53 protein-coding genes, 6 pseudogenes and 1 riboswitch (1 of these 60 running past the window's edge) are annotated in these 56,834 nt (G+C 63.4%); of the genes and pseudogenes, 26 read left to right on the plus strand and 33 right to left on the minus strand.

The genetic code is table 11. From position 1 onward, the window contains the following. Positions 1–77 precede the first annotated feature (77 nt). From HK436_RS06030 to HK436_RS06050, 5 genes are all read right to left on the minus strand, one after another. A complete protein-coding gene (locus tag HK436_RS06030; RefSeq protein ID WP_173188081.1) occupies positions 78–905 on the minus strand; it encodes a transglutaminase-like domain-containing protein in 828 nt (275 codons plus the stop codon). A gap of 10 nt (positions 906–915) precedes the next feature. Beyond that, positions 916–1,179 carry a DUF1488 family protein gene (locus HK436_RS06035; RefSeq protein WP_173188083.1) on the minus strand — a complete coding sequence of 88 codons (264 nt, stop codon included), beginning with the start codon at positions 1,177–1,179 and terminating at the stop codon, positions 916–918. Positions 1,180–1,500: 321 nt separating this feature from the next. Beyond that, complete coding sequence (locus HK436_RS06040; RefSeq protein ID WP_173188085.1) at positions 1,501–1,740, minus strand: hypothetical protein; 240 nt, start codon at positions 1,738–1,740, stop codon at positions 1,501–1,503. A gap of 107 nt (positions 1,741–1,847) precedes the next feature. Beyond that, the gene (locus HK436_RS32885; RefSeq protein ID WP_312860506.1) at positions 1,848–2,216 is read right to left on the minus strand and encodes a hypothetical protein; all 369 of its coding nucleotides are present in this window, start codon (positions 2,214–2,216) and stop codon (positions 1,848–1,850) included. Further along, positions 2,213–2,476, minus strand: coding sequence for a hypothetical protein (locus HK436_RS06050; protein ID WP_173189982.1), 264 nt, complete (start codon positions 2,474–2,476; stop codon positions 2,213–2,215). The genes HK436_RS32885 and HK436_RS06050 overlap by 4 nt, the downstream gene beginning before the upstream one ends. Positions 2,477–2,984: 508 nt before the next feature. Here HK436_RS06050 and HK436_RS06055 point away from each other — a divergent pair. The 5 genes from HK436_RS06055 to HK436_RS06075 all read left to right on the plus strand — a co-directional run bounded on the left by HK436_RS06055 (position 2,985) and on the right by HK436_RS06075 (position 6,335). Beyond that, a complete protein-coding gene (locus tag HK436_RS06055; RefSeq protein WP_173188089.1) occupies positions 2,985–3,302 on the plus strand; it encodes a co-chaperone GroES in 318 nt (105 codons plus the stop codon). Positions 3,303–3,339: 37 nt separating this feature from the next. Next, positions 3,340–4,974, plus strand: a complete 1,635-nt coding sequence (groL, locus tag HK436_RS06060) for a chaperonin GroEL (protein WP_173188091.1) — start codon at positions 3,340–3,342, stop codon at positions 4,972–4,974. Between the two features lie 72 nt (positions 4,975–5,046). Then, a complete protein-coding gene (locus tag HK436_RS06065; RefSeq protein WP_173188093.1) occupies positions 5,047–5,439 on the plus strand; it encodes a hypothetical protein in 393 nt (130 codons plus the stop codon). 73 nt (positions 5,440–5,512) lie between these two features. Then, positions 5,513–5,689 (plus strand): hypothetical protein, encoded by a 177-nt coding sequence (locus tag HK436_RS06070; protein ID WP_173186367.1) that lies wholly within the window; start codon positions 5,513–5,515, stop codon positions 5,687–5,689. Between the two features lie 430 nt (positions 5,690–6,119). After that, positions 6,120–6,335, plus strand: a complete 216-nt coding sequence (locus tag HK436_RS06075) for a hypothetical protein (RefSeq protein WP_173188095.1) — start codon at positions 6,120–6,122, stop codon at positions 6,333–6,335. Between the two features lie 361 nt (positions 6,336–6,696). On the opposite strand, the pseudogene HK436_RS06080 reads toward HK436_RS06075, so the two are convergent. From HK436_RS06080 to HK436_RS06100, 6 genes and pseudogenes are all read right to left on the minus strand, one after another. Beyond that, positions 6,697–7,277 (minus strand): annotated as a pseudogene (locus tag HK436_RS06080) (IS3 family transposase); the annotation flags it as partial. Between the two features lie 375 nt (positions 7,278–7,652). Beyond that, a complete protein-coding gene (locus HK436_RS06085) occupies positions 7,653–7,970 on the minus strand; it encodes an alpha/beta fold hydrolase (protein WP_173188097.1) in 318 nt (105 codons plus the stop codon). Beyond that, entirely contained in the window at positions 7,862–8,242 is a 381-nt protein-coding gene (locus HK436_RS33425) for an alpha/beta fold hydrolase (RefSeq protein ID WP_376769132.1), read from the minus strand. The genes HK436_RS06085 and HK436_RS33425 overlap by 109 nt, the downstream gene beginning before the upstream one ends. Positions 8,243–8,484: 242 nt before the next feature. Continuing rightward, positions 8,485–9,957 (minus strand): pyridoxal phosphate-dependent decarboxylase family protein, encoded by a 1,473-nt coding sequence (locus HK436_RS06090; RefSeq protein WP_173188099.1) that lies wholly within the window; start codon positions 9,955–9,957, stop codon positions 8,485–8,487. Between the two features lie 23 nt (positions 9,958–9,980). Beyond that, on the minus strand, positions 9,981–11,066 hold the full coding sequence (locus tag HK436_RS06095) for a PLP-dependent cysteine synthase family protein (protein WP_173188101.1): 1,086 nt from the start codon (positions 11,064–11,066) through the stop codon (positions 9,981–9,983). A 59-nt stretch (positions 11,067–11,125) separates the two neighbouring features. Further along, a complete protein-coding gene (locus HK436_RS06100) occupies positions 11,126–11,494 on the minus strand; it encodes a cupin domain-containing protein (RefSeq protein WP_173188103.1) in 369 nt (122 codons plus the stop codon). Positions 11,495–11,632: 138 nt separating this feature from the next. Between HK436_RS06100 and HK436_RS06105 the strand changes: the two genes are divergently transcribed. From HK436_RS06105 to HK436_RS06115, 3 genes are all read left to right on the plus strand, one after another. Continuing rightward, positions 11,633–13,183: a winged helix-turn-helix domain-containing protein gene (locus HK436_RS06105; RefSeq protein WP_206680490.1), complete on the plus strand. Its 1,551-nt coding sequence runs from the start codon at positions 11,633–11,635 to the stop codon at positions 13,181–13,183. A 294-nt stretch (positions 13,184–13,477) separates the two neighbouring features. After that, complete coding sequence (locus HK436_RS06110; RefSeq protein WP_173188107.1) at positions 13,478–14,023, plus strand: GIN domain-containing protein; 546 nt, start codon at positions 13,478–13,480, stop codon at positions 14,021–14,023. A 141-nt stretch (positions 14,024–14,164) separates the two neighbouring features. After that, positions 14,165–14,389, plus strand: coding sequence for a hypothetical protein (locus tag HK436_RS06115; protein WP_173188109.1), 225 nt, complete (start codon positions 14,165–14,167; stop codon positions 14,387–14,389). Between the two features lie 24 nt (positions 14,390–14,413). Here HK436_RS06115 and HK436_RS06120 read toward each other — a convergent pair. After that, positions 14,414–15,104: pseudogene (locus tag HK436_RS06120) on the minus strand (SDR family oxidoreductase). Positions 15,105–15,368: 264 nt separating this feature from the next. On the opposite strand from HK436_RS06120, the gene HK436_RS06125 reads away from it, so the two are divergent. Next, positions 15,369–16,097, plus strand: coding sequence for a class I SAM-dependent methyltransferase (locus HK436_RS06125; protein WP_173188111.1), 729 nt, complete (start codon positions 15,369–15,371; stop codon positions 16,095–16,097). A gap of 15 nt (positions 16,098–16,112) precedes the next feature. Here HK436_RS06125 and HK436_RS06130 read toward each other — a convergent pair whose 3' ends face one another. The 5 genes from HK436_RS06130 to HK436_RS06150 form a co-directional block, all read right to left on the minus strand. Then, positions 16,113–17,324, minus strand: a complete 1,212-nt coding sequence (locus HK436_RS06130; RefSeq protein WP_173188113.1) for an amidohydrolase/deacetylase family metallohydrolase — start codon at positions 17,322–17,324, stop codon at positions 16,113–16,115. A gap of 57 nt (positions 17,325–17,381) precedes the next feature. Then, positions 17,382–18,467, minus strand: a complete 1,086-nt coding sequence (locus HK436_RS06135) for a Gfo/Idh/MocA family protein (RefSeq protein WP_173188115.1) — start codon at positions 18,465–18,467, stop codon at positions 17,382–17,384. A 76-nt stretch (positions 18,468–18,543) separates the two neighbouring features. Beyond that, a complete protein-coding gene (locus HK436_RS06140; protein WP_173188118.1) occupies positions 18,544–19,707 on the minus strand; it encodes an ABC transporter substrate-binding protein in 1,164 nt (387 codons plus the stop codon). 73 nt (positions 19,708–19,780) lie between these two features. Beyond that, positions 19,781–20,623 carry an ABC transporter permease gene (locus HK436_RS06145; protein WP_173188120.1) on the minus strand — a complete coding sequence of 281 codons (843 nt, stop codon included), beginning with the start codon at positions 20,621–20,623 and terminating at the stop codon, positions 19,781–19,783. Between the two features lie 7 nt (positions 20,624–20,630). Continuing rightward, the gene (locus HK436_RS06150; protein WP_173188122.1) at positions 20,631–21,464 is read right to left on the minus strand and encodes an ABC transporter ATP-binding protein; all 834 of its coding nucleotides are present in this window, start codon (positions 21,462–21,464) and stop codon (positions 20,631–20,633) included. A gap of 263 nt (positions 21,465–21,727) precedes the next feature. Here HK436_RS06150 and HK436_RS06155 point away from each other — a divergent pair, with 263 nt between their 5' ends. The 11 genes and pseudogenes from HK436_RS06155 to HK436_RS06200 all read left to right on the plus strand — a co-directional run bounded on the left by HK436_RS06155 (position 21,728) and on the right by HK436_RS06200 (position 32,487). Beyond that, the gene (locus tag HK436_RS06155) at positions 21,728–22,696 is read left to right on the plus strand and encodes a MurR/RpiR family transcriptional regulator (protein WP_173188124.1); all 969 of its coding nucleotides are present in this window, start codon (positions 21,728–21,730) and stop codon (positions 22,694–22,696) included. Between the two features lie 40 nt (positions 22,697–22,736). Then, positions 22,737–24,512 carry an NAD(P)/FAD-dependent oxidoreductase gene (locus HK436_RS06160; protein ID WP_173188126.1) on the plus strand — a complete coding sequence of 592 codons (1,776 nt, stop codon included), beginning with the start codon at positions 22,737–22,739 and terminating at the stop codon, positions 24,510–24,512. Positions 24,513–24,586: 74 nt separating this feature from the next. After that, a complete protein-coding gene (locus HK436_RS06165; RefSeq protein ID WP_173188128.1) occupies positions 24,587–25,459 on the plus strand; it encodes a glucosamine kinase nucleotide-binding domain-containing protein in 873 nt (290 codons plus the stop codon). A gap of 127 nt (positions 25,460–25,586) precedes the next feature. Then, positions 25,587–25,689, plus strand: a riboswitch (TPP riboswitch). 125 nt (positions 25,690–25,814) lie between these two features. Beyond that, on the plus strand, positions 25,815–26,558 hold the full coding sequence (locus HK436_RS06170) for an ABC transporter permease (RefSeq protein WP_173188130.1): 744 nt from the start codon (positions 25,815–25,817) through the stop codon (positions 26,556–26,558). Between the two features lie 29 nt (positions 26,559–26,587). After that, a complete protein-coding gene (locus tag HK436_RS06175) occupies positions 26,588–27,526 on the plus strand; it encodes an ABC transporter substrate-binding protein (protein ID WP_173188132.1) in 939 nt (312 codons plus the stop codon). Then, a complete protein-coding gene (locus HK436_RS06180) occupies positions 27,523–28,254 on the plus strand; it encodes a hydroxyethylthiazole kinase (protein ID WP_173188134.1) in 732 nt (243 codons plus the stop codon). The genes HK436_RS06175 and HK436_RS06180 overlap by 4 nt, the downstream gene beginning before the upstream one ends. Continuing rightward, a pseudogene (gene thiE, locus HK436_RS06185) lies at positions 28,241–28,904 on the plus strand (thiamine phosphate synthase). The gene HK436_RS06180 and the pseudogene thiE overlap by 14 nt, the downstream one beginning before the upstream one ends. Continuing rightward, positions 28,901–29,704 carry a bifunctional hydroxymethylpyrimidine kinase/phosphomethylpyrimidine kinase gene (gene thiD / locus HK436_RS06190; RefSeq protein ID WP_173188136.1) on the plus strand — a complete coding sequence of 268 codons (804 nt, stop codon included), beginning with the start codon at positions 28,901–28,903 and terminating at the stop codon, positions 29,702–29,704. The pseudogene thiE and the gene thiD overlap by 4 nt, the downstream one beginning before the upstream one ends. A 71-nt stretch (positions 29,705–29,775) precedes the next feature. Next, positions 29,776–31,136: pseudogene (locus tag HK436_RS06195) on the plus strand (TRAP transporter large permease subunit). A gap of 32 nt (positions 31,137–31,168) precedes the next feature. Then, on the plus strand, positions 31,169–31,489 hold the full coding sequence (locus tag HK436_RS32275) for a TRAP transporter large permease subunit (protein WP_312860507.1): 321 nt from the start codon (positions 31,169–31,171) through the stop codon (positions 31,487–31,489). A gap of 107 nt (positions 31,490–31,596) precedes the next feature. Further along, a complete protein-coding gene (locus tag HK436_RS06200) occupies positions 31,597–32,487 on the plus strand; it encodes a TRAP transporter substrate-binding protein (RefSeq protein WP_312860508.1) in 891 nt (296 codons plus the stop codon). A gap of 18 nt (positions 32,488–32,505) precedes the next feature. Here the strand turns inward: HK436_RS06200 and HK436_RS06205 are convergent, their stop codons facing one another. Further along, positions 32,506–34,485: a putative bifunctional diguanylate cyclase/phosphodiesterase gene (locus tag HK436_RS06205; protein ID WP_173188138.1), complete on the minus strand. Its 1,980-nt coding sequence runs from the start codon at positions 34,483–34,485 to the stop codon at positions 32,506–32,508. A 251-nt stretch (positions 34,486–34,736) separates the two neighbouring features. Between HK436_RS06205 and HK436_RS06210 the strand changes: the two genes are divergently transcribed. Then, positions 34,737–35,780, plus strand: a complete 1,044-nt coding sequence (locus tag HK436_RS06210) for a class I SAM-dependent methyltransferase (RefSeq protein ID WP_173189984.1) — start codon at positions 34,737–34,739, stop codon at positions 35,778–35,780. 93 nt (positions 35,781–35,873) lie between these two features. On the opposite strand, the gene HK436_RS06215 is transcribed toward HK436_RS06210, so the two are convergent. The 6 genes from HK436_RS06215 to HK436_RS06240 are packed head-to-tail and all read right to left on the minus strand — an operon-like array spanning position 35,874 to position 42,151. Beyond that, positions 35,874–36,671: an enoyl-CoA hydratase/isomerase family protein gene (locus tag HK436_RS06215; RefSeq protein WP_173188140.1), complete on the minus strand. Its 798-nt coding sequence runs from the start codon at positions 36,669–36,671 to the stop codon at positions 35,874–35,876. 18 nt (positions 36,672–36,689) lie between these two features. Continuing rightward, on the minus strand, positions 36,690–38,351 hold the full coding sequence (locus HK436_RS06220; RefSeq protein ID WP_173188142.1) for an AMP-binding protein: 1,662 nt from the start codon (positions 38,349–38,351) through the stop codon (positions 36,690–36,692). A 1-nt stretch (position 38,352) separates the two neighbouring features. Beyond that, positions 38,353–39,150 carry an ABC transporter permease gene (locus HK436_RS06225; protein ID WP_173188144.1) on the minus strand — a complete coding sequence of 266 codons (798 nt, stop codon included), beginning with the start codon at positions 39,148–39,150 and terminating at the stop codon, positions 38,353–38,355. Beyond that, complete coding sequence (locus HK436_RS06230; protein WP_173188146.1) at positions 39,147–39,983, minus strand: ABC transporter permease; 837 nt, start codon at positions 39,981–39,983, stop codon at positions 39,147–39,149. The genes HK436_RS06225 and HK436_RS06230 overlap by 4 nt, the downstream gene beginning before the upstream one ends. Positions 39,984–40,005: 22 nt before the next feature. Next, positions 40,006–41,055, minus strand: a complete 1,050-nt coding sequence (locus HK436_RS06235) for an ABC transporter substrate-binding protein (protein ID WP_173188148.1) — start codon at positions 41,053–41,055, stop codon at positions 40,006–40,008. Between the two features lie 46 nt (positions 41,056–41,101). Then, on the minus strand, positions 41,102–42,151 hold the full coding sequence (locus HK436_RS06240) for an ABC transporter ATP-binding protein (protein WP_173188150.1): 1,050 nt from the start codon (positions 42,149–42,151) through the stop codon (positions 41,102–41,104). Between the two features lie 125 nt (positions 42,152–42,276). On the opposite strand from HK436_RS06240, the gene HK436_RS06245 reads away from it, so the two are divergent. Further along, complete coding sequence (locus tag HK436_RS06245; RefSeq protein WP_173188152.1) at positions 42,277–42,963, plus strand: TetR/AcrR family transcriptional regulator; 687 nt, start codon at positions 42,277–42,279, stop codon at positions 42,961–42,963. A 115-nt stretch (positions 42,964–43,078) separates the two neighbouring features. Next, on the plus strand, positions 43,079–44,965 hold the full coding sequence (locus tag HK436_RS06250; protein ID WP_173188154.1) for a bifunctional sugar phosphate isomerase/epimerase/4-hydroxyphenylpyruvate dioxygenase family protein: 1,887 nt from the start codon (positions 43,079–43,081) through the stop codon (positions 44,963–44,965). Positions 44,966–44,971: 6 nt separating this feature from the next. Here HK436_RS06250 and HK436_RS06255 read toward each other — a convergent pair. Then, positions 44,972–46,836, minus strand: a pseudogene (locus tag HK436_RS06255) (adenine deaminase). Positions 46,837–46,937: 101 nt separating this feature from the next. Between HK436_RS06255 and HK436_RS06260 the strand changes: the two are divergent. The 3 genes and pseudogenes from HK436_RS06260 to HK436_RS06270 form a co-directional block, all read left to right on the plus strand. Continuing rightward, positions 46,938–47,828: pseudogene (locus HK436_RS06260) on the plus strand (LysR family transcriptional regulator); the annotation flags it as partial. 157 nt (positions 47,829–47,985) lie between these two features. After that, a complete protein-coding gene (locus HK436_RS06265) occupies positions 47,986–48,996 on the plus strand; it encodes an efflux ABC transporter ATPase subunit, DrrA-related (protein WP_312860509.1) in 1,011 nt (336 codons plus the stop codon). Continuing rightward, positions 48,993–49,808: an ABC transporter permease gene (locus HK436_RS06270; protein ID WP_173188156.1), complete on the plus strand. Its 816-nt coding sequence runs from the start codon at positions 48,993–48,995 to the stop codon at positions 49,806–49,808. Before HK436_RS06265 ends, HK436_RS06270 begins: the two co-directional genes overlap by 4 nt. Before the next feature lie 3 nt (positions 49,809–49,811). Here the strand turns inward: HK436_RS06270 and HK436_RS06275 are convergent, their stop codons facing one another. The 8 genes from HK436_RS06275 to HK436_RS06310 all read right to left on the minus strand — a co-directional run. Beyond that, positions 49,812–50,480, minus strand: a complete 669-nt coding sequence (locus HK436_RS06275) for a class I SAM-dependent methyltransferase (RefSeq protein WP_244648569.1) — start codon at positions 50,478–50,480, stop codon at positions 49,812–49,814. A 5-nt stretch (positions 50,481–50,485) separates the two neighbouring features. Further along, positions 50,486–51,742, minus strand: coding sequence for a BtaA family protein (locus HK436_RS06280; RefSeq protein WP_173188160.1), 1,257 nt, complete (start codon positions 51,740–51,742; stop codon positions 50,486–50,488). Then, positions 51,739–52,800: a glycosyltransferase family 4 protein gene (locus HK436_RS06285; protein ID WP_173188162.1), complete on the minus strand. Its 1,062-nt coding sequence runs from the start codon at positions 52,798–52,800 to the stop codon at positions 51,739–51,741. Before HK436_RS06285 ends, HK436_RS06280 begins: the two co-directional genes overlap by 4 nt. An 11-nt stretch (positions 52,801–52,811) precedes the next feature. After that, positions 52,812–53,648 (minus strand): UDP-2,3-diacylglucosamine diphosphatase, encoded by an 837-nt coding sequence (locus HK436_RS06290; protein WP_173188164.1) that lies wholly within the window; start codon positions 53,646–53,648, stop codon positions 52,812–52,814. A 48-nt stretch (positions 53,649–53,696) separates the two neighbouring features. Beyond that, positions 53,697–54,824, minus strand: coding sequence for an ABC transporter ATP-binding protein (locus tag HK436_RS06295; protein ID WP_173188166.1), 1,128 nt, complete (start codon positions 54,822–54,824; stop codon positions 53,697–53,699). Between the two features lie 13 nt (positions 54,825–54,837). Beyond that, positions 54,838–55,734, minus strand: a complete 897-nt coding sequence (ugpE, locus tag HK436_RS06300; RefSeq protein ID WP_173188168.1) for a sn-glycerol-3-phosphate ABC transporter permease UgpE — start codon at positions 55,732–55,734, stop codon at positions 54,838–54,840. Positions 55,735–55,748: 14 nt separating this feature from the next. Further along, the gene (locus HK436_RS06305; protein ID WP_173188169.1) at positions 55,749–56,633 is read right to left on the minus strand and encodes a carbohydrate ABC transporter permease; all 885 of its coding nucleotides are present in this window, start codon (positions 56,631–56,633) and stop codon (positions 55,749–55,751) included. 88 nt (positions 56,634–56,721) lie between these two features. Continuing rightward, positions 56,722–56,834: the end of an extracellular solute-binding protein gene (locus tag HK436_RS06310; protein ID WP_173188171.1), read on the minus strand. Its footprint extends 1,225 nt past the window's final position; only the last 113 of its 1,338 coding nucleotides appear in the window; its start codon lies beyond the right edge, outside the window; its stop codon occupies positions 56,722–56,724.

Below are 56,834 nucleotides of genomic sequence, written 5' to 3' on the forward strand. Positions count from 1 at the left end.
CCTTTCTCGGACTGAACATCGACAAATGTCTGCAATGCGCCCCCATTTCGGTCGTTCGGGTCAGATGCCAGTGCTCCTTAAAGCGGACATGTCGAACTCGGAGCCGGTACCTCGTACGTCCAAACCCTGAAGGCTTTCAGGCCATGCGGTCCGAAGGAATTGATGAGCGGGATGTCGGCCGCGTCGCGGCCGCGTGCGACAACAATCCTGCCAATCCTCGGCGTATTGTTGCGCGGATCGAAGGTATGCCAGTCGCCATCGAGGAAGACCTCCATCCAGGCGCTGAAATCCATCGGATCGACGACCGGCACGCCGATGTCGCCGAGATGGCCGTTGATATAGCGAGCGGGGATGTTGAGGCATCGGCAGAACGTGATCGCAAGATGCGCGAAATCCCGACAAACGCCAACGCGCTCGTTGAATGTCTCGAAAGCCGTCCGCGTCGAACGGGCCTGCATGTAGTCGAAGCGGATTTGGTTGTGCACGAAGTCGCAGATCGCTTGCACGCGACCCCAACCCGGAGGGATCGCACCAAAGAGGTCCCAGGCAGTCTGGCTGAGACGGTCGGTTTCGCAGTAGCGGCTGCCCATGAGGTAGACGAGGCAATCGTCCGGCAATTCCGGCACCGGCATCTCCCGGGCACCCAGCAGAATCCGGTCCGGCCTGCCGTCGTCCTCGATCGTGGCATCGCCCCACATGGTCAGGTCGCCATCCGGCGCGACCAGACGTTGGCAGCGGTTGCCGAAGAGATCGCGGTAGGTCGACACCGCAACGTCGGGAGTGGTGAATATCGTTTCGGGAACCCTGATATCAGCGGCGCGCTCCTCGTGGACCGAAAGCAGGCAAACCAACGCCGTCGGCTGCTGGCAGGTCAGCGTGATCTCGTAGCCGTAGCGGATCAGCATCGCGAGCCGCCTAGCGGAAATCCGCGACGGTCAGAGTGTAGGACGGCCGGCGCCCGCGCGAATAGGCCTTGCGTGCGATATCGTGGATGGAACTGCGCGCTGCGTCGAAAGCGGTGAGGAAATCCGTCTCGGTCTGTGAGGTCGTGACAGCTCGATGAAGGGCGGCAGTCTCGACAAAGAACGGTACTTCGAACATGCCGTCATGGCCGATGAACCGAACGGCGTCGCGAGCTTCATCGAAGCTGCGGCTTCTGTTGGGAAACTCCAGCGTCATGGCTCGCAATCCTCGATTGGACATCGTTCGATCGGTGTGCGTGGCAGGAGGCCCCCTGAGCCATGCGACGTCCCTGGTTGCCCCGGTTGAGGGACAGCATGCCTTCGGTGGCGTCGACCCGATCGAGGTTGGTCATGTTCTGACCCCCTGACCTCGCAGGAACACCACTGAACACATGGTAGACGGTCCAGGAGCGATCCGTTTCGATGCGACGGCCATACTGTTCGTTCGGGGCATGACGGCCAGCGCCACCTTCATTCTCCCAGACGCCGATTGCGAGAAGATTGCGCAGACGTTCGGTATTATCATCCTGTGGGTTCATCATCGCGAAATTCCTTCGTTCGTCTCCTCGGCGTCGAGAGCGCCGGTATAGAGCACCGCGCCGGCCGCGTCGGTGATCGTTAGGGCATCCGGCCGTTGCGGCATGTCGAGGGTCAACGAAAGCTGCCGTGCGACTTCCATTGCGTCGTCGAGATCCGCGGCCTCCATCATCTCGCGACCGACGACGGCATGCGCGTCGTCGGTGCCCCGCGTGCGGTAGAATTCGATTACGATCCGCATCGCCATCCTTCGTAGTTCCGCAGAAGCGTCATTGCCGTCAGCTCTTGCCTTTGCCGCGTGAGGCGTTGGCGTCCGTGGCGAGCTTGATCTGGTTGCCGAAGGTGCTTTCAGGCTTGGGCGGAGCCTTTTCCTGCTTCGGCTTTCTGATCTCGCGATTGCTTCGTTTCTGTCCCTTGGCCATGGCCAAACGTCCTTTCGATGAGAGTTGCGCCGTCACCGGGCCGCGACATGCCTGCCGGCTCGAGACTGTCCTGTGTCGTCACCCGCTCATGACGTTCGTCGTCATTGCGGATGCGATATTGGGGTGAACCGCCCGTAGGCGGCAGCGTGGCGGTCACGTGGTAGATGTCCGCAGGCAAGGCCGACCTTCCAAAACCGCCCTTCAGGCGGACGCTCTGCCCGACCGCAAAGAGATGCGTTGGGGTCTCCCGCCGCGTCGCCCGGGCGGCATGTCGGATAAGGCTCGTAGAGGTCATGGCTGTTGTTGGTCCTTTTCAAGTACTGAGTCGAGATCGGCGGGGTCAATCGGCACCATCTGCTGCGTCTGACCGTTCATGCCGATGGCCGGCAGGTGGACAAAGGCGCCGACACGTCGCCAGGCAAGACGGGACAGGACCTCGATCAGTTCCTCGTCCTGGTCGACGCGATAATCGCCTGCAGGCTGCGGGGCGTCGAAGCCGGGCAATTGAAAGGGCAAGGAGAGCCGGACGACGGTCTGCGTGGTACGGGTAATCATTGTCAGATGCCTCCGCAGGAGCATGCGCATGCGCCGCCTGCATAAATCCCATCCGAACCGGAACAATCCCGATGCTGCCAGTACATCCGTGGTAAGCGTCGGGTTCATTCCAGGTTTCGAACGGTCGGCATGCGCGCCCGCTTGGCGCGATGCAAATGCTGTCGAGAAGCTGGGTGGTGATTGGCGGGTCCAAGTCTCTGACACCGCGAAGCCAAATCGGCCAAATCAACGTGCCTTATAGATACGCTTCAATCTTGCTCCAAACAAGGGCGCCCGCGCGATTTATTTGCAGGCCGACCCTAGTCGCCCTGATTCCTTGGATTCGGAGAAAGTTCTCACTGAGAAAAAGAGCCGAATTGGTCAGAAAGATACGAGATTTCTGCCTTAAATTACTGAGTTTGATACTATCAGCCACTCAATAATAATTCTGGCACTCCTATCATTCGGGTGCCAAAGGCGCTACATTGATGATGTGGTCGCCCTAAGCGCCGACCTCAGAAAGAATCCGATGAAATTCCGGCCACTCCACGATCGTGTCGTCGTTCGACGCGCGGAAGGCGATTTGATGTCCAAGGGCGGGATCATGATTCCCGACACGGCGAAGGAAAAACCCCAGGAAGGCGAAGTGATAGCCGTCGGCCCCGGCTTGCGTGACGAAAGCGGAAAGCTGGTGCCGCTCGACGTAAAAACAGGCGACGCGATCCTGTTCGGCAAATGGTCCGGCACCGAGATCAGGATTGATGGCGAAGACCTTCTGATCATGAAGGAGGCCGACATCATGGGAATCTTCGAGAAAACGGAGGGGGCCACCAGAAAAGTGGCCTGATCGATCCCCGATCTCAACATCGAACTGGACGAACATCATGTCTGCCAAGGAAATCAAATTCTCCACCGACGCGCGCGATCGTATGCTGCGCGGCGTCGAATTGCTCAACAACGCCGTCAAGGTGACGCTCGGTCCGAAAGGGCGCAACGTCGTCATCGACAGGGCCTACGGCGCGCCACGCATCACCAAGGACGGTGTGACCGTCGCCAAGGAAATCGAGCTTTCCGACAAGTTCGAGAACATGGGCGCGCAAATGGTGCGCGAAGTGGCCTCGAAGACCAATGACCTTGCAGGCGACGGCACCACCACGGCGACAGTTCTAGCCGCTTCCATCTTGCGCGAAGGGGCCAAACTGGTCGCCGCAGGCATGAACCCGATGGATCTGAAGCGCGGCATCGACCAAGGCATTGCCGCCGTCGTCAAGGAAATCCAGGCGCGGTCCAGCAAGGTAAAATCGTCAGGCGAAATAGCGCAAGTCGGCACGATTGCAGCCAATGGAGATGCCACGATCGGCGAGATGATCGCCCGAGCCATGGACAAGGTTGGTACTGAAGGCGTCATCACCGTCGAGGAAGCGAAGTCAGCGGAAACCGAACTGGATGTCGTTGAAGGCATGCAGTTCGACCGCGGCTATCTCTCGCCCTATTTCGTGACCAATCCCGAGAAGATGCGCGTCGAGCTCGAGGATTGCTACATCCTCATCCACGAGAAGAAGCTCGGCAACCTTCAGGCCATGCTGCCGATCCTCGAAGCGGTTGTGCAAAGCGGCAAGCCGCTGCTGATCATCTCCGAGGATGTCGAGGGCGAGGCGCTCGCCGCGCTGGTCGTCAACAAGTTGCGTGGCGGCCTGAAGGTCGCGGCCGTGAAAGCTCCGGGCTTCGGCGATCGCCGCAAGGCCATGCTGGAAGACATCGCCGTGCTGACGGCCGGCCAGATGATCTCCGAGGATCTCGGCATCAAGCTCGAGAACGTCACGCTCGACATGCTCGGCCGCGCCAAACGCGTGGTCATCGAGAAGGACACGACCACGGTGATCGACGGCGCTGGCGATAAGGCCAGCATCGCCGCCCGTATTTCCCAGATCAAGGCGCAGATCGAGGAAACGACCTCGGACTATGACAAAGAGAAGCTCCAGGAGCGGCTCGCCAAACTCGCCGGTGGTGTCGCGGTGATCCGTGTCGGCGGCGCAACCGAGACCGAGGTCAAGGAAAAGAAGGACCGCATCGACGATGCACTTAACGCGACGCGCGCTGCGGTCGAGGAAGGCATCGTTCCCGGTGGAGGCGTGGCCCTGCTGCGCGCCAGGAATGTGCTGGCCACGCTGGCCGGTGGTAATGCCGACGTCACCGCAGGCATCTCGATCGTGCTTAGGGCGCTCGAGGCCCCGATCCGGCAGATTGCAGAAAACGCAGGCTTCGAGGGCTCGATCGTCATTGGCAAGCTGGCAGACAGCAAAGACCGCAACCAGGGCTTCGACGCGCAGACCGAATCCTATGTGGACATGATCAAGGCCGGTATCGTCGACCCCGCCAAGGTCGTGCGCACCGCCTTACAGGATGCCGGGTCGATCGCCGCCCTGCTGATCACAGCCGAGGCGATGATAGCTGACAGCCCGCCGAATAATGCGACCCCAGCCGGCAACGGCGGGGGCATGGGCGGGATGGGATACTGAGCAATGCCGCAGCCGTTCGGTCACCCTGGCCGGAAGGTCGATCCTCAACAGCAATCAGGAAGGAACATTTCCATGGCTACGCAGAGCAATGTTAACAAATCGGTCGCCCAGCGCTGGGACGACTATCGGCCAACAAAATCGACGCTCATCTGGGCGTGTGCCGCGGCGGCTGTCGCCACCATGATCGTCGGATTTTCGTGGGGCGGCTGGGTCACCGGCGGTACATCGCGCGATCTTGTCTCGACAGCGGAAAACGCGGCGCGCGGCGAACTGGCAGGCGACATCTGCGTCGAGCGCTTCAATGCCGCACCGAACTCGGCGGCACGCCTGGTCGAACTGAAGGCGATAACCAGCAGCTCAGCCCAGCGACAATTCGTTGAGGCTGGCGGCTGGGCGACGATGCCTGGGCAGACCAGTCCCGACAGGCGCGGCGCCGAAGCCTGTGCGGTTGCACTGACTGCCTGAAACTCGCCGGAATTGAAACGGCTTCCGCCGGGGCATCCGTCCCGGCGCACATTTCCAATCAACTGAACAAGGAGTGCGACTGATGATCACCTTTGTAAAGAAAGCCGAGCCTCAACCTGCGCCTGACGAAAGCAAAGAGAACCGTTTCGAACAGATCCGCGAGGCCGCAAAGGAGAGGCATCGGAAATCCGACACCGACGGCACCCGCCGCCGCGCCCGCCAGGCGGCCGAGGACAACCGGCTGATCTGAGGTGCACGCGTCCTACCAGAAAAGGCAGCATCCGATGAAATATCTTGATCGAATAACGACGGAACCGTCGCTCTGGCTTCTGATACTGATGTTCGGGGGCATGGCCGGCACGATCCTTTACATGGTTTTCACCAGCATCACCTATTGAGTGATAGTCGGGTGTGAAACAAGGCGCATCGGCACGCCGAGTTTCAGATATCCGCGACGGGTCGGAACTGAAACGATGGAACGCAACAGCCATCAGATCGGTAAGCGGACGCCGCGCTGAGTTTCGATCATCGCGGTGAAGGCGAGTGGTTCCTCGATTACGGCTGAAATATTGCACTTCTGCAATGGTTGTGTGGTCGCAGGGAGTTTGGACACCAGTTCGCCACAGTGCTGCCTTCAGTTAATCTAGGGGATTTACGCAAGGGGGAATGGGAGAATAGTCATGCTGGTCGATATCGGCCCCGCTAAGCGGATTGGAACCAGAAAGAGTATTCTGGATCGCCCGCTGATCGATGAGGACGTGACGTCCTTTAACGGAGAAACGGTTTTGACTTTCTGCGCCGACGGAGTGCATGGGGTGGGGGCACTGTACCGCTACGAGCTTCGCCTTACGACAGCGGACATGGACTTGCTTCGCGCAGCCGTCGGTTCCGCCTAATCATCCACCTCGTTGGGAAACGTCCTGCAACGCGAGCACGACAGTGGCCTCGTTGGGCCGCCGATAGTTTGTTGCTTTCCGTGCCAAAGAAGCACCAATTGTCAAATCGTGAGCAATGTTACTGGCATGCTGAGACAGAGAGACATATCGCGCTCCCGCCATGGCGAGTAGCAGGTATGCCCCGATACTTTTTCACGTCATGGATGGCCACGCTATCGTCGATACCGAAGGTCTCGAACTTGAGAACGACACAGTTGCCCGCACAGAGGCTCTTCGTGGAGCCGCAGAAATGATGGCTAATCGCGGGATGACGCTCTGGCTTGGCAACACCTGGGTGACGACCGTCGTCGACGAGCACGCGAAGGTTTTGCGATACCGCTGCCCGTTCGCCCGTGTCCTTCGGTAGCACACGCCGGCGTGGTCGCGCCCGCAGGGCGTTCTCCCGCATTAGCCGCTCGATGCGGTGCAGGCCGCAGGAGAACCCATCGGCGAGGACATCGTGACAGACCCGACGTGCGCCATAGGTGCGGACGCTGCTCTCGAAGCTTCGATCAATCGTGCGCTGGGAGTCCGGGTGAGCCAGGCATGAAAGCCCGACCGCGACACATCCAGCGCTTCGCAGAGCCATGCCACCGGCCAGATCGAACGGTGCTTTGCAATGAAGGCGAATCTCATATCGCGTCCTTTGCAAAGTGGGTTGCGACCTTTTTAAGATGTCGCGCTCCGCCTTGAGCTTTGCGACCTCCTTGTGCAATCGGTCGATCTCCAACTGCTCAGGTCTCATCTGCCCCTGACCGGGAAACGCATGTTGCGGGTCAGCGCCTAATTCCCTGACCCATTTGCGCAGCACACGCGCGCAGCCTGGGCGACCCACACGCCTCGTTCCTTGACCAGTCTCACCGCGTCAAGCTTGAACTCGCGGCTGAATTTCCTTCTCTGCATTCACAAACTTCGGCTTCGTCAAAAACACCTTGTCTCGGTGTCCACGAAACCGGCAGCAGCCCAAACTCCTACAACTGGCGGACTTGCCAGCAACTGACTGACCTGCTCCAGCGACTGACACCGACGAGAGGAGCGGACGGCGGCTCTATATATGCCTGACCGTAACCGGACGAGCAGAAGACGCCCCGTTCATGCCGAAATCCGAAATCCGAAATCCTTTCGAAGGACGCGTTTCGAGTCGCGGGCAAACCAAGCCAAACGACCGGGTTGGGGTCGTTGGCCGAAGTCATCTTTCTCAGTTTTCCAACCAGAACCGGACAGGCATCAGACGGCCCCGAAAGGGCCACCGAACTTCACCCGGATCAGGTGTCTTCTTTAGCCCGGTCTGGCGGTATCCTCAGATGCCTCAGTCAGAAAATCCGTTAGCAGCGCCGCGCATTCGATGGCATGGCTTGTGATGAGGAAGTGGCCGGCTCCTGGAACGATTGGGGAGCGCGGGTCCGGCAGTGCTTGTTTCAGCGCTTCCATCATAGCGACCATTGCCGGGTTGGCCAATGCGGCTCTGACAAGGAGCACCGGAACCTTCAGAACGGCGTAGTCGTTGCTCGCGGCGTCGAAGCCGAAATCGGTACGCCAGTCCAGGACGTCCGCAGATGCCGTTTCGCGGTAGTAGTTCCGGAAAGGCTCCGGCATTGCGCAAACGTGCCGTCTCCGCCCCAGAAGTCGATGAAGAGACCCGCTGCAAAGGGGTCGTCGTCAACCTCGGCTTCGAATTGACGGCTGAGGGCGTATGCCTCCTGATGGAGCGCATAGTTTGGGTGCGCTCGCAGCACTGAGAGCGGATTGGCCTCGAAGAGCGACACACTCGCGACGTCGATTGCTCTACCGAGACCCGCCGCCAGCGCAACTGTGCCGCCAAAGGAATGTCCGACAAGATGGACATGCCCGCCGGCGCGACGGGTCACCTACTCGACGATCCTCGTCTCGTGCCGCATGTCGAAATCGTCGCGCGTTCGGGTTGCCAAAGTTGTTCCGTAGCCGCAGTGGCTGATCCCTGCGATCCGGTAGCGTCGGACCCGCACCTTTTGGATCGGGCGCCAAGCTGCATGTGTTCTGTAGGAACCAGGAACAAAGAGCACCGTCGGGCTGCTGCCCACTTCGACGTAATCTATGCCGTGCATGCTCGCCTCCCCAGCTTATTCTGCCGTTATGGCGTCAGCAGTGCACCGAGGCGCAAGGCTTCTTGGACGAGAATGTCGAGATCCTCGCGCCGGGTTCGGTGATTGTTGATCGCCACCCGCAGGCAATGCTCGCCATGGATGGTTGTGTCGGAAAGGGCGGCGATACCCTCTTCCTGCAGCCGCAGCATGATCTCGATGTTGAGCGCCTTGCGCGCGGCATCCTCAATGCCATCGGGGCTATAGCGGAAGCAGACTATGTTGATGCTTGTCGGGGCAACCAGTTCGAGAATGGGCTTCTGCTCGATCAACCCGGTGAGATAGCGGGCCTGTGCAATGTTTTGGTCGATCAGGCGGCCGAACTTCGCGACGCCATGTTCCCGCAGTGCCATCCAGACCTTCAGCGCCCGGAAGCCGCGCGTCGTCTGAAGCCCATATTCATACAGCCATTCGGCTGATGCGAGGCCGCGCGGCGTCGATTCGAGATATTCCTGCGAGACAGCGAAAGCGCCGCGATGCGCGGAAGCGTCACGGAACAGGACGCAGCCAACCTCAAATGGGGCATGCAGCCATTTGTGTGGGTCGAGGGCCACGGAATCGGCGCGCGCAATGCCGGAGACGCGATAGGCGTTCGCGGGGGCGATCGCCAGCAGCGCGCCGATGCAGCCATCGACGTGGAACCAGAGACCCTCGCCCGACGCCAAGTTCGCGAGCGCTTCCAGATCATCGATGGCGCCGCTGTTGACCGTGCCGGCCGTTGCGATCAGGCAAGCCGGTTGAAACCCCGCTGCGCGATCTTCCGAAATAGAGGCTCGAAGCGAAGCGATGTCGATTCGCAACTTCGCGTCCGTGGGAATGCGACGCAGCGCCTTGTTGCCCAGCCCGAGCGCTTCCAACGCCTTGCGGTGGCAACTATGCACCTGGTCGGAGGCGTAGAAGCGCAGCGGCTTCTCGACCGCATCGACGCCATCCTCGCGGATATCCACGCCCGCCTTGACGTTGCGCGCGACGGTGAGGGCGATCAGGTTGGCCATCGAGCCGCCGCTGACCAGCGTTCCGCTGGCCGAGGGGGAAAACCCCATCATCTCCTTGCACCAATTCACGACCTGGCTGTCCATCAATGCTGCGGCATGGTTGCCGCCGCCGAGGTTCGATCCCTGGATGGCCGCCAGGAAGTCCGCCAAGGCGCCGGTGACGTTGCTCGACCCCATGTACCAAGACCAGAAGCGCGGATGGATGTTGCCCATCGGATAGGGCATCAAGTTGTCGCTGATCTGCTGGTAGACCTCATTGAGGGGTGTCGGTGCATGCGGCAAAAGTTCCTCGAAGACAGACTCCACCTCCGCCGGCATTTCTTGCCACACCGGACGCTTCCGAATGTCGCGGAGATAGTCGATCGAATCGTCGACCACGCGATGCGCGAGCGCTCGCACATCGCTCCAGTCGGTCGGGTCGAGCGTTTCCTCCGCGTCCGAGATCGCGGGTCTGCGCAAAGCATCCATCTTGTCTCTCCCTGGCGGCGGTTTCACGCGAGTGCGAGCTGGAACCCGGGCGTCGACAGCGAGTAGGCGCGTTCTTGCTCGTCCATGTCGGCCTCGATGCCGTCGAAGAGCGGTGTCGTCATGTACCGCTCGCCTGTGTCGGGGAGAATGCACAGGATGACAGAGCCGGCCGGGGCGCGTCCCGCAATATGGTTGGCCACTGCAAAGCTGGCGCCACCAGATATTCCCGTAAGGATTCCCTCCGCCTGCGCGAGGGCTTTGGCCCATTTGATTCCTTCGGCACCCGCAACAGGGGTCACTTCGTCGTAGAGACGGGTGTCGATGGCTTCCTGCAGGACCTGCGGGATAAAATCCGGCGTCCAGCCCTGAATCGGATGGGGTTCGAACGCGGAGTGGCTTGATGCTGGGGCGCCATTTGGTGCACGCTCCTGCAGATGACCGCTGCCGATAAGCTGTGCGTTTGCGGGCTCGGCAAGCACGATCCGCGTCTCTGGGCGCTCCCGGCGCAGCACTCGGCCAACACCTGCCACGGTGCCGCCGGTGCCATAGCCGGTCACAAACCAGTCGAGCCTCGATCCGGCGAAGTCGTTGATGATCTCGCGCGCGGTCGTTGCTTCATGAATGGCGGCATTTGCCTTGGTCTCGAACTGCCGCGCTAGGAACCAGCCATTCGCCTCGGCCAGTTCGACGGCCTTTTTGTACATGCCGAAACCCTTCTGGGCGCGCGGCGTGAGAACGACCTTGGCGCCGAGCATGCGCATCAGCTTGCGGCGCTCGATCGAGAAGCTGTCGGCCATGGTCACCACCAGCGGGTAACCCTTGGCCGCGCAGACCATGGCAAGACCGATGCCGGTATTGCCCGACGTTGCCTCGACTACCGTCTGACCGGGACGCAGACTTCCGTCGCATTCGGCCTCTTCTATGATGTTGAGCGCCAGCCGGTCCTTGACCGACCCAGCCGGATTGAAGGCTTCCGCCTTCACGTAGAGTTCGACACCGGAAGGGGCGAGTTTGTTGATCCGGATTGCGGGGGTGTCGCCCACGGTTTCCAGCACGCTGGCGAAAAGCCTGCCGCGCCCCTGTGTTGTGCGCATTGTTGTCGCGTCCATCGATTTTCTCCGTTTTGTGATCATCACCCAAGGCGAACCCGCGCGATCGGCGCGGGCGGTCAGTGCCGGTGTCCTGCTGGCTCGAAGAGGATCAGTTCGACTCGGTCGACACCTTCGACATAGGCGTCATGCCCTGGCGGGATTTCGAAGAAGTCGCCGGTGCCGATGTGGGTCTCGATGCCAGTGTCGATCATGCGGACGACCAGCTTGCCCGAAATGCAGTAGCCCTTGTGTCGCATAGGGCAGGAGTCGGGCGACCCAAGAAGTGGCTTCTCGTCAACCTCCCACGACCAGCCGGGTTCGAAGATCGCGTGCATGCCCGCGCTGCCGTCGGCCATCTTTACGATGGAAATGCCACCGCGCTCCTTCATGTCGAGGCGCTCGTCCGGTGTTTCAAATCGCCGGGTTTCTATCGCGTTGTCTTGCATTGTTACGCTCCTTCTCTGCTTGCTTCTGACTCGCGAGGCAGGTTTCGCTCATTGACACTGCGTCATCCGCTTCGGGTATGCTTGATGGAATTCTGAAGAAATCCTGTAGAAGCAGCCAATTGTGCTGTATGCTTCCCCATGACTTGGTCTTTCGGTGACTATCGACTTGACCCAGAGCGATTCCAGCTTAGCTGCCGCGACGAGCGGGTGAGGCTGGAGCCGCAGGTTCTGTCCCTGCTCATCCATCTTGTCCGCAACCGCGATCATATGGTCACGAAGGGCGAGATCGTTGCCTCGGTCTGGCAGGGCGAGGCTGTCTCGGATGCCAGTATCTCCAGTCGCATACGCTCGGCCCGCCAGGCGGTCGGCGACGATGGTGCTCGGCAGGCCGTGATCCGCACGGTTCATGGAAGAGGTTTCCAATTCATCCCCGAGGTGACGAACGAGTCCCCAGGGCATGCGGCGTCGGAGGGTTTCATTCCTTCGCCGCCAAATCACAACGGAGGGCGTCCCTCGATCGCTGTGCTGCCCTTCGAGCAACTTGGCATGGTGCCGGAACTCGCCATCCTTGGCGACGCTATCCCGCACGAGATCATTGAGGCACTGTCGCGGATGCGTTGGCTTGCGGTGATCGCGCGGGGGTCGACTTTCCGCGTCCGACGGGTCGCCGCAGACATTGATCTGGTGTCAACGGCGCTTTCCGCGCGATACGTTCTGTCCGGGGTAATCGAAAGCCCCGGACGAACCATCGCGGTGACCCTCGAACTGAGCGATTCCAGCTCGCGCGAGATCATCTGGGCCGACAGACTCGTCGCACCCGTCAATGAGGTCGAAGAGTTGAGGTCGCGGATCGTTACGCATCTGGTATCAGCGCTCGAGGCGCACATACCCTTCAACGAGGCGCGCATCGCGCGGCTCAGCGATCCGACCGGGCTCGACGCCTGGGCGAACTATCACATTGGCCTCGGGCACCTCTATCGTTTCACGGCAGCCGACAACGCCCTGGCGAAGCTTTGTTTCGAGCGCGCGATCGCAGCGGACCCTAGACTGGCGCGCGCCCATGCGGGGCTGTCCTTTACCAGCTTTCTCGAGGCGTTCCTGCGCCTGACACCCGATCCGGCTATGGCTGCGCAGAACGCTCGGCGTCATGCAGAGCGTGGTTTGGAACTCGACCCTCTCGACCCGTTTGCGAACTTCACGATGGGGCGCACGTTCTGGCTCTCCGATGAGCCCGATATCGCCGCCGACTGGCTGGCGCGGGCTACATCGCTGAACCCGAATTATGCGCAAGGCTTCTACGCCTCGGCGTTCACGGCAATGCTGACAGGAAACGCGCCTGCCGCGTTCGCCGCGCTGGATACCTCGTTGAATTTAAGCCCCCTCGACCCGCTGCTCTACGGCATTCACGGAGTGCGGGCGCAGATGCTCATCCAGCAAGGGGATCATGAGGCCGCGGCCGGCTGGGGCGACCGAGCGGCAACCACGCCCGGGGCGCATTACCTGATTGCCATGATCGCGCTTGTAGCGAACGGGATGGCCGAGCGTCATGAGCAGGCAGCCCGGTGGCGACGGGCGATCCGGCGGCTTAAGCCAGATGCCAGATCGGCGGACTACTTCGCCGCTTTCCCGACGCGCGAAATGGCATCCCGTGCGCGTATCGAAAAGGAACTGCGCCGTCATGGCTTCTGATCCCACGCCTTGAACGTCCATAGCTGCGCGGTTGGCAGGTTTCTCTTGTGGGCAATGCTTGCCGAATGTCCACTATGGTATCGGACGCAGAACGGCAGCTTACCGCTGATCGATCCCCAGAACCGGACAGGCCGCAATCGGCCCCATTCCTGCCTTTGGTGAGCGACAGCGAGCCCGCACTTCGGGGTATGCCCTCGTGTGACACCTGCCGGGTGACAGATCGTGCCGTAACATCGCGGTTGACGTCGGCTATTTGTGACGCGGTAGCCTCGGCTTTTAAGCCTGAGGTGACACATGGCCAAAATAGGGTACGCCCGCGTCAGCACGACTGACCAAGATCTGGAAACACAGCTTGCCCGACTTCGCGGCGAAGGTTGCGAGGTCGTTCGTGCAGAGAAAGTATCCGGCGCGTCGAGGGAGGGGCGGCGCGAGTTAGAAGCGATCATAGCCTTTCTGCGTCCCAAAGGCAGCGGTAGCGTCTACGTCGACGGCACCTTGGATGACGTCAAAGTAAACATTTCCGGCTCAGGCGACACGGAGCTGAGGGGCCTCACCGCCAAGTCGGTGCAGTTGGAAATCCGTGGCAGCGGGAGTGTCTCGGCAAACGGCACAGCCGATGCCGTTGATGTGAACATCTCCGGTTCGGGCGACGCTGCGTTGAGAAAGCTGACCGCCAAATCCGTGCGGGTAAACATTCAAGGCAGCGGCGACGCCAGCCTGACAGCGCAGGTCGATGCTGACGTGTTCATATCCGGAAGCGGCGATGTCGAACTGTCGGGCGGCCCCGTCATGCGGCGCTCCGAGGTCAGAGGCAGCGGCAGCATCCGGCAGGTGCCCTGAACAATGGCAGACGGCGGGTGACGCTTGCCAGCGCCACCCGTGTCGACCAGCTTCTCTCCGCACTTCGCCAATGCTCTCCGATGCACCGGGTTAACAAGTCGGTTAACGAACGCTTAGGGCGGTCGTGACAATGGTAACGGCGTGGCGGGCAACCTCACGAACGAGGACGAGATGACCGCGAAGCCCAGAAGCAAACCCAAGGATACGTCGAGGGCTCAGAATCAGGGGCCTACCGTCGACCTGTTCGATCCCTTCGAGCGGATGTTCCGGCATCGGAGCTGGATAGACTCCTATGCCGGCTTTGCAGAGGTGTCGGATTTCAGCGCTTTCTCAGACGCAGGCAGAGAGCTGAAAGAACGCAAATAACTCCGCCGAAGCGTCGGATGCCGCTTATTGCGGCGCGCTGATCTTCTGGCCGAGACCGCCATCGACCGCGAGCTTCGCCCCGGTGGTGTAGGTCGCCTCGAACGCAAGAAAGACGACCGCGCGCGCCACCTCTTCCGCAGCACCGTTGCGCTTCATCGGCGTGACGGCGTTGCCGACCTCGTGGAAGGCCCTGCGCTCCTCATCCGACATGCCGGCGACGCCCGCAGTGGGCGTGTCGATGAAACCGGGGCTGACCACGTTGACGCGTATGCCACGCGGGAGGAGCTCTGCCGCCAGGCCCGAGGCAAACGATCGAAGCGCAGCCTTGGTAGCGCTGTAGACGCTCATGCCGGGCTCCCCGCCTTCATCGGCGACGGATGACGTCACGACGATCGCGCCGCCTTCGCGGATCAAAGGCGCTAGTCGCTGGATCGTGAAGAACGCCCCCTTGGTGTTGACCGTGAACTGGCGGTCGTAAGACGCCTCAGTCACCTGCTCGAACGGCTCGAGTTCCGCAAGCCCGGCGTTGACATGCAGGAGGTCGATCGTGCCGAGCTTCTCGCGCACAGTGTCGCCCAGCCGGGCAATATCGCCCATGTCGGCGATGTTCGAACGGGCGGCGTGCGCCTTGCCGCCGAGTTCGGCGAGCGCTGCCTGCAGGGTTCTGCTCATTGCGGCTGGTGATCAGCACGCTGGCGCCTTCCGCAGCCAGCAGCCTGGCGGTGGCGAGCCCCATGCCATGGCTGCCGCCGATAATGACCGCATTCTTCTCAGTATATCGCATTGCCTTGCCTCATATATTGCTGCGCGGTTGATCCGCGACCTATGTGGCAATGTGGACGCCCGGTTGAAATCCGTCATATCGGCGACCTTTCATCCACATACGTGGACGATCGATGAGGATGAGCTGCCGTGTCTCGCTTGCCTGGCAGGACCGCGCGTGCAAAGCAGCCGGTTCGAGCCGATCCGGGAAAGAACCATGGCACAGAACATCTATGACAACGCCGATTTCTTCGGCGGCTATTCGCAACTTCCGCGGCAGACTCACGGGCTCGCGGGCGCGCCCGAATGGCCTGTGGTGAGGGGGATGATTCCAGACCTTTCAGGCAAGCGCGCCATCGATCTCGGCTGCGGGTTTGGCTGGGTTTCACGCTGGATGCGGGAAAACGGGGCCGCCAGCGTGCGCGGCTACGACGTTTCGACCAACATGATCGCCCGCGCCCGAGCCGATACTAACGATGTTGCCATCGACTATGTCATCGCCGACCTCGAGACACTGGAACTGCCGGAAGCGTCATGCGATTTCGCGTTCAGCTCGCTGACGTTCCATTATGTCGAGGATTTTGCGCGCCTGTCGCGGACGGTGCATGGAGCGCTCACTGCCGGGTCGTGGTTCGTATTCACGATCGAGCACCCGATCTTCATGGCCGCCACGCATCCACACTGGATCGAGGACGAGGACGGTCGCAAGACCTGGCCCGTCAATCGCTACGCCATCGAGGGCGAACGGCGGACCGACTGGTTTGCCAAGGGCGTGGTGAAGCATCACCGGACCATGGCAACGACCCTGAACACGCTGATCGAAGCAGGCTTTTCGATCTGCTGGGTCGCCGAGTTCGCGCCTTCGGCGGAACAGGTCAGGGAACAGCCGGCGCTGGCCGAGGAACTCGAACGCCCGATGATCCTGATGATCGCCGCGCAGCGCTGAGCAATTCAGCAAACCTCAGCACGAACAGCGGCCGTGGCCGCCGAGGAGGAACGGCTCCTCGAAGGGGCGGCGCGCGACTTCCATCTCGCGCCCGCCCAGATAGACGGCCATAGGCTGCAGAAGCGTCGAGCCCTGTCGGGTCTTGCCCTCGACATCGGCAAAGACGTAGTCGCTGTCGACCTGGCGAAGGACGGTGATGTCGGCAGGCGCGCCGACCCCAAGATGCCCAAGCTCCGGATGCCGGATGGCAAGGGCGGGCCGGCTGGTCGACATGCCGATGACCTGCGACAGCGTCAGGCCGCAATTGAGCAGCTTGCTCATCGTGTGCAGGAGATCGTAGCCAGGGCCTTCGACCGCGATCACATGCACGTCCGAGGAAATGAGGTCCGGCAGGAAACCGTCCCGTAGCGCGGCCTCGGCCGTATCGTAGCCGAACGCGCCCATGCCATGCGCGATGTCGAAGAGCACGCCACGCTCGCGCGCATCCAGTAGCGCCTGCATCACCTTGCCGTCCGGCCCAAGCGCGGAGTTCGGCTCCGGCCGGTAGCAATGGGTGAGGATGTCGCCGGGCCGCAGCATGGAGACGACATCGGCATAGCTCGGCGGCGCGGTTCCGATATGGGTCATCAACGGCAGGCCGACGGCGTCGGCCGCCTCAAGCGCGAGTTCCAGTGCGCCAAGGCCAAGTTCGCCCGTCACAGGACCGCCGATCCGCACCTTGACGCCGACGATGCGGTCGCGGTTTGCCTCGACCTTGGCGGCGCACCGGTCGACCGGCAGCATCTCGCGCAGCGTCGCCTCGCCGATGAACAGTCCCTTGTCGAAGCCGAAGATGCCGGGAAAGGAGATGTTGAGGAACGCGAATATCCGATAGGGCGAATGCGCCATCACATAGTCGCGGAAGCCGTCATAGTTGCCGGCGCCGGCGCTGCCGGCATCGACCATCGTGGTCACCGCCGAGCGGCGGGCGATGAAGCCGGGATCGACGCTCAGCGACGTCGCCTTGTGATAGACGTGGGTGTGGATGTCGATGAGGCCGGGGGCCACGATCGAACCACTCACGTCCTCGACACGGCGCGCGCCTGCGGCGAGGTTTTCGCCGACTGCGGCGATGCGGCCATCCTTGACCGCGACATCCATGACGCCATCGACGCCGTTGCGCTCGTCGAGCACACGACCGCCGGCAAGAACAAGGTCGAAGGCCTGGGCGGCCGCCGGCTCACTCATCGGGTTTCTCCGGTTGCTTGGGCCGGCATCGCGCCCGCTCTGACCTTTGTCATCAACTCACGCGAGTTCGATGGCCCGCTTTTCGTGGATGGACTGCTCTGCCGCGAGCACGATGCGCAGACTGTTGACGGCGGCGTCCATGGACTCGCTCAGGTCAAGGTCCTCACGGATCGCCTTGAGGAAGAATTCCTGCTCGCGGTCGCACAGGTCCTGGTGACCGGGCTCGTCCTCCATGTTGAACATCTCGTCCTTCTTGACGAAGTTCTTGTCGGGGCCGACCTCGGCATGGTGGTAGCGGATCGCGTCGGTCTTGGTATGGCGGTCGATGTCGGCCGAATCCGAGATGTCCGCAAGCTGGTCCTTGCCCTCGGAATGGCCGGGCACGATCGAGACCGCGCCGCGCGGGCCGACGACGTCCTTCACGAAGAAGGCTTCCTCGCTCATCATCGGTCCCCAGCCGGCTTCGTACCAGCCGACCGAACCGTCATCGAACGTCACGTGAAGATGGCCGTAATTCTGCTTGGCGGCGTCATCCCACAGCTTGGCGCCGATGCCATGCACGCGCACGGGCTTGGCCTCGGTGAGCTGGCACATCACGTCCACGTAATGCACGCCGCAATCGACGATCGGAATGAGGCTGTCGATCAGGTTCTTGTGCCAGCTCCACGCCGGGCCGTTGCTCTGCTGGTTGAGGTTGAGCCGCATGACCAGCGGCTTGCCCAGCGTCTTGCCGAGTTCGATGAACTTCATCCAGCTCGGGTGAACGCGCAGGATGTAGCCCAGCACCAGCTTGCGGTTCTTCTCGCGCGCGAACTTCACCACCGCCTCGGCATCCTCGATGTTGGTCGCCAGCGGCTTTTCCATGAAGACATGCGCACCGGCGTTCATCGCCTTGATCGCGTATTCGGCATGGGTGTTTGGCCAGCTGTTGATCGAAACCGCATCGGGCCTCGTCGCCTTCAGGGCCTCGTCATAATCCTCGAAGAGCGGATAGCCCTTGAGCTCGTCGGGTATCGGCTTCGACTTGATCGAACGGCTCATGATGCCCACGATCTCGAAGCCCGGATTACGATGGTAGGCGCTGGCGTGCGACGCACCCATATTGCCAAGCCCAACCACTAGTACCTTAACCGCGTCGGCCATGCCGCCCTCCCAAATCTACGTGTCGTGTGGCGCGGGCGGCAAATGCCGCCCGCCGAACTTCTCTTCGATGCCGTGCTCAGCCCGGCACTGCCTGGGCGTAGAGCCCGGCCTTGACCTTCTCGACGTCGATCGCGGCGAAAGCCTCGGTCAACTCGTAGGCATCGGCATCGGCCTTGACCTTGTCGTGGTCGAAATCGTTGGCCGCTTCGATGCAGGCGTTGGAGCAGACGTCCTCAGCCTTCACCGGCGAGCTGATCTGGCCGAGCTTGTGGATCTCGTCGAAGAAGGTCTGCCAGGCGGCCATGTCGTGATCGCCCCAGCCGGCGCGCTTGTCCATGTCGCCACGGAAGACGTTGATCTGCTGGAGGATCGAGGTCACGCCGAGTTCAGGCCCGATATTGCTCGCCAGTGTCGGGAACTGTTCGAACACGGCCTCGACCGCAGCGCGGGGGTTCTGGTAGCCGAACTCGAGACCCATTGCCCAGGCACGCAGATACTTGTCGAGGAAGGCTTTCCTGTCTGGATCCTCCAGATCGGCGGCACGCACCACGAAGGTGTTTGCAAAGAGCGGCGAATGCTGGACGCCGAGCCAGTATTCGAAATCGAGCCCGGTTCCGATCCACTCCGCACGCAGGCCTTCCCAGCCCAGCGCGGCGTCGCCCTGCCCCGCCTTGAGCGCCGTGGCCCAGGTCGGCCAACCCGCCTCGACATACTTCACCTTGCTGACGTCGACGCCTTGCACAGCGAGCATCGGATCGACGATCGACTGCCATGCGGCGGACCCGAGAAGGATCGTCTTGCCTTCGAGCGTCTTGAGATCGTTGGTGCCCTCGCCCTTGCGGAACGCCAGGCTGAACGTGTCCTTGGCGCCCATATGGAAGGCGGATTTGAGCTTCATGCCGTTTTCGAGCGCAAAGGAAAAGACGCCCGGAGACGGGAAGCCCATGTCGGCCTGACCGACGTCGACGAACTTCACCGTGGCAGTACCGTCCGACGGCCCGGGCTGCATGTCGGTCTCCACGCCGAGATCGTCGAAGTAGCCCATCTTCTTGCCGATCCAGTACGGATAGTCGTCGAGCACCTCAAGGGTGCCGCGCGGCGAGATCCAGGTGAACTTCGAATAGGGTTCCGCGACAGCACGCCCAAGCGTGCCCAGCGAGCTGGCGGTGACGACGCCGGCGGCTGAGACCTGCAGGAAGGTGCGGCGACTGAGATTGCCTGACATCGAGAGCTTGTTCATTGCTTTTCCCCTGTTGATGGAACGTTGCGTTGTTCCCGTTCCCGGCGCCAATCCTCCCGGCGCCGGATTTCGATCAGGCTTCCCAGCTCGCGAACTTCTTTCCCATCAGGAAGAAGAAGACGTAGATGAGGATGCCCAGAATGGAGAGGATCAGGACCACCGCGAAGAATTGCGGCATCTGGATCATCGACGAATAGGATGTGAGGCGGTTGCCGAGGCCGAAGCCGCCGCCGACCATTTCGGCGCCCACGGCCGTGAGCAGGCCGAAGATCGATCCGACCATCAGGCCGACGAAGATCATCGGCAGCGCCATCGGGGCGCGCACCTTCCAGAATATCTGCGTGGACGCCCCGTAGGAGCGCGCCAGCGCGATCTTGGCCTGGTCGACACGGCGGAAACCGGTCGCGGCGTTGATCATAACCATGGGGCCGGAGGCGAGCGCGACCGCGATGATGCGGGGCTCGTAGCCGAAGCCGAAGCGCAGGATCAGCAGCGGCACCAGCGCCAGCATCGGGGTTGTGACCAGCAGCAGGATGTAGGGCGTGACGATCTTTTCGGCGAAAGGAAACTGCGTGATGACGGCCGCCAGGATCAGGCCGACAGAAGCACCGATGGCGAAACCGCCAAATAGCTCGACGAGCGTGTGGCCAAGATGCGGCGCGATCAGCGGAAACTCGGTGACCAGAGCGACCGCGATCTCGCTCGGCTTGGGCAGCACATACTGGGGCACGGCGAAGATGTTCAGCAGCGCCTCTGTGCCGCCGATGACGATGACCGCCACCAGTACGATCGCCACGACCTCGCGCACCGACTTGATACCGGGGCCGGAGGTGAGCGCGGACATGTTGGTGATGCCAACATCGCTGGCGCCGGCGCCCTTGGACTCGAATTCGGGAATGGCGTCGGTCTCGCTCACTGCTTCCTCACTCGGCTGCCCGGGCCGGCTGCGGCGACGCGGCCGTTCCGCCCTGCGGATAACGGCTCTGCCGCGCCCCGACGATTTCCATCTTGATCGTGTTCATCAGGTTGAAGACCTCGCTGCTCGTCATGATGTCGAGCGAGCGCGGCCTGGGAAACGGTATCTCGTGGATGCTCGCCACACGCCCTGGACGCGGGCTCATCACGACGACGCGGTCCGAAAGGAAGATCGCCTCCTCGATCGAGTGCGTGATGAGGACGATGGTGGTGTGCGTATCCATCCATATCTCCTCGACGAGCCGGTTCATCTCCTCGCGGGTGAACGCGTCGAGCGCGCCGAAAGGCTCGTCCATGAGAAGCAGCGACGGCTTGTAGGAGAGCGCACGCACGAGCGCGGCGCGCTGCTGCATGCCGCCCGAAAGCTCGCGGGGATAGCGCCCGCCGAAACCGTCGAGCCCTACCCGGTGCAGCAGCTCATTGATCCACGCGCGGTCAGGCTTGGTACCCTTGATCTCGAAGGGGAAATTGATGTTGGCGTCGAGGTCGCGCCAGGGCAGCAGATTGGCTTCCTGAAAGACCAGGCCGATCTCAGGATTGGGTCCGGTCACGGGCACGCCGTCCAGCAGAACCTCGCCCGAGCTAAGCCCATGCAAGCCCGACATCGACCATAGAAGCGTGGTCTTCCCGCAACCGGACGGACCGACGATGGAGACGATTTCGCCGTCCATGACGTCGAGCGAGCAACGGTCGATGGCGGTCAGATCGCCCGATCTCGTATTGTAGACCTTGGTCGCACCGGACACCCGGAGCTTGGGTTGCGTGGATTGCTTAGCCGTCATTCCGCCTCGCGCAGTCCCTTGCCGACAGGAGGCGGGCATTTTCATCTTACCCGCCCCTTTCTCGCAGTCTGTAACTATCCGACTTTCCGAGTCAAGCGGCAAACATTATGCAGCGCATCACGTTTGAAACCCTGCGTAAGCCGTAGGTTTTGCTCTTGTTCAGTTTGTAACTTTCCTACATAATTCGATCAAATTTCTGAGACGGCAACGCTTCTAGACATGTACAAAGGCCGCACTGAAGAACGGCTCGGCGAAGGACGCTCATGACGGACGCAGAGATGGGACAGCCGCTCGATGAAGAGCGAGCCGCAAACGGAATACGGGATGAAACCGGTTCCGAACCCTATCTGCGGCCGGTGCCCGACATCCTGTCGCAGATAAAGGATTTCTACGGGGAGCTACGTCCCGCGGAACGGCGCGTGGCCGACGTGGTTCTCGCTGACGTCACCTTCTCGGTCGACGCATCGAACGCGGAGATCGCCAGGCGCGCGGACGTCAGCGAGCCGACCGTCACCCGCTTCTGCCGGGCCATCGGCTGCGAGGGTGTGCGCGATTTCAAGCTCAAGCTGGCGCAGAGCGTGGTGGTCGGACGGCTCTACCTCTCGCCGCTGCCGCGCCCCGAATCCGGCGAGGATGGCTCGCCGCTCTGGAACGTCGTGTTCGGCGAGGCGCGCAACGCGCTAGCAGTGGTGGAACGCAGCCTCGACCCGGCCGACGTCATGCGGGCGGCGGAACTCGTTGCAAACGCCCATCAGGTGCTTGTGTTCGGGCTAGGCGGCAGCTCGACGGCGCTCGCGCAGGAAACGCAGAACCGGCTGTTTCGCTACGGCGTGGTCGTTTCCGCCCACTCCGACCCCTACGTCATGAAGATGACGGCTTCGACGCTTAAGCCCAACGATCTCGTCATCGCCATCTCCAGCACGGGACGGACGCGCGAGGTGATCGAGGCGGTCGCGCTGGCCAAGCACTACCGTGCGAAGACCCTCGCGCTGACGGCACCGGCGACCGATCTGGCAGGCGAGGTCGACCTGGCGCTGACCGCCGCCATTCCCGAATTTCCGGATCCGCTGAAGCCCACTGCCTCGCGCTACGCATTTCTGGCGATCATCGATCTCCTGTCCACCGCAGTCGGCTACAGGCTGGATGCGGATGCGCGCGAGACGCTGCGGCGCATCAAATACACCGTCGTCAACCATCGCAAAGGCAGCGCCTCCGAACCGCTCGGAGACTGAGCCTGCGCGCCGGCACGGCCGGCATTTCAGGAGGAACTTCATGCACGACACGGCACCCGCGGCAAAGGCATCGGCCTGGCTGGCGCAATTGGCGGACACGCTCCAGCGTCGCGACGTGGCGGGCGCGCTGGAGCTGTTTGCCGAGGACTGCTACTGGCGCGATCTGGTCGCCTTCACCTGGAACGTGAAAACCATGGAAGGCAAGCCTGCGATCGCCGCGATGCTAGACGCGACGCTTGCCGCCACCGGCCCGCGCGACTGGGCCGTGACACAGGCCGCCGGTTCGGAACCGATAGAGGCATGGTTCAACTTTGCCACGGCCGCGGGGCGCGGGAGCGGCATCTTCACGCTCGAAAACGGCAAGTGCCGGACGATTCTGACGACGCTGCAATCGCTCGAGGGGCATGAGGAACCCCTCGGGCCACGCCGCGCCAACGGCGTTCGCCACGGCGCGGACCGCAACCGGGCGACCTGGGCCGAGCAGCGGGCCGCCGAAGAAGCAGCATACGGGAACGGCACCGACCCCTACTGCCTGATCATCGGCGGCGGCCAGGGCGGCATCATGCTCGGCGCGCGCCTGAAGCAGCTCGGCGTGCCCACGGTGATCGTCGAAAAGAACGCCAGGGCCGGCGATTCCTGGCGCAACCGCTACCGCTCGCTCGTGCTGCACGACCCCGTCTGGTACGACCACCTGCCCTATATCCCCTTTCCCGAGAACTGGCCTGTGTTCACGCCCAAGGACAAGATGGGCGACTGGCTGGAAATGTATGCGAAGGTGATGGAGCTCACCTATTGGGGCGGCACGGAATGCGTCTCGGCGCAGTTCAACGAAGCCGAAAAGCGCTGGACGGTCGAGCTGCGGCGCGACGGCAAAACGATCACGCTGAGGCCCGCCCAGCTCGTCTTCGCCACCGGCGCCTATGGGCCGCCGAAGATGCTGGACCTCAAGGGCGCCGACAGCTTCGGCGGCGAAATGATCCATTCGAGCCAATATTCGGATGGCTCGGCCTATCGAGGCCGCAAGGTGGTGGTGATCGGTGCGGCGAGTTCGGCCCACGACGTTGCGGTCGACCTTTGGGAAGCCGGCGCCGACGTCACCATGGTGCAGCGCTCGCCGACAACCGTGGTGCGCTCGCAGACCCTGATGGACATGGCCTTCGACATCTATTCCGAGGAAGCGGTCGCACGCGGGATCGATGTCGACAAGGCCGACATGATCGCGGCGGCGACGCCGTTCGCCCTGCAGCCGCCGAAGCAGAAGGCGCTCTACGACCGCATCCGTGCACGCGACGCCGAGTTCTATCGCAAGCTGGAAGCGACCGGCTTCCTCCTCGATTTCGGGCCGGACGAGACCGGGCTGATGATGAAGGCCTACCGTACCGGCTCCGGCTATTATGTAGACGTGGGCGCATCGCAACTGATCATCGACGGCGAGATCGACATCAAAGCGGGCGTGGAGATCGACAGGCTGACGCCGACCGGTATCCGCTTTGCCGACGGGAGCGAGATCGAGGCCGAAATCGTCATCCAGTCGACGGGCTTCCAGTCGATGCACGAGGTGGTGGCAAAGATCGTGTCGCGCGAGATCGCCGACGAGATCGGTACCTGCTGGGGGCTCGGCTCCGGCACCCGCAACGATCCCGGCCCCTGGCATGGCGAACTGCGCAACATGTACAAGCCGGTCGCGCAGGAAAACCTGTGGTTCCAGGGCGGCAATCTCGCGCTATCCCGGTTTTTCTCGAAATTTGTCGCGCTGCAGATCAAGGCACGGATGGAAAGTATCCCCACCCCGGTATATTCGACGCCCCTGCAATAGCGGCAAAGGTGGACGCGGCGCGGCGGTCTCGACTGGACCACCGCCGTTCCGCCCCGAGAAGAACGGAGCATCGAATGTCCTATATCCTGGCGGTGGATGGGGGCGGGACACAGTGCAGGGCGGCAATCGCCGCCCTCGACGGCACCATCCTGGGCCGGGCGACGGCCGGATCCGCTAACATGGCGACCGACCCGCAAGGGGCGATGGCAAGCGTGGTGGACGCCGCACGCGCCGCACTGGCCGCGGGCGGTATCGCCGATACGCCGCTGTCGTCGATCCACGCCTATCTCGGGCTGGCGGGCGCAAATGTCGAGCCCGATCACAGCAGCCTGATTGCCGGCCTGCCGTTTCGCGACACGCGCATCGTCGAAGATTCGGTGATTGCCGTGCGCGGCGCGCTGGGGCCCAACGACGGCGTGATGGCGGTGCTGGGCACCGGCTCGGTCTATGGCGGACGGCGCGACGGAAAGATGCTGCGCGCCGGCGGGTGGGGTTTCGTGGTTGGGGACCAGGGCAGCGGCGCACGCCTGGGGCGGGCGCTCATGGAACAGACGCTGCTCGCTTACGACGGCGTGGTGCCCGAATCGGAGCTCACACGCTCGGTGATGCGCGACTATGGCGACGACCCCAACAGGATCGTGGCTTTCGGCACCACCGCGCGACCGGCCGATTTCGCCCGCTATGCACCGCTCGTTTTCGAGGGCGCTGACCGGGGCGATGCCATCGCCATGGCTGTTGTGGCCGGTGCGGTAGCCGACGTGAATGCTGCACTCGGCGCCATTGTCTGGGACGGATGCCAGCACCTGTGCCTGACGGGCGGGCTGGCACCGAACTACGAGCACCGGCTGGCAGAGACGTTCCTCCGGATTCTCAAACCCGTGCGCGGCAATGCGCTGGCGGGCGCGGTCGAACTGGCTGTGGAGACCTTCGCCTCACCGCAGGCCTGAATGCGCGTTGGCGCACGACGCGCCTTGCCCCTGCATAGCAAGCTTTTGCCGCCGCTCTTTCCGTTCTGGCCCCTTCGGACGCCGCATCTGGCCGAGTTGACGAGCGCCGCGGCGTTGCATAGGTTGCGGCCATTCCGAGGGGTGCACCGCACGGTGCTGAGACGGCGTTGAGCCGGACCCTTGAACCTGATCCGGGTCATGCCGGCGTAGGAACGGAAAAAGGGTCCCGCCAATCGGGGCAATCCTGATCTCTTCTTCGCTTCACCTGGATCTCCATGATGACCATCGGGAGATCGCCATGCAGCCATTCTTGTTCGAACGTCCGCCTGATCCTTCGGCCTGAGCGCGAACGCGCATGTCCGCACTGTCGACGGTTCTGCGCACTGTCGTCGTCCTGCTGGTCGCCTGGCAGGCGCTTGTGCTTGTGCTCGAACCGCCCCGCTACATCCTGCCGGGTCCGCTCGACGTCGCCGACGCGCTATGGCGCCAGAGAAGCTATCTCCTTGCCAACACGGCCGTGACGCTGGCCGAGATCGCCATTGGCTTCGCGGCCGGGACTGCACTGGGCATCGTCACGGCGTTAGGCATCGTCGCGCTGCCCCGGTTCGGCGCGGTCGCCTGGCCGCTGGTGCTGGTGGCGCAGGCCTTCCCCGTGTTCGTGATCGCGCCGCTGCTGGTGCTGTGGTTCGGCTTCGGCATGGCCTCCAAGGTTGCGATGACCACGCTGATCATCTTCTTTCCTGTTGCCTCTGCCTTTGCCGACGGCTTGCGGCGTACCGACCCCGACGTGCTCGACGCCGCCGCTTTGACGCAGGCTGGCAACCTCGAAACGCTGTTCCAAATCCGGGTGCCGCTCGCCCTGCCCGCGCTGATTTCCGGCCTGCGGGTCGCGGCCCCGCTCGCGCCGCTGGGCGCGATCATCGGCGAATGGGTCGGCGCCTCCGCCGGCCTCGGCTTCGTGATGATCCAGGCCAATGCGCGGCTTCAGACAGACACCGTCTTTGCCGCGATGACCATCGTCGCAGCCCTCACCCTTGCCCTGCGCGGACTGGTCGACGCGCTGGCGCCGCTTCTCGTGCCGTGGGCAAGGGAAGCATGACGACCGAACCTTCAGGAGCCAACACCACCATGACAAGACCCATCCTTCTGGCCATAGCCCTCAGCCTCGCCGCGATAGGACAATCTCACGCGCAGGAGCGCCTCACCGTTCTGCTGGAGTGGTTCGTCAACCCCGACCACGCTCCGCTTGTCGTTGCACAGGAGCTTGGTCTGTTCGAGGAAGCGGGGCTCGACGTCGAGCTGTTGCCGCCCTCCGATCCCTCCATCGTGCCGCGTGCAATCGCGTCCGGACAGGCCGACATCGGTATCCACTACCAGCCGAACCTCTATCTGGATCATGCCGCAGGTGTACCGCTCATCCGCGTCGGGACGCTGGTCGAGACGCCATTGAACACCGTGACCGTGCTGGCTGACGGCCCGATTGACAGCATCGCCGATCTCGCCGGCAAACGCATCGGCTACTCCGTCTCGGGTTTTCAGGATGCGATTCTGGGGCGAATGCTGGGGAGCGTCGGCGTGGCGCTCGAAGACGTCGAGCTCATCAACGTCAACTTCTCGCTGTCGCCATCGCTGATCGGCGGGCAGGTGGACGCGACCATCGGGGGATTTCGCAATTTCGAGCTGACCCAGATGCGGATCGAAGGTCACGAAGGCCGCGCCTTCTTTCCCGAGGAGCACGGCGTCCCGGTCTATGACGAGCTAATCTTCGTTACCCGGCCTGACCTTGCCGACGACGACCGGCTGCCGCGTTTCCTGCAGGCGGTGGAGCGCGGCGCGATCCACCTGACCAACCATCCGGAGGAGAGCTGGAAGCTCTTCATCCGCGCCTACCCCGACCTCGACGATGCGCTCAACCGGCAGGCGTGGATCGACACGCTGCCGCGTTTCGCCAAGCGGCCGATGGCGCTCGACCGCACCCGCTATCGGCGGTTCGGCGCGTTCATGGTGGAAAGCGGATTAATCGAGGCAGCACCGGAAGTCGATACGATCGCGGTGGAACTGCAATGAGCGATTTTCCCGAACAAGCAGCCGAGATGCTGCAACGCCTGCGCGGCGCCACCCCACGCGTTCACTGCCTGATGAACACGGTCGTCCAGAAATTGGTGGCGGACGGGCTGTCGGCGCTCGGCGCGATACCGTCTATGACGTACGCCATCGACGAGGTTTCCAGCTTCGTCGCCAAGGCTGATGCGCTTGTGGTAAATCTCGGCACGCTGGACGACCAGCGCAGGCAGGCAATCCGGCTGGCGCTCGATACGGCTCACGACGAGGCAAAGCCGTGGGTGCTCGACCCTGCGCACTGCGATTATTCGCCCCCGCGCGCGACTTTCGCGCAGGAACTGCTGGCACGCGGTCCCGCGGTCATGCGGGCGAATGCGAGCGAGTTCGTCCTGCTGTCGGTGCCAGACACCGTTGTGAGCGTCCGTACCGGCGCGAGCGATCTGGTGAGGCAAGGCAAGCAGACACTTGCGATCGAAAACGGCCATGCGCTGACGGCGAAGGTGACGGGCACGGGGTGCCTTTCGGGCGCGATCATCGCCGCATTCCTCGCACTTGAAAGAGACGCCTTCCACGCGGCCGCGGCGGCGATGCTGGTCGTCGGCGTCGCCGCGGAGATCGCTGGCGAGACGGCGCATGGGCCGGGCAGTTTCGAGCCGGCGTTTCTCGATGCGCTCGACAGGATCGGTCCGGCAGAAATCACGACACGCGCGAGGGTGGCTCATGCCCAGGGTTGACTACAGGCTGAATGCGATCGTCGACGGATCACTCTGCGAAGTCGGGCCGCTGCCGGAGCTTGCGGCAATCGCGGCATCAAACGGCGCGACGATCATCCAGTATCGCGACAAGCATGCCTCGACCCGGGCGATGATCGAGAACGCCATCGCTATCCGGGAGGCCATAGCGGGAAGCGGCGTTCCGCTGGTTGTCAACGACAGGCTTGACGTTGCGATGGCTGCCGGAGCGCACGGCGTTCATCTCGGCCGGGACGACATGCCGGCGGCGACCGCGCGGCAGCTTCTCGGCACGAATGCGATCATCGGGCTGACCGTGAAGAATGCAGCCGATGCCAATGCCGCCATCGACGCGCCCATCGACTATGCCTGCATCGGCGGCGTGTTCGAGACCCTGTCGAAGGACAATCCGGACCCGCCTGTCGGTCTCGATGGCTTTACGGCCCTGCGGCGGCGGATTGCGTCGGCACGCGCCGACCTGCCCGTCGGTGCGATCGCGGGGATCGACGTGGAACGCACCCGCGCAGTCGTCGCCGCCGGGCGCATCCGGGGTCGCGGTCATCTCCGCAATCTTTCGCGCCGACGACATCGCGCAGGCGGCGCGAGCGCTGCGCGCGGCAGTGGACGATACCTTGGGAGGGCATAGCTCATGAATGCGATTGCGCTGACCATCGCCGGATCGGACAGCGGCGGCGGAGCGGGAATCCAGGCCGATCTCAAGACGTTTTCCGCGCTCGGCGTGTTCGGCACCAGCGTCATCACCGCCATCACCGCGCAAAATACTCTCGGGGTGCGCGCGGTGGAGGACATCTCGCCGGAGATGGTCGGGCACCAGATCGACGCGATCTTTGACGACATCGCGGCCGGCGCCACCAAGATCGGCATGGTCTCGCGCGTGACAACCATCGCAGTGATCGCCGAACGGCTGAGCCGGCGCGCGGTGCGGCCGGTGCTCGACCCGGTGATGGTTGCGACCTCCGGCGACCGGCTGCTGGCGGCCGACGCGGTGGGAGCGCTGCGGGAACAGTTGCTTCCTATCGCGGCCCTCGTGACGCCCAACCTGCCCGAGGCCGCGTTGCTGGCAGACACCGGCATCGCCGAAAACGAGCACGATATGATCGCGCAGGCCGAGGCGATCCTGAAAAGCGGAGCCGAGGCGGTGCTGGTCAAAGGCGGGCACGGCAACGGCGCGGAGAGCGTCGATATTCTCGTCACCAACAAGGGAACGACGCGTTATGCGGCGCCGCGGGTGCAGACGCCCAACACGCACGGCACGGGCTGCACCCTGTCGGCGGCGATCGCGGCGGGGCTCGCTAGCGGACTGACGCTCCAGGACGCGGTGGCGCGGGCAAAGGCCTATCTGCAAAAGGCCCTGCAGGCCTCCGACCGGTTGCTTGTCGGGGGTGGACACGGACCGGTGCATCACTTCCACCATTGGTGGGAGACCCGATGAAGCCGGCGGCGGCCATCGCACGGTTTCTGGAGCGTGGGCTGGCAGCGGTCTGCGGATTCGTCCTGCTTGCGATGCTTGCGCTCGTGTTGGTCACGGTATTCCAGCGTTATCTGCTGTCGAGCGGCTTCCTGGGAGCGGAAGAGGCAAGCGGCTGGCTGCTGCTGTTGCTTGTATGCCTCGGATATCCTCTCCTGGCCGGCGAAACCTCCGCGCTACGCGTCGATTTCCTCGCGTCATGGACTGCGTTCGGACACGTTCGGCGAGTGCTTTCCGAGGTGATTGTGCTTGCCGCTTCGCTCGCGCTTGTTTCCGGCGGGTGGCGCGCCGGACTCCAACTTGGCGGAACATCCCCGCTGCTTGGGGTGGACGAGTGGATTCGCCCTGCCGGTCTTGCCGTCTCGGGTGCGCTCGCAATCATCCTGCGGACCCTACAATTGCTTGATCGCGGTGAATTTCGCCGGCTCATTATCGCCGCTACTCTCGCAGTGCTTTGCTGGGCAGCTGTAACCACAGGGCCGGCGCTAACGGTCATGCCACCGAGCCTAGCCGGGCTTTGCGTGATCCTTCTGGGCATTGCGGTTGCCGCGCCGCTGCCGCACGTCTTCATTCTCGCCGGGTTCGTGGCGATTGCCTTCGGGAGCCCGCTGACAGAGCCTGCGCTTGCGGCGCAGATCCTGTCGGGCGCGGGCCGTTCGCTGCTGCTGGCGATACCGTTCTTCCTGCTGGCCGGCGCGCTGCTTGTCGGCTCGCGCATGGCCGACGGGCTCGTGCGGTTCGCTGCCGCGCTTGTGGGCGGACGGCGCGCCGGGCTTGGCCAGACCGTGCTTCTGACGAGCCTCACCTTCTCGGGCGCCTCCGGCTCATCCATCGCCAATGCGGCATTCAGCGCCAAGACCTTCTTCCGGCCGATGGTCGACAGGGGCTACCGGCCGGACCGCGCATGCGCGATCATCGCCGCCACGGCAGTGCTCGACAACATCGTGCCGCCGTCGATCGCCTTCTTCATCCTGGCGGCTGCGACGAACCTTCCCGTCGGACCACTGCTTTCAGGTGGGCTCGTCGCCGGCGCGATGCTGGCCCTGGCGCTCGCCGCGGCCATTCACCTTTCTCGACCCCTCAGGCACCGTCACCAAACGACGAGCGCGGCTCCATATGGCTGCTGGCGGCACGCGCCGCACCCTTTTTCGGGCTGGGGCTCATCGTCGTCATCGGCATACGTTTCGGCATCGTGAGTCCGACGGAAGCGGCGGCCCTTGCTGCCGCCTACACGCTTGCAGCCGCGCTTGCCTCGAAGACTGGCTGGAGCGCAATGGCGTCCGCTTTCCGACAGGCAGGGGTCGAAACGGCAGGCATCATCCTGCTCATCGGCGCGGCAACACCGCTTGCGTTTCTCCTGGCAACGGATGGGGTGGCGCGGGCGCGGCCCGTCTGATTCTTGCACTTGGCGAGAACCCCTTCATCGTTGTGGCAACCGCCAACCTGCTTTTGCTCGCGGCGGGGCTCGTGCTCGACATCGGCGCGGCGATCCTGCTGTTCGGGCCCATCCTGCTGCCGGTGGCGATCGCGGCCGGCATCGACGCGGTCGCCTTCGGCGTGCTCCTCGTGGTCAACCTGATGATCGGCGGGCTGACGCCGCCGGTGGGCATCCTCGTTCAGGTCGTCGGCGCTACGACCGGTCACCCTTCAGCCCGAATATTCGCGGCCATGCCGCCCTATCTCGCGGCACTGGTCGGCGCATTGCTGACCATGGGCCTCGGCATCGCGGCTCAGGCGTATTTCTTCTAGTTCAGGGAGCCCATCATGACCATCACGCGCCGTTCGCTACTCGCAGGCTTTACCGCCACACTAGCCCTGCCGGCGATCACCGGGCGGGCCGCCGCGGGACACCGCTGGTGGTGGCGTCGCTGCTCGGCGACGACAAACCGGAAACGCTGGTCTGGAACCACATCCGCGATCTGGTCGAAGCCGAGATGCCCGGGGCATTCACCTTCAACATCGTCCCTAACGCCGCGCTTGGCGGTGAGAAGGAGGTCGTGGAAGGCATGCGGCTGGGGTCGATCCAGGCAAGCCTTTCGACCTTGTCGAACCTGACGGCCTGGGTGCCGGAATGCATCCTGTTCGATCTGCCGTTCCTGTTTCGCGACGACGCGCATCTTGCTGCGGCGCTGCGGAGCGCCACGGCAGGTCGGCTGAAGGAACAACTCGAGCAGGAGGGCCTGATCGCACCGGCCTTTATCGACTATGGCGCGCGGCATCTGCTGGCGCCCCGGCCACTGCTGGAGCCGGGCGCGATGAATGGCAAACGTATCCGCGTTATCCAGAGCCGCCTGCACGCGGAATTATGGCAACGCTTCGGCGCGCTGCCGATCGCACTTCCGATCACCGAGACCTACAACGCTCTATCGACCGGGCATGTGGATGCGATGGACCTGACGATCTCGGCCTATGCCGGCTTCCGCCTGAACGAGGTCGCGCCACACGTGACGCTGACCAGTCATATCACGGCGGTCGGCGCGGTGATTTTCGCCGACAGTTTCTGGCAGGAACTCGACCCGCAAAGGCGGGACGTGCTCCAACGGGCCGCCGAGGCAGGCGCGGAACATTTCAATGCGCTGATGCGGCAGGACGAGCGCCGATCCATGGACGTAACGAAGGCAGCCGGCGCCCACTTTCATACGATTGCGGATCGGCCGGCGTGGGAAGCGCCCGCGCGGGAGATATGGACGCTCTTCGCCGAACAGGCCGGTGGCCTGGAACGCATCGAGGAAATTGCCGGAATATAGGGAGGTCGGTGCTTGCCGCTAGGCGACAAGATTGCGCCGGCCGCGCAGAACCTCGCTGATTGGTTCAGGCCGACCCATCAGATACCCCTGAACCAGATCGACGCCGAGTCGCCTGAGCAACTGCTTCTGCTCTTCGGTTTCGACGCCTTCGACAAGCACGGTGCGACCGAGGCTGCGCAACAGGCTGACCATGCCATGCAGCATGCGGACACCTTGCGCCGTCTGGCATTCGTTGAGGAAGCTGCGGTCGATCTTGACGATGTCGAATTCGAATCGGCGCAGCCAGCCAATTCCGGCATAGCCGGTTCCGAAATCATCGAGCCACATCTGCACGCCGAGGTTCTGAAGGTGGTCGAGATTGCGAGAGACCTGCGGCTCGGGAATGAGGTCGATCCTCTCGGTGACCTCAAGGGCGAGCTGATGCGGCGCGAGGCCATGCCTGTTCAGGATTTCCGCGACACGCAGGGAAAAATTCGGGGCCTTGAGCTGAACGGCAGAGATGTTCGCCGCAATCACGGTGCCGAGCCCGGCCCGCGCCATGTCGGCGCAGGCCTGATCGATGACCCACATACCCAGATCGACGATCGCGCCGCTCTGCTCGGCAGCAGGGATGAAGACATCGGGGCTGATCGCGCGTCCATCGACCTCACGCAGTCGCATGAGCGTTTCGTGTCCGAGCAACCGTCCGGTATCGAGCTCGAATATCGGCTGATAAACCACCGAGATGAGCTGCCTTTCAACGGCGTGCGTCAGCAGATCCGTCAGGTTCTCACTTGAGCGGTCGACACCCACAGTGCGCGGATCGTAGATCGTCACACGTGCCCGGCCGGCGAATTTCGAGACGTAGAGTGCGCGATCGGCCTCCTGAAGGATCGCCCGGAACTCGGCGCCATTTTCGGTCGATGTCAGCGATGCGCCGGCGCTGATAGTCACGATACCGATGCCGTCGCCGCGGTCGGGGTGATAGATGCGCAGCTGCTCGACCGCGCGGCAGAATTCCTGGGCGATCTCGCGAAGACGTTTCGTGTCGGCAACACGGCAAAGCACAATGAACTCTTCACCGCCATAGCGTCCGACAATGGCATCGTTGGCTTCCGCCGTCTCCACGAAGGCCCGCGCCAGCCGAATCAGGCAATCGTCGCCCGCCTGGTGGCCAAGCCGGTCGTTGAACCGCTTGAAGTGATCCACATCGACGAGAATGATTCCGATCTCATAGTTCTCCCTGGACCATTCCCGATACAACTCCAGGAAGTCGCGCGCGATCGCGCGACGGTTCCTCAATCCAGTCAGCGGGTCGGTATTGGCGATCTCGACCAGCTCCTGGCCCTTTTCGATCGCCGCCTGTTCCTGGGTCTTGGCCTGAAGGGCCTCGAGGAACGTCCAGTACCTCTCCACCCCGAGACGCCACGAGAGATAGAGGGAGAAAACGAGGCAGTTGACGAACAGCGCGGCGATGACGATGCGCGAAGCAAGATCGGCCTTCAGGAAGAACAGTGTCGCTGTGACAAACACAACCGCGATGATCGTGGAGGAGATCGCCGACAGCATGAAACGGAAGTTGAAGAACAGGTTGGCGCCAAGCACGAAGACGATGCCGAAGACGATGAAGTGGGACAAAGCCTCCTGATACGCTGTACCCAGCGCGAGGAGCAGCCACGCGACAGCGCCGGTCACGATGGCCGAAGCCGCAATCAAGTGAAGGACAGCAAGCGCTGTGCCACGCCGGACACCCATCTCGATCGCCGCAAGGAATATGACACCCACGGCAATGCGGGCGATCACCAGTCTGGCTGCGATGTCGGGAAAGAGAAACCAGTCGAATACGCCGTAGGCCATGTAGCTGAGCACAGCCGCCCACATGCCCCAACGAACAATATGCCGGTTTTCACCGGCATCTCGCTGGAACAGCAAATTCATAAGCTTGGGGTCGGCCAAGCTCGACCGTGGCCGCGACCGCGCTTCAACGACCTTTCGGGCGATATCGGCGGATAGTTGCATCGCAACCTTCCTTTGCAACAATCGCTTCTCTTAGCAGCCGAGTTGATGGGGATGTCTTAATTCCCCTGCACGCACTGCCGGCCAACCAACGGAAAACATCGAACTACGCTAATCAAGGGTTAACGGATCGTACGCCCGAGCCGCTCATGAGTGTATGCTAAACATTAAGCTTTTATGCGAATTTGATGAAATTGTTTCGCATCGCGGCCAATCCGTCTATACTCCATTTGGTAGCATCGAAGGGGATCACCGTGGCGCAAGGCTCCGAACTGAAGCTCGATGAGCAGAGTCTCATCACGTCCCAGCTCATCAAGAAGCACGCGCCGGCAGTAGATGTCGCCGATGCCGCGGTCGTCAGAGAGAAAACCGCGCAGCTTGCGCTGATGCTCGATCTGGCGCGTCAAGGTTTCAAGGCAGGGGAGCCCGCTGCAACGATCGTCGATCGTCTGGCAGGCCGACTGCACGAGCTGCGAAACCAGGTCAATCCGGCCGTCTGGCAGCAGCTCATCCCGCTGGCGCAGGAGCATCCCGTTTCCGCATTTCTCAGACAGGACCCCTTTACCCGCTGGTCTTTCGACAAGCCGCGTGGCTATTCGGGCGACGCCAGCCTGCTCGACATCTATTACAAGCATCCGAGCGCGGATGAGATCGTGGCCTCCTCGACTGAGCTAGGTCGGGAGATTTATGCCTACACCAGCGAAGCGGCGAGTTCGGCCGCTGGCCGCGAGCGCCGCGACATCCTTGCGCGAACGGTGGATGCGACCGCCGAACGCGTCGAGAACGCGGAGGTTCTGGCGATTGCTTGCGGGCATCTTCGCGAAGCAGAATTGTCCCGGGCGCTGGCCGGGAAGAAGCTGAAGCGCTGGGTGGGGCTCGATCAGGACCCGATCAGCGTCGGCATCGTCAACCGCGATCTGGCGGGTACCGCCGTCGAGGCCATCGACGGGTCGGTCAAGGGCATCCTGCGCCGCGCCTACAATCTCGGCACGTTCGATCTCGTCTATGCGTCCGGTCTGTACGACTACCTGCCGCGTGCGGTCGGCATCCGGCTGATGCAGCGTGCAATGGAGTTCGTGAAACCGGGCGGCGAGTTCCTGTTCGCCAATTTCAGCGACGAAATCACGACAGACGGCTACATGGAGACCTTCATGGACTGGCCGCTGATCCTGCGCTCGGCCGACGACATGTGGGACATCATCAACGGGTCCGTGGACAAGAACACGGTGGACGCCGAGGTGTTTTACGGCACCAACCGTAATATCGTTTACGGCATCGTCCGCAAGCACGCGGAGTAGCGCCCGCCGCGGCCGCTCGGCCAACGGCCCGGGAAGCGAGCGCGTGAACGTCGCGGCGGCTCATAAATCGCCACCGCGACGCAAGCCAGACGCCTAGTCCTGTTTGTAGAGAAATTCCTTCACCCGTTCCTCGCCGCCATAGGCCAGGCGCTGCATGCGGTAGAGGTTCTTGGCGTGGTCGAGGGCGCCCTGACGCGACATGTCCATACCGCGAAGCGAAGCTTCCATCTCGACGCGCAGTGCAACGAGCGGGTGGCGTGCGATGCGTTCGGCGTAGGCTTCCGCTTTGGCAAGCACCTGATCGGCCGGCACCACCGCGTTGACGAGGTTTGCGCGTAGCGCCTGTTGCGCATCCAGCGGATCGCCGGTCAGCAGCATCTCCATCGCCACGGTATGTGGAATGAAACGCGACAGACGCGTCGAACCGCCGGCACCGCCCATGCCATAGGCGATTTCCGGGAAACCGAATTTCGCGTCCTCGGAGGCCACGCGAATGTCGGTCAGGTGGCTTAGATAGATCATGCCCTGGCCGAAACAGTAGCCGCGCACGGCCGCGATAATCGGCTTGAAACGATCGAGCGCGAGCACGTCGCGCGACCAACTGAACGTGTCGGGCTCCTTGGTTTCCATGCGATGCTTCGGCGCCAGGTAATATTCCAGCTCGGCCATCGGTGTGTCGAACTTGGCGTAGGGCGTCTTGATGTCATCGCCGGCGGAAAAGGCCCGGTCGCCGGCCCCCTGCATGATACCCACATGCACATTGTCGTCCGCCAGGAACTCCAGCATGTGGCCGTAGAGCTGCTTGTGCATGGCCGGTGTCATCGGGTTCACGCTTCCGTTGCGGATGGTGAAATATCCGATCTTGCCCTTGCGTTCGTATTCTATCGGCATTCGGTAACCTCTCGTGGTTCAGAGCCAGGCGCCGGCAACGCGGTCGAAGCTGCCCGACCTGAGGTCGGCCTTCTCCGCCACCAGCTTCTGCTTGGCGATTTTCTCGGATGGGGTCTTGGGCAGCGCGTCCCGGTACTCGATGAAGCGCGGAATCTTGAACGCGGCGAGCCTCGTGGCGCAGTGTTCGAAGATCGCGGCGGGCGGCGCGTCATCCGGTGACTTGCCAGGCCGCAGCACGATATAGGCTTTCACCTCCTCGCCGCGCGCCGTGTCCTTCACGCCGACGGCGGCGGCTTCGAGGATGGCGGGATGCTCGCGCAGCACCGCCTCGACCTCGCGCGCGGCAATGTTCTCGCCGCTGCGGCGGATCATGTCCTTGAGACGGCCGACGATATAGTGGAAGCCCTGCTCGTCCTTCCAGAAGAGGTCGCCGGTGCGGAACCAGTCGCCGAAATAGGACGACGCATTGGCTTCCGGCTTCTTGTAGTAGCCCTGCATGATGCCTGGGCCGCGGATGCACAGTTCGCCAACCGTTCCGGTCGGCACCTCCGCGCCGTGCTCGTCGACGATCTTGGCCTCGCGGAAAGGCGACGGCCGCCCGCACGAGCCCGAACCGACCATGTGGGTCGCCTCGCGCGGCAGGAACAGCGCGGAGCCGACCTCCGTCATGCCGAAGGATTCACGCGCGATGGTGTTGAAGCGCCGCTCGAGATCGGCATGGCGCTCCCGGTCGAAGCCGAAGATCGATACCCGCTTCAGGCTGTTCTGCCCGTCCAGCGGATCGGGCGGCTGTTGGTAGACGATCTCGGGAAACAGGCAGTAGTGGATCTCGTATTTGCGGACCCAGTCCATGAAGCGGGACGAGCTTGCGCGGCGGGCAACGAATATCTGACCGCCGGCGCGCATTGCCATCAGCGTCAGCCATTGCGGGTCCATGTAGAAATAGGGCTGGGCTACGAGGATGTTGGTCGCCTGCTCGTCTGCGCCACCGCGCATTTCTGCCACGAGCGACAGCGTGAGCCAGTAGCGATGGGTGAGCATGCAGCCCTTGGGAAAGCCCGTCGTGCCTGAGGTGTACTGGATGTTGACGAGATCATCGATCGCCGGCTGGGGCAGGTCTGCCGGCAGCGCCGGCGCCTCGTGCTGAAGGCTTGCCAGCGAGCGTCCCGAACCGGCATCGCCGTCCACCACGAGGAGGTTTTCCGGCGCAAGAGGCGCGTCGCTGCCAAGGGCCTCGTAGGCCTTGAGGCAGTCGCCATGGATAACCAGAAAGGTCGCATCCGAATCGGTCAGCACATAGTGCAGCTCGCGGCCGGTATAGTTGATGTTGACCGGCACCATCACGGCACCAAGCCGGGCAATCGCCAGCCATGTGGCAGGGAACTGCGGTATGTTCGGGAGCATGACCGCGACGTGCGTCCCCTTGCGAACGCCAGCCTCGTAGAGGGCAGCGGCGGTGCGCTCGACCCGTGCCCTGACTTCGTCATAGGTCGCGGTGCCGCCCTCGCTTTCCTCGAAGAAGGTCCACATCGGCTTTTCGCCATTGGCTGCGACCGCACCGTCGACAAGCGACCAGATGTTGGGCGGCAGTCTGGTTGCCTCGATCTCGGCGACCAGCCTTTCGACGTCGCCGGAAAGGGTTGCCCAGTCGCTGCCGGGGGCGGGCGCGGTTGCAGTCATGTCAGGCCTCGGGAGGTGTTGCGGATTGATAGCGTTGTTCGTTGCGGCGGCGGATGACTTCGCCGATGCCCATGCCGACGATGCTGAGCATGGTCAGCATCACGGCGACGGCGGGCACCGTCGGGTCGAGCTTCAGGCCGAGATCGTTCCAGATGCGGACCGGCAGCGTCTGCGCACCGCCCGAAACGAACAGCGTGATGATCAGCTCGTCGAAGGACGCGAAGAAGGCGAGAATGCCTGCCGCGAACATCGACGGAACCAGATAAGGCAGCGTCACCAGCATGAAGGCCTTGATCGGCCCGGCGCCCAGCACGCGGGCGGCGCGCTCGATGGTGGTGTCGAAGCGGCGCAGGCTCGCCGAGACGATCATGACGACATAGGGCAGCGCCACGATCGCATGCGCCAGAGTGAGCGCGAACACATTGTCCACGAGCTGCCAGCGCAGGAACACGATATAGAGCGCGAGCGCCAGAACAACCGTCGGCAGGATCAAGGGCGCTATGAAGATCGCCGTCAGCGCGCTCTTGCCGGGAAAGTTGCCGCGCACCAGCGCAATCGAGGCAAGCGTGCCGACGACGAGGCTGAGGGCGGTCGCGCCGATGCCCACGCGGAAGCTGAGGATCGCCGCGCCGACCCAGGTCGGGTCCTCGAAGAAGGCCGCGTACCAACGCAGCGATAGCGAGGTGGGCGGAAACTCCAGGAACTGGCTGGCCGACAGCGAGATCGGCACGAGAAAGATCAGCGGCAGGATCAGGAACCCGACCAAAAGCACGAAATAGACGGCCAGCAGTCGTTTCATCGACCCAGCCCCGCGCCGCTGAATTCCACCCGCCGGCGCATAAGCAGCCAGAACACGCCGAGGCAGGCGAGCGTGATCGCCAGCAGGGCGGTCGCGAGCACTGCCGCAAAACCCCAGTTGAGTGTCTGATGCACCTGAAGGTCAATCAAGTTGGCGATGATGATGCTGCGGCGACCGCCAAGCAGGGCAGGCGTCACGAAGAAGCCCAGCGACAGGATGAAGCAGATCAGGCCGCCGGTCGCGGCGCCGCTGACGCTGAGCGGAAAGAACACCTTCCAGAACGACTGCGCAGGCGAGGCGCCCAGCGAGCGGGCCGCCTTCATCAGGTCCTTGTCGATGTCGAGCATGGACGCCAGGCAGGTGATGATGACGATCGGCAACAGGATCTGAACCATGCCGATGTGCACGGCGACATTGGTGTAGAGGATCTTGACCGGCGCCAGGCCAAGTGCCCCAAGGCCGGTGTTGACAATGCCCTCGCGCCCCAGGATCACGATCCAGGTGTAGGTGCGGATGAGAATGCTGACCCAGAAGGGCAGCAGGATCAGGTAGGTCAGATAGGCGCGCACCCGCGGCCGCAGGGTGCTCATGAAGTAGGCGGCCGGATAGCCGAGCAGCAGGCAGATCGCCGTGACTGACGCGGCGAGCATGAAGGTGCGCTCGAGCACAACCAGGGCCACACGCGAACCCAGCAATTCGCGGATCGGTTCGGCCGTGAAGCTGGTTCCGTCATGAACGGTAAGGCTCATCACGCCGACCAGCGGCGCCACGAAAAGAAGGCCGACCAGCAGCATAGCCGGTGCAAGCAGCAAAAGTATGATCGGCCTTCTCATGGTCATCTTGGGAGGACGCCGTCTAGATCAGAAGCCATTCGTTCCAGCGGTTCTGAACCTCTTCGAGGTTTTCGGCCCACCAGCTCGAATTGAACGCGAATTGCTGCTCGGCGTTTTCAGGCGCGGTCGGCAGCGTTGCCACGAATTCCCGCTCCAGAAGCTCCATCATGCCCGGCACGAAACCCGGATACGGCATGACCTTCACGAATTCGGCGGAGGCGACGGGGTCCATGCGGAATTTCATGAACTGCATCGCTTCCGTGGGGTGCTTGGCTCCCTTGGGGATGCCGAGGTAGGAAAGCAGCAATGCGCCGCCGGCCCAGCTTATTTCGACCGGGCGGCCCTCGCTCTTGAGCGGCGTGATGCGGCCGTTCCAGCAGGACGTCATGTTGACCTCGCCATCGACGAGGAGCTGGACGTGCTGGGCGCCATTGTCCCACCAGACCGGGATGTGGTCCTTGATCTCGTCCAGCTTTGCAAAGGCCCGGTCGACATCGAGCGGGTAAAGCTCGTCAAGCGGAACACCGTCGGCGAGAAGCGCGAATTCCAGATTGCACTTGGGCGAGTTCTCGAGCGAGCGTGGTCCGGGGAAGTTCTCAACGTCCCAGAAATCCGCCCACGTCTTCGGCTGCTTGTCTTCGGGGAAGCGGTCGGTCCGGAACCCAAGCACGGTCGAGTAGGATGCGCGCACCATGGCAGTGGGCAGCTTGGCCATCTCGGGAAGCTCGTTCTCCGGATCGACGATCGAATAGTCGATCTCTTCGAGCCATCCTTCCTTCGTCGCAAGCACGACGTCATCGCCGTTCAGTTCGGTGAGGTCCCATTCGACATTGCCGGACTCCACCATCGCCTTGAGCTTCGGCAGGGAGACAGGCGCAGTTGCGCGCACCTTGATGCCGGTCTGTTCGGTGAACGGATCCTCGAAGAGTTTCTTCAGCACCTCGGCCAGCGAGCCGCCCGAACCGTTGACGACGATTGTCACGTCCTGAGCGGCGGCCATGCGCGCGCTCAACGCTCCCAGCGCTACGGAAGCCGCCCCGATACCAAATGCACGTCTCGTCAGATTCACCATGTGACGCTCCTTTGAAGCTTTGTTCAGTTCCCCATGCGCCCCCGGCTCAGGCCGGGAGATAAGTCAGGCTACTGTCGTCGAAATCGAAACGGACCTCGGTACCAGGTGCCGGTACGTCGACCGCGCCGCTGCGCGGTTCGGTGAACGAGACTTCCTTCTCGTCCGTCCCGCGCAGCACGTAGCGGATGGCATTTCCGAAGAAGACCGCCTGCTCCAGCGTCGCGGACGCCCGCCCCTTCGGCGTACGCCTGATATGCTCGGGCCGCAGCGCGACGTAGCCGCGGCTCGGCGGCTCGCGCCCGGTCATCTCGATCGCGCCCAGTCCCTCGATGCTCACGGTCGAGCCCTCCGAGCGGAAAACCTTGAGGATGTTGTTGGAGCCGATGAAGGAAGCAACGAAACGCGATGCGGGCTGGTCGTAGAGCTCCTGTGGTGTTCCGAGCTGCTGGATAACGCCCTTGTCCATGACGGCCAGGCGGTCGGAAAGCGTCAGCGCCTCGCCCTGATCGTGGGTTACGTAGATCACGGTGCAGCCGATCTGGCGCTGATACTGCTTGATCTCCAGTTGCAGGGTCTCGCGCAGCTTGAGGTCGAGCGCGCCGAGCGGCTCGTCCATCAGCAACACGCTCGGCTCGAACACCACCGCGCGCGCAAAGGCCACGCGCTGCTTCTGACCGCCGGAAAGTTCGTGGGGCATCCGATCCGCGAGCCCATCGAGGCGCACCATCTCCAGCGCCGCCAGCGAACGCCGCCTGACCTCGTCGCGCGCCATGCCGCGCATTTCGAGCGGAAACGCAACGTTGCCCATGACCGAGCGATGCGGGAACAGCGAATAGTTCTGGAAGACCATGCCGATGCCGCGCTTCTCCGTCGGCACGCGGGCGATCGAGACGCCGTCGATGAGGATGTCGCCGTCGCCGATGTCGATGAAGCCGGCGAGGCAATTGAGTGCCGTGGTCTTGCCGGAGCCGCTGGGGCCCAGCAGCGTCATGAACTCGCCGGGCGCCACAGTCATGGAGAAATCCTCGAGTGCAACGAAGCTCCCGTAGGTCTTCCGCACGCTTCTGAACTCGATCGATGAACCTTTGGTTGCCATGGTCAGATCGGTCTCTCCATCCCTCAATTCAAAAAGTGACGGTATTGTCATTTTTTGTCAAGCGGCTTTGCGAACGGGCGTCGGCGTTGCTATGGCTGGTCGGACAACTGAAGAGGCGAAAGGCCATGCACGACTACGTCGAGTTTCTCGAGCAGAAGCTTGCGAACGCTCGCAACGACAGGAAAACGGTCAGAACCGAGTTGCAGATCGAGATTGCGACGGCGATGCTGCTGCGCACCAAAGCCTATCACTCCATATCGGTCGACATGATCGCCGAGCAGGCGAAGCTGGCGCACGGCACTTTCTATCGCTACTTCGCGGGAAAACGCGAGGTCGTCGCAAAGACGCTCACCGACTATTTCGAATTCGTTCGTGACGCGCGGCCGCCCGTCCCGCGAGAGGCCTCGGACCTCGAAGCCATCGAGATCGGCAACCGCCATTACATCTACTGCTTCCGCCAGAATGTCGGACTGATGCGCTGCCACTTTCACCTCAAGGATGAGGACGAGATGATTGCCCAGGTCGGCCGGCTTGCGGACCGGGGCATGTCGGAGCGCATGATCCGGCGGCTGCGCAGGAGTGTGCACGTCGACGACGCACAGTTGCCGGAGCTGCGGCTGCGCACCTACTGCCTCATCAGCATGGTCGACGAGCTACTGCTCAAGATCTACGGTCGCACGAATCCGCCGCTGGTGGAGTTTGCAGACGATCCCGACATGGTGGCGTCGACGGTTTCACGCCTTTGGTACGCGGCGCTCTATGCCGATGCACCCAGCGCCGGGACGTCCAGGGTCAATGCCGCCGAACTATAACGTCATGTTATGATTCTTCCCATTCTTGGTATTTGACTTCATTTCGTGCTCGCCCACTTGATGGGGTGGGAGTCAGCGCGCAGCCGCGGTCGCGCGCACAAGTCACGGGTCGAACATGAAGACATCCATCGCCACGGTCTCGATCAGCGGAGACCTGAAGGAGAAGCTCGCCGCGATTGCGGAAGCGGGCTTTGACGGCGTCGAGATATTCGAGAACGATTTTCTCGCTTTCGACGAGTCGCCGGCGGAGGTGGGCCGGATGGTGCGCGACCACGGGCTTGAGATCACGCTGTTCCAGCCTTTCCGCGATTTCGAAGGACTGCCCGAGCCGCAGCGGAGCCGCGCCTTCGACCGCGCGGAGCGCAAATTCGACCTGATGCAGGAGCTCGGCACCGACCTGATGCTGATCTGCTCCAGCGTGTCGCCGGTCGCGCTTGGCGGCATCGACCGCGCAGCTGCCGACTTCCGGGAGCTTGGCGAACGCGCTGCGAAGCGGAACCTGCGGGTCGGCTACGAGGCGCTCGCCTGGGGCAGCTTCATCAACGATCATCGCGACGCATGGGAGGTGGTGCGCAGGGCCGACCATCCGAACATCGGGCTGATCCTCGATTCGTTCCACACGCTCGCTCGCGGAATAGACGTCGCTTCGATCCGGTCGATCCCCGGAGACCGCATCTTCATTGTACAACTCGCCGATGCGCCGAAGTTCGACATGGACCTGCTCCAGTGGAGCCGCCACTACCGCAACATGCCCGGCGAGGGCGACCTGCCGGTGGCCGACTTCATGCGCGCGGTCGCCGCGACGGGTTATGCAGGGCCGATCTCGCTGGAAATATTCAACGACCAGTTTCGCGGCGGCTCGGCACGCTCCATCGCTGCCGACGGACACAGGTCGCTCATCTACCTCATGGACCAGGTGCGGCGCAGCGAGCCGGTGCCGGTCGAACTGCCACCGATGCCGGACCGGGTGGCGGTGGAAGGGGTAGAATTCGTCGAGTTCGCCGCAAACGAGGATGAAGCGCAAAGGCTTGCAAAGCTTCTCGTCTCGATGGGGTTCACGCTCGCCGCCCGGCATCGCAACCGCGATGTGGCCCTTTACCGCCAGGGCGACATCAACATCGTGATCAACACCGGCAAGGAAGGCTTCGCGCACTCGTCGCATACCGTCCACGGCCTTTCCGCCTATGCAATCGGACTGCGCGTGGAAGACGCAAAGGCGACCGTGGAACGCGCGACCGCGCTCGGGGCGGAAGTCTTTTTCGAGCCGCGCGGGCCTGGCGAGCTCGAAATCCCCGCGATCCGTGGCGTCGGCGGCAGCGTTCTCTACTTCATCGACGAGCCGTCGGGACTGTCGCGCGTCTGGGACATCGAGTTCGAAACGTTGGAGCCGGCGGCCTCCGGCGCCGGCCTGCAACGCATCGACCACGTCGCGCAGACCATGAATACCGACGAGATGCTGAGCTGGCTGCTCTTCTACACCTCGATCTTCGCGACACGGAAATCGCCTGCCGTCGATGTCGTCGATCCGGCGGGACTGGTGCGCAGCCAGGTCGTCGAAGGTCTCGATCGCCGGTTCAGGCTGACGCTCAACGGCGCGGAGAGCCGGCGCACGCTCGCCGGCCGGTTCGTGGCCGAAAGTTTCGGCTCATCGGTGCAGCATCTTGCCTTCTCCAGCGCCGACATCTTCGCGACGGCCGAGGCGATCAAGGCCGCGGGTTTTGCCACCCTGCAGATCTCGCGCAACTACTACGACGATCTGGAAGCGCGGCTGGGTCTTGCCCCGGAGCTGGCTGACCGGCTGCGCGAGGCCAACATCCTTTATGACCGAGACATCGACGGCGGGGAGTATTTCCAGCTCTACAGCCCGCTCTTCGGCGAGGGCCTGTTTCTCGAAGTGGTGGAGCGGCGCAACGGCTATCAGGGCTATGGCGCGCCTAATGCGCAGTTCCGGATCGCCGCCCAGCAGCGCGCGCTCGGCCCGAAGGGCATGCCGCGGCGTTGATGCCCGTCAGAACACGACGGGATGCGTCTCGCCCGTCTGGACGTTGACCAGGCCCTGCGGCGCATGCTCGCTCGGCGCCACCAGCACCCAGCGCCATGGCGCGCAGGTCAGCGTGGCGAATGCGAGCCGCTCGGGAAAACCTGGCAGCCAGCGCGGATGGAAGGTCGGCTCGTACATCCAGTCGACCTTGGCGCCCTCGGCATAGAGATGCTGCATCTCCTCGTGCAACGCTTCCGCCGGCCGGCACGACATCAGCCCGGCGATCTCGTAGCGGACGCGGGCGACCACTTCGCCTTCCCGGACCAACGCCCATCCGCCCCTGTTTTCCGCCAGCGCATTGACGGCCTTCGCCATCGCGGCGTCGGACGAGCCGACGCACCAGACATTGTGCTTGTCATGCGCCATGGAACAGGCGAGCGCGGTGTCGGGCGTGCGCGGGCCGCAGCCGAGCCAGAACATCTTCGACACCGCGCCGGCGCCGGAAAAGCGATCGACGACCGCGAACTTGGTGATGTTTCGGCTTTCGTCGCGCTGCACCAGACCGTCGCGTACGGGCAACTCGAAGGTGAGGAAATCGTCGGCCCAGTGGAAGGGGCGCAGCACGGCCGCCTTCATCGTCGCACGGCCGGGCGCGGCCTGTACGGCAAAATCCTCCGCTTCCAGCGACCTACCGATATTGATCGTATCCGCCGCCCAGTCCGGCCAGTCGATCTTCGGCACGGCGGGCAGATAGGTCTTGCCGTCGGAAACCTGAGCGCCGTCGGCCCAGACTTTCGCGATCTCGAATTCCGCGACGTCGGACAGCAGCACGATGTCGGCATACCGCCCCGGCGCGATCGAGCCAACCCACGGGGTCAGTCGCATATGACGGGCCGGGTTGATCGTCACGCACTGCACCGCGATCTCGGGTGCAAGCCCCGCCTTGATCGCAAGTCGGACGTTGTGATCGGTCGCGCCGAGTTCGAGCGTGTCGGAAGCGCTGCGATCGTCGGTCGTCAGCGCGACCTGCGACCAGTCGGCGAGCCCCTTGTCCAGAAGGCCTGCTACGACCTCGGGAAGCGTGTGCGGGCGCAACTCATGAACAGGCCGCGCGAAAGCTTGTCCCAGAACTCCTCGAGTGTCCACGCCTCGTGGTCCGAAGCAAGCCCGGCGGCAGCGAAGGCGTTGATGGTCGGCATGTCGCGAATGCCCGCCGCATGGCCCTCTACGACGCCGCGTTGCTCGAAGGTCGCGCGGATCATGCCCCATAGCCGGCCGTAGGACGGGTTGTCGGGATTCCAGACCGCCGGCCAGTCCATCACCTCGTCCAGCCCGGCCACCATCAGGCTTTCGCGCAGGAAGTCGCGCTGCTCGTCATAGCCGAGCCATCCGCCGCCGTGCTCGTAGCCCGTGGGCGGCACGGCCGAGCCCGGCAGCGGGAATATCTTGAGAGGCGAACCGGCACGCCGCGCTGCAAGCCAGAAGTCGAGCGTGCGGGCACCGTTGACGTTGGAGAATTCGTGGCTGGCCTCGCAGGTCCAGGTGTTGCCGCGCGGCAGGACGAGTGCCGCTTCCCACTCGGGCGTCAGATGCGAACTTTCGATGTGCTTGTGCACTTCGCCAAGCCCCGGGACCGCGGCCAGATCAGGCTCGTGGACCCGCTTCGCGACATCGCCGGGCCAGGTGCCCGCATTGCCCACGTAGGCGATCCGCCGCCCGCTGATGACGATCTCCTGATCGGAAAGCCATGTGCGGGTGTGAACGTCGAGCAGGCGACCGACCCGCAGCGCGACATCGGCCGGCCGTTTGCCCAGCGCGACGAGCGTGAGGTTTTGCCGGATGGCGATCTCGGTGTCAGCGTCGAGTGAGATGTCGTGGGAAGCCTGGGTCATGCGCCGCTTATGTCCTCGCGGGCCGGTCACCTGTCAATGGGACAATGTTTCGACCGCAAGCGCTGGACTGGCGAGCCGCAGCGAGGCATTGTCGCGGCGCAATGCTGACCCTGCGCCAGATCGAAGTCATCCGCGCCGTGATGGTTGCCGGCAGCGTCGCCGGCGCCGCGCGCATGCTCAACGTCGCGCAGCCCGGCGTCAGCCGGACAATGAAGCATCTGGAATCCGTCCTGGGTATCAAGCTCTTCGTACGCAAGGGCGGCCGCTACGTACCCTCGCCCGAGGCTCGAACGCTCTTCGACTTGCTGCAGGACGTGCACAAGAAGCTCGGCGACCTGCAATTCTCCATCAACCAGATTGAACGCGGCAAGGGCGCGGAGCTGTCCATCGCTTCCGTGCCCAGCATCGCCAATGTGATGGTACCGCGCGCGATCGCCGGCGTGCATGCCCTTCATCCCGATCTGCGGATCAGCTTCGACGTCATCAAGCTCGAAGACGCGATCGATTTCCTGCTGCTCGAAAAGGGCGAGCTCGCGGTGATGAGCTATCGGCTGGAGCATCCTTCGCTTACCTTCGAGCCGCTGGCCAGGGGGCATCTCGTCTGCATCACCGCACCCGGCCACCCGCTGGCGCAGCAGAAGGCGGTGAGTGCAGCCGACATCGTGAAGTACCCGCTGATCGGCATCGACCCGAACGACCCTTTCGGCGGCATCATGGCGGGCATCTTCGCGCACGAGGGGTTGGACTACGAGATCGCCATCCGCGCCCGGTTCGGGACGACCGTCTGTGCGCTGGTGAAGCAGAACCTCGGCGTTGCCGTGCTCGACATCTTCACCGTCGCCGACATGCGCAGTGACGAAATCGCGGTGATCCCGATCACCGAGGAGACGACGTTCCAGACCTTCGTCGGCATGCGCAAGGACGCGGCCCTGTCCAGCTACGCCGAGAACTTCGTCGCCCAGCTCAAGCTGGCCATGCAGGACGCCGCGGGCGCTGACCACCCGCCGGCCTCCCGTCAGGGTGTTGTCAGTTGGCTGCACTTCCCGCCGGGCCGCACCGTTCAAAAGGCGCATGTAACCTGCTATATGCCAGCGCCCGGTTCACCGCCCGATAGCTCCAGACCGGCACCCGAAACATGGAAGCAAGACAGTGAACGAAACGCCCTCCGCGCGAGCGATCTTGTCCGGCCAGCAGCCAGCGTTTGCCATTTCAACGCGTGGGCTGGCGAAATCCTTCGGCACGCTTCGCGCCGTCGACGGCATCGATCTCGACGTGCCGCGCGGTATGATCTTCGCGATTCTCGGGCCCAATGGCGCGGGCAAGACCACGTTGATGCGCATGCTGGCGACGCTCACCAAGCCCGATGCCGGCACGGCCACGGTGATGGGCCACGACCTTGTCAGCGCACCGCAGGCCGTGCGCGGCTCGATCGCCATGACGGGGCAGTTCGCCTCGCTCGACGAAGACCTGACCGGACGCGAAAACCTCGTTCTGATCTCGCGTCTTTGGGGTTTCAGAGGCGGGCAGGCCAAGGCGCGCGCCGACGAGCTGCTGGCTGCCTTCGACCTTGCCGACGCGGCGGGCAAACAGGTGAAGGACTATTCAGGCGGAATGCGCCGGCGCCTCGACATCGCCGCCTCGCTGATCGTTACCCCGGGCGTCCTTTTCCTCGACGAGCCGACGACCGGCCTCGACCCCAAGGCTCGGCAGGGCGTCTGGCGCATCATCCGGGCGCTGGCGGCGACCGGCGTCACCGTGCTGTTGACGACGCAATATCTCGACGAGGCGGACCAGCTTGCAGCGCGCATCGTCGTCATCGACCACGGCAGGAAGATCGCCGAGGGCACCAGCCGCGAGCTCAAGGCCGCGACGGGCTCTGGCTTCCTGCATATCGCGCTTGCAGACCCGAACCAGATCGACCAAGCCGAGCGCCTGCTGGCGGAGAAGCTTGACGGAACGGTCCAGCGCGGCGTCGAGGGCGGCAGGCTCTCGGTGATGGCGGGATCGGCCCAGGCGGCCAGCGAAGCGCTCGCCGCGCTCATCGAAGCCGGGATCGAGCCCGCCGACTTCTCGATGGGCTCGCCAAGCCTCGACGAGGTGTTCTTTGCCCTCACCGGCGGACCGGCTGACCAACACGCAAACACGGACAAACCGGCATGAGCGAGACGTCTCCCGAAGCCCTGTCGCAGATCCTGCGGCCGGTCGCACGGCCGAAGGAACCGTCGGCGTTTTCAAACGCGCTGGTGTTCGGCTGGCGTGCGGTGCTCAAGTTCAAGCACGTGCCCGAACAGCTCTTCGACATCGTGATGACGCCCATCATGTTCACGCTGCTGTTCACCTTCGTGTTCGGCGGCGCGCTGGCGGGTTCGACGGGCGATTATCTGCAGTTCTTCCTGCCGGGCATTCTCGTGCAGACCGTGGTCTTCAATGCGGTCTATTCGGGCATGGGGCTTTCGACAGACCTGTCGAAGGGGCTTTTCGACCGATTCCGGTCGCTGCCGATCTGGTCGCTGGCGCCATTCGCGGGGCTGATGGTCGGCGACATATTGCGCCATCTGATTGCCGGCGGCATCATTCTCGCCATCGGGCTCATCCTCGGCTATCGCCCGGAAGCAGGCATCTTCGGGGTGGTCGCAGCCTTCGCACTGCTCATCGCCATCGGCTTCGGCATGGGGTGGGTCTTCATCGTGCTCGGCCTGCTGGTACGCACGCCGATGACGGTGATGACGTTCGGCTTCACCTTCCTGTTCCCGCTGGTCTTCGCGTCGAACATCATGGTCGATCCGGGTACGATGCCCGGCTGGCTGCGCGCCTTTGTCGACGTGAACCCGGTTTCGCTGATGACCACCGCCATGCGCGGGCTGATGAGCGGCAACAGCGACGCCACGCAGATTGCACTGGCGCTCGCGGCACCGGTGGCACTGACCGTGCTTCTGGCGCCGGTCACGCTCTGGCTTTACCGCAGGCGCTGACGATCAGGCAGCCGCCGGACGGCGTATCACCGAAATCCAGGAGAACCCGCGGTGCAGGCGCCGCTCCTGCGTCGCGCCGCCGACGGCTTCGGCGATGCCCGCTGCCGTTTCGAAAAGGTCTTCGCGGGGTGCAACGTGATGCAACCGCAGCCATGAATAGACGGCCGAGCGGAACGAGGCTGGAAGCCCGGCCATGTCTCCGAAGTCGGCGACATGCAGTTCGCCGCCCGGCGCAAGGCGACGGGACGCTTCGGCCATGACGGCACGCCATTGCGGGATCATCGACACCGCATAGGAAATGAATATGCGGTCGTAGCTCTCGCTGCCGAAGGTCAGGCGCGGGTCGAAGGTTGCGGCGTCCGCGCAGGCCAGCCGCACACGACCGCGCAGCCCGGCGGAGGAAATCGCGTCGCCGGCGGCAGCGAGCATTTCGCTCGATATGTCGATGCCGTGAAAATGCGTCTCGGGATAGCGACGGGCCGCCTGCACCAGATTGCGCCCGGTGCCGCAGCCGATCTCCAGCACCGTGCCCCCGGCCGGCGGCGCCAGCGAAGCGATCATCGGGTCGCGGCCGAGCAGATAATATTTGCGCGTGGCGTCATAGATGCCGAACCGCCGCTGATAGCGGTAGATGCGGTCCATCAGCAGCGCGTGGTCGGAACGTGCATCCATGGCGTTCATCCCCGGAAAACGTGAAGGTGGAAGCCGCCGTAGATCGAGGAGCGGTCGCGCGCGTGGAACGCACGCGATTCCGCCTCGCGATAATCCCAGCGCGAAAGTGTCGCGTCCTCGACCCGGCCCGGCAGCAGGTTGTCCGCCGCGGCCGTGCGGAAAATGACCCGCGCGCCGGGCTTGGCCGTGCGCGTTATCTCGGCCCATAGCGCGTTCAGCTGCTCGTCGGACATCCAGTCCTGTGCGTCGAGCAGAACATAACGGTCGACCGATGCGGCGGGTTTGGCCGCCAGCATCTCTGTGATCGAGACATTGACCACCGAGGCGCGATCGGCGCGGGCCCGCACGGCCTCGAAATTCTCACGCGACAGATAAGGCGGCAGCGGCGAATCACCGTCGCCATAACCGCGGCCGAAGGCTTGCCAGGCGAAATAGTTCTCCGACAGCGGAAAATCGCAGGCAAGCTTTTCGAGGCGCGCGCGCAGCACCGTCGCCATGTCGCTGCCGCCCGCGAGCGCTTCGTATTGCTGCGGTGGAATGCCCAGGCCGAAGAGCGATGATTTCTGGCCCGCGGCCCAGCGAACCAGACGCTTTTCGAACAGCGGGGCGATGGTGCTGTCGAAGAAGCGCCGCTGGTCCTCCAGCGTCCGCGCCTGCAGCAGGCCACGCGGGTCCGCGCCGTAGAGGCGCGCCACGCGATGACCCCAGCCGATGAAGTTTCCAAGCAGGCCGTGGCGATAGAGACGCCGGCGGAAGATGGAAATGCGCTTGCGGCCCGAAAGGGTGCGGCCCTCCCAATAGGCGCGGGTTTCGGGATCGAGGACCGGGGCAAGGTGGCGTTCGTAGGTCGCAATGTTGGCGCGGTCGTCGGCCCTTGCGTAGAAGCGGTGGAATGTCTCGTAGTCGGGCAGTGTCGTCAGCGCCGCAAGCTTCAGGCGGTTGAACGCGACATGGGCGGGGTTCAGGTCGACGGCCTCGACCCGCGCCGGGTCGGCCAGCAGGTAGGAGAGTGCGTTGCAGCCGCCTGAAGCGATGGTCACCAGATGATGGCCGGGGCCGATCTCGAGCGCCGCCATGTCGACCTCGGGATCCTCCCATATCTGGGCGTAGACGAGCCCGTGAAAGAGGCGCGCGAAGACGTATTCGGAAAGGCCGGCGGGCGACAGCAGCGGATTGCGGCGAACGGCCTGCTGCAACCGTGCGCCGGCCAGCTTTTTCGAACCCGTGGGCGAAGCTTGCCGATATGCGGCGGTGGCATTCATCGGGAGATACCTTCTGTCATCGACGCCGGCAGCCTGAGTGTCTCGACAGGCAGACAATGCCGGGCTGCTGGGAGATTGCGGAGGAATTGCTGGCTGCATTCGCGCCAGTCATAGGCTTCCGCCTTGGCGCGGGCGGCCACGCGGGGAACGGCAAGCGCGGTCATCGCGGCCCTGGCGAGGTCTTCATCGACAACCAAGCCTTCATGGCCGTCGCTGGCGATGTCGAGAGGGCCGGTTACGGGGAATGCGGCGACCGGACAGCCGCTCGCCAGTGCCTCGAGGATCACATTGCCGAACGTATCGGTGCGGCTCGGGAATACGAAGACATCGGCCGATGCGTAGATCGCGGCGAGGTCTTCGCCGGTAAGCGTACCGAGGAAATGGACGCCGGGATAGCGCGCCTTCAGGCTATCGAGGGCAGGACCGTCGCCGACGACGACCTTGCTGCCCGGAAGGTCGAGATCGAGAAAGGCGGGCAGGTTCTTCTCCACCGCCACCCGACCGACGTTCAGGAATACCGGCCCCGGCAGACCCAGATCGTGCCGGCGATCGGGGCTGAACAGCGACGTATCGACCCCGCGCGACCACAGGCGAATATTGTCGAAGCCGCGCTCGGAGAGTTCCTGCCCGAGCGAGGGCGTGGCGACCATCATGCCGGCGCCGGCATTGTGGAAACGCCGGAGCCAGCGATAGCTCCAGCTTTCGGGCACCGGCAGACGCGCGCGCAGAAACTCCGGGAAACGCGTGTGATAGCTGGTGGTGAACGGAATGGCGCGCGACAGGCAGACCCGCCGCGCCAGAAAACCCAGCGGACCCTCGGTAGCAATATGGATGCTGTCGGGCCGCACCTCGTCGATGCGGCGCGCCACTTCGCCGGGAAGCGCCAGCGCCAGCCTGATGTCGGGATAGGAAGGCATGGGGATGGAGTGGAAACCGAGCGGCGTGAGGAATTCCACCTCCACGCCCATCTCGCCAAGCGTTTCGCCAAGCTTCTCCAACGTGCGCACGACGCCGTTTATCTGCGGCCGCCAGGCATCGGTGACGATGAGGATGCGCAACGGCGTGAGCCTCAAGCCGCCCGATGGCGACGGAAGGGAATGGCCGCCGCCCGGCGCGCGTTGAGCGTCTCGCTCACCTCGGACCAGTGGATGATCTCCATGCGTCCATTCTCGTGCTCCACCAGCGCCGTGCAGCTTTCCACCCAATCGCCGGTGTTGATGTAGGTGAAGCCGTCGAAGTCGCGCATGGCTGCGGAGTGAATGTGGCCGCAGATGACACCGTCCACGCCGTGCCGCTCCGCCTCGGCGGCGAGCGTCTCCTCAAAGCTGCCGATATAGTTGACCGCGTTCTTGACCGTGCGCTTCGCCCATGCCGATAGCGACCAGTAGGTAAAGCCGAGCTTGCGGCGTACCCAGTTGATGCGTGTGCTGACGGCCAAGGCGACCTCGTAGGCCCAGTCGCCGAGGAAGGCGAGCCACTTGGCGTGGCGCACGACCATGTCGAAGACGTCGCCATGAATCACCAAGTAACGCTTGCCGTCGGCCGCGACATGCACCGTGGTCTCGCAGACCTCGATGCCGCCGAAATGGGTGCCGTAGAAATCGCGCAGAAACTCATCGTGATTGCCCGGCACATAGATGATGCGCGAGCCCTTGCGTGCCTTGCGCAGGAGCTTCTGGACAACGTCGTTGTGCGATTGCGGCCAGTACCAGCCCGAGCGAAGCCGCCATCCGTCGACGATGTCGCCGACGAGGTAGATGGTATCGGCGTCGTGCTCTCGGAGGAACTCAAGCAGGGCGTCAGCCTGGGCGCCCTTGGTGCCAAGGTGAATGTCGGACAGAAACAGGCTGCGATAGCGGCGAGACCGATCGGCGCTGTTCGAATCGTTTGGCCAGGGCGCTTCCATGCGTCACCTTTCAGCAGATTCCGATGACAGGTGGATGACGTGAGCCGACTAAACGGGCAATGTCTCAGCAATAGCCTTGCGAGGTGCGGGAGCCATGGCGCTCCCATCAGCCTCCGCCAGACGCCTGCCGGTTTCGGCGTCGAACAGGTGGACCGCCGACGGATCTATCTGAAACGACACCGCCTCGCCCTGCTGGAAGGACCTGTCGCCGAAGGCGTGCGCGATCAGCGTGTGGCCTGAAAAATTGCAGTGCATCAGCTTGCCGGAACCGAGCTCCTCGGCGAACTCGAAGGACCCGGTGATACCGCCGGGTGCGAGCCGGACGGCCTCCGCGCGGAAGCCGGCGGTCACCGGTCCGTAGCCGACGTCGGGCCAGCGTTTGGTGTCGTAGGAAAGCTGCTGGCCGTCCGGCAAAGTCACCTTGCCCTTGTCGGGATCGGCCGTGGCAGCGATGAGGTTGAGCCCGGGCGAACCGATGAAATTGGCCACATAAGTGGTCTCGGGCCGCCGGTAGATTTCAGAGGGCGAGCCAACCTGCTCGACGACGCCCTTGTTCATCACCACGATACGGTCGGCGAGCGTCATCGCCTCGACCTGGTCATGGGTGACGAACAGCGTCGTCGTGCCGAGCCGCTGGTGCAGCTTGCGAATCTCGATGCGCATGGCGACACGCAGCTTGGCGTCGAGGTTCGAGAGCGGCTCGTCGTAGAGGAAGACCTTCGGCTCGCGGATCATCGCGCGCCCCATGGCCACGCGCTGGCGCTGACCGCCGGAAAGCTGCGCCGGCCTGCGATCGAGAAAATCCTCCAGCCCCAGCGAGGCGGCGACCTTGCCCACACGCTCGTCACGCTTGGCGCGCGGTACCCCGGCGATCTTCAGCGAATAGCCGATGTTCTGGCCGACGGTCATATGCGGATAGAGCGCGTAGTTCTGGAAAACCATGGCGCAGCCGCGCTCGCGCGGTTCGAGCTGGTTGACGACCTTGCCGCCAAGCTCGATCTCGCCCTCGGTGATGCTCTCGAGGCCCGCCACCATGCGCAGAAGCGTGGACTTGCCGCAGCCGGACGGGCCGAGAATGACGATGAACTCGCCGGCAGCAACGTCGAGATCGACGCCGTGGACGACCTCGGTCTTGGCGTAGGATTTACGGACGTTGCGAAGGGTTATTTCGGCCATGGTCGATGACCCTCTATTTGTCGGTTGATATGAGGCCGCGCACAAACCAGCGCTGCAGCAGGATGGTGACGAGAACCGGCGGCGTAAGCACGATCAGGTTGGCAGCCATCGCCGTGTTCCAGATCGGCGGCGCGCCGAACAGGGGGCCCGGGACCACCTTCTGCAACTGCATGGTAGCGGTGGCGTAGTTGGCATGGTCGGTGACGATGAGCAGCGGCCACAGATACTGGTTCCACGACCACACGAACATGATGGTCGCCAGTGCGGCCATGTTGGTCTTGGACAGCGGCAGCAGCACTTCGAAGAAGAAGCGTAGCGGCCCCGACCCGTCCATCTTGGCCGCCTCGGCAAGCTCGTCCGGGATCGTCATGAAGAACTGACGGTAGAGGAACGTTCCGGTTGCCGTTGCCACCAGCGGCAGGATCAGGCCGGAATAGGAATTGAGAAGGTTCCACTCGGGCAGGCGAATGCTGATGCCGATAGCGTTGAGGATCGCCTCGAACGGACCCAGCGCATTGGCCGCTACCGCATAGGTCGGAACGATGCGCACTTCCAGCGGCAACATCAGCGTGATGAAGATGAGCCAGAAGAGCAGCATCCGCAGCCGGTAGCTGAAATAGACGATCGAGAAGGCAGACAGGGCCGCGATGCAGATCTTGCCCGCGGTGACGCCGACGGCGACGATCACGGAGTTCAGCATCACACGGTCGAAATTGCCGGCCGCCCATGCTGCCGAAAGATTTTCGAACAGGTGAGAGCCGGGCCACAACGGCATCGGCACCTGGTTGACGGTCTGGTAGTCGTGGCTGGCAGCCACGAACACGACCCACAGCGGCATCAGCAGCGCAACAAGGCTCAGAACGAGGATCGTCTGGGTGATGAAGTCGAGAACGGGAGTGCGTTCGATCATGGTCGCGGCCCTCGTCAGGTGTAGTGGACGCGCCGCTCGATGAAGCGGAACTGGATGAAGGTGAGGGCGACGATGAGGACCATCAGCACGATCGACTGGGCGGCGGCCAGTGAGTAGTCCTTGCCCTGGAAACCGTCGGTGTAGATCTTGTAGACCATGAGGTCCGTGGCGCGGGCCGGGCCACCACCTGTCGTGATGTCGACGATACCGAACGAGTTCACGAAGCTGTCGGTGATGTTGATGACGATCAGGAAGAACAGCGTCGGCGTGATCAGCGGAAGCTGCAGGTCCCACATGCGCCGCATGACGCCCGCGCCATCCATGGCGCCGGCCTCGCTCATCGTGCGCGGGATCGACTGCAGCGCCGCCAGGAAGAAGATGAAATTATAGCCGACGAGGCTCCAGGCCTGCGCGAGGATGATGAGAAGCAGCGCGTCGAAACCATCGAGTGCCGGGTTCCACAGCCCCGGAAAGAACTGGTTGATGGCGGAGACGAAACCCGCATCCGGCGAGAAGATGAAGCGGAAGGCGAGGCCGACGGCAGGGGCAGCAAGCGCGTAAGGCAGGAAGAAGGTGAATTTGTAGACCTGATGGCCCGGTAGGCGGCGGTCGACGAACAGCGCCATCAGCACGGCGATCACCAGCGACAGCACGGTGGCCGCGATGGCGAAGATCATCGAGACCCGCACCGAGCTCCAGTATTTAGGGTCGCCGAAGACGCCTTCGAAATTGTAGAGGCCGACCCACTCGTTGCCGCCGCCGAAAGGGCGCTCGAGCGTGAAGGCCCAGTAAAGCGCCTCACCCGTGGGCCAGTAGAAGAAGACGAAGACCAGCAGCATCTGCGGCAGGATCAGCGCCGCGGCGAGCCATGTGTTCGAGAAGGTGACACGCTTTTCCAAGACGGCATGCTCCCGCTTGTATCAAGTGTTGGAAGGGAGACGCCGCGTCGGCGGCGCCTCCCGATCGGTGCTTTGAAGCGGTGTCAGATCACGGCAGGTCGGCGCCGCGATAGGTCTGCTCGTAGCGGCGCAGGATCTGATTGGAACGGTCGGCCGCATCGCTAAGGGCGGTCTCCATGTCCTTCTGGCCGGTAAAGGCAG

Origin of the sequence: Neoaquamicrobium sediminum, assembly GCF_013240295.1 — a bacterium.
Lineage (GTDB): Bacteria > Pseudomonadota > Alphaproteobacteria > Rhizobiales > Rhizobiaceae > Aerobium > Aerobium sediminum.

Excerpts from the sequence above, each read along its gene's own strand:
- HK436_RS06030 (WP_173188081.1), bottom strand. The coding sequence starts at position 905 with ATGCTGATCCGCTACGGCTACGAGATCACGCTGACCTGCCAGCAGCCG.
- HK436_RS06035 (WP_173188083.1), bottom strand. The coding sequence starts at position 1,179 with ATGACGCTGGAGTTTCCCAACAGAAGCCGCAGCTTCGATGAAGCTCGC.
- HK436_RS06040 (WP_173188085.1), bottom strand. The coding sequence starts at position 1,740 with ATGCGGATCGTAATCGAATTCTACCGCACGCGGGGCACCGACGACGCG.
- HK436_RS32885 (WP_312860506.1), bottom strand. The coding sequence starts at position 2,216 with ATGACCTCTACGAGCCTTATCCGACATGCCGCCCGGGCGACGCGGCGG.
- HK436_RS06050 (WP_173189982.1), bottom strand. The coding sequence starts at position 2,476 with ATGATTACCCGTACCACGCAGACCGTCGTCCGGCTCTCCTTGCCCTTT.
- HK436_RS06055 (WP_173188089.1), top strand. The coding sequence starts at position 2,985 with ATGAAATTCCGGCCACTCCACGATCGTGTCGTCGTTCGACGCGCGGAA.
- groL (WP_173188091.1), top strand. The coding sequence starts at position 3,340 with ATGTCTGCCAAGGAAATCAAATTCTCCACCGACGCGCGCGATCGTATG.
- HK436_RS06065 (WP_173188093.1), top strand. The coding sequence starts at position 5,047 with ATGGCTACGCAGAGCAATGTTAACAAATCGGTCGCCCAGCGCTGGGAC.
- HK436_RS06075 (WP_173188095.1), top strand. The coding sequence starts at position 6,120 with ATGCTGGTCGATATCGGCCCCGCTAAGCGGATTGGAACCAGAAAGAGT.
- HK436_RS06085 (WP_173188097.1), bottom strand. The coding sequence starts at position 7,970 with ATGCCGGAGCCTTTCCGGAACTACTACCGCGAAACGGCATCTGCGGAC.
- HK436_RS06090 (WP_173188099.1), bottom strand. The coding sequence starts at position 9,957 with ATGGATGCTTTGCGCAGACCCGCGATCTCGGACGCGGAGGAAACGCTC.
- HK436_RS06095 (WP_173188101.1), bottom strand. The coding sequence starts at position 11,066 with ATGGACGCGACAACAATGCGCACAACACAGGGGCGCGGCAGGCTTTTC.
- HK436_RS06100 (WP_173188103.1), bottom strand. The coding sequence starts at position 11,494 with ATGCAAGACAACGCGATAGAAACCCGGCGATTTGAAACACCGGACGAG.
- HK436_RS06105 (WP_206680490.1), top strand. The coding sequence starts at position 11,633 with ATGACTTGGTCTTTCGGTGACTATCGACTTGACCCAGAGCGATTCCAG.
- HK436_RS06110 (WP_173188107.1), top strand. The coding sequence starts at position 13,478 with ATGGCCAAAATAGGGTACGCCCGCGTCAGCACGACTGACCAAGATCTG.
- HK436_RS06125 (WP_173188111.1), top strand. The coding sequence starts at position 15,369 with ATGGCACAGAACATCTATGACAACGCCGATTTCTTCGGCGGCTATTCG.
- HK436_RS06130 (WP_173188113.1), bottom strand. The coding sequence starts at position 17,324 with ATGAGTGAGCCGGCGGCCGCCCAGGCCTTCGACCTTGTTCTTGCCGGC.
- HK436_RS06135 (WP_173188115.1), bottom strand. The coding sequence starts at position 18,467 with ATGGCCGACGCGGTTAAGGTACTAGTGGTTGGGCTTGGCAATATGGGT.
- HK436_RS06140 (WP_173188118.1), bottom strand. The coding sequence starts at position 19,707 with ATGAACAAGCTCTCGATGTCAGGCAATCTCAGTCGCCGCACCTTCCTG.
- HK436_RS06150 (WP_173188122.1), bottom strand. The coding sequence starts at position 21,464 with ATGACGGCTAAGCAATCCACGCAACCCAAGCTCCGGGTGTCCGGTGCG.
- HK436_RS06155 (WP_173188124.1), top strand. The coding sequence starts at position 21,728 with ATGACGGACGCAGAGATGGGACAGCCGCTCGATGAAGAGCGAGCCGCA.
- HK436_RS06160 (WP_173188126.1), top strand. The coding sequence starts at position 22,737 with ATGCACGACACGGCACCCGCGGCAAAGGCATCGGCCTGGCTGGCGCAA.
- HK436_RS06165 (WP_173188128.1), top strand. The coding sequence starts at position 24,587 with ATGTCCTATATCCTGGCGGTGGATGGGGGCGGGACACAGTGCAGGGCG.
- HK436_RS06170 (WP_173188130.1), top strand. The coding sequence starts at position 25,815 with ATGTCCGCACTGTCGACGGTTCTGCGCACTGTCGTCGTCCTGCTGGTC.
- HK436_RS06175 (WP_173188132.1), top strand. The coding sequence starts at position 26,588 with ATGACAAGACCCATCCTTCTGGCCATAGCCCTCAGCCTCGCCGCGATA.
- HK436_RS06180 (WP_173188134.1), top strand. The coding sequence starts at position 27,523 with ATGAGCGATTTTCCCGAACAAGCAGCCGAGATGCTGCAACGCCTGCGC.
- thiD (WP_173188136.1), top strand. The coding sequence starts at position 28,901 with ATGAATGCGATTGCGCTGACCATCGCCGGATCGGACAGCGGCGGCGGA.
- HK436_RS06205 (WP_173188138.1), bottom strand. The coding sequence starts at position 34,485 with ATGCAACTATCCGCCGATATCGCCCGAAAGGTCGTTGAAGCGCGGTCG.
- HK436_RS06215 (WP_173188140.1), bottom strand. The coding sequence starts at position 36,671 with ATGCCGATAGAATACGAACGCAAGGGCAAGATCGGATATTTCACCATC.
- HK436_RS06220 (WP_173188142.1), bottom strand. The coding sequence starts at position 38,351 with ATGACTGCAACCGCGCCCGCCCCCGGCAGCGACTGGGCAACCCTTTCC.
- HK436_RS06225 (WP_173188144.1), bottom strand. The coding sequence starts at position 39,150 with ATGAAACGACTGCTGGCCGTCTATTTCGTGCTTTTGGTCGGGTTCCTG.
- HK436_RS06230 (WP_173188146.1), bottom strand. The coding sequence starts at position 39,983 with ATGAGAAGGCCGATCATACTTTTGCTGCTTGCACCGGCTATGCTGCTG.
- HK436_RS06235 (WP_173188148.1), bottom strand. The coding sequence starts at position 41,055 with ATGGTGAATCTGACGAGACGTGCATTTGGTATCGGGGCGGCTTCCGTA.
- HK436_RS06240 (WP_173188150.1), bottom strand. The coding sequence starts at position 42,151 with ATGGCAACCAAAGGTTCATCGATCGAGTTCAGAAGCGTGCGGAAGACC.
- HK436_RS06245 (WP_173188152.1), top strand. The coding sequence starts at position 42,277 with ATGCACGACTACGTCGAGTTTCTCGAGCAGAAGCTTGCGAACGCTCGC.
- HK436_RS06250 (WP_173188154.1), top strand. The coding sequence starts at position 43,079 with ATGAAGACATCCATCGCCACGGTCTCGATCAGCGGAGACCTGAAGGAG.
- HK436_RS06270 (WP_173188156.1), top strand. The coding sequence starts at position 48,993 with ATGAGCGAGACGTCTCCCGAAGCCCTGTCGCAGATCCTGCGGCCGGTC.
- HK436_RS06275 (WP_244648569.1), bottom strand. The coding sequence starts at position 50,480 with ATGGATGCACGTTCCGACCACGCGCTGCTGATGGACCGCATCTACCGC.
- HK436_RS06280 (WP_173188160.1), bottom strand. The coding sequence starts at position 51,742 with ATGAATGCCACCGCCGCATATCGGCAAGCTTCGCCCACGGGTTCGAAA.
- HK436_RS06290 (WP_173188164.1), bottom strand. The coding sequence starts at position 53,648 with ATGGAAGCGCCCTGGCCAAACGATTCGAACAGCGCCGATCGGTCTCGC.
- HK436_RS06295 (WP_173188166.1), bottom strand. The coding sequence starts at position 54,824 with ATGGCCGAAATAACCCTTCGCAACGTCCGTAAATCCTACGCCAAGACC.
- ugpE (WP_173188168.1), bottom strand. The coding sequence starts at position 55,734 with ATGATCGAACGCACTCCCGTTCTCGACTTCATCACCCAGACGATCCTC.